Here is a 57,671-nt window from a genome sequence, read left to right on the forward strand (position 1 = left end):
CTGCACAGGCTGGCTAAGCACATGCAAAGGGGTGATTCGCCCAGGTGTAACACCCAGCAGAATCTGCTCGTCACCCACCTGAATGAGCATCAGACGGTCGCGTGGGCCGATGGCCCGCGAACCGACCAATTCAATAACCTGAGCATTGCCCGGTACGCCGCGCTGAACCCGGCGCATCAGCCAAGCCAAAGCAAAGATGAGGCCGACCACCAATAGCAGCCCGAACAGCAACTGCACGATTTGCCCGCCCATGCCGGACGACAATGCAGCATTTGCCTGAGGAGCCGCAGCCTGCACTGCAGGCTCGGCCGCCAGAGCACTCAGCGGCATGGCAAGCAAGACGGTGACCGCTTTTATCACCTTCACTAGCGCAGCTTCTTGATACGTTCGCTTGGGCTGATCACATCAGTCAGGCGGATGCCGAACTTCTCGTTGACCACCACCACCTCGCCATGCGCGATCAACGTGCCATTGACCAACACATCAAGCGGCTCACCCGCCAGACGATCCAGCTCGATCACCGAACCCTGGTTAAGCTGCAGCAGGTTGCGAATGTTGATATCGGTGCTGCCCACTTCCATGGAAATGGACACAGGGATATCCAGGATCACGTCGAGGTTAGGACCATCCAGAGTTACCTGAGCATTGCTCTTGGGCACGCTACCGAACTCTTCCATGGCCATACGGCTGGAAGCTGCCGAGTTTCCGGCGTCCGCAGCGAGCAACGCATCGATATCGCTTTGACCGTCACCACCTGTCTCTTCCAGTGCTGCAGCCCACTCATCGGCCAGCGCCTGATCATCAGCAGACGTCATATCGTTTTCATCAGCCATCGGTTGTCCTCGGTGAACATTGATTCAGTTGCACAAAAATTTTCGGCGGTAGAAAAACTCAACGCCGCTCTATCGGCTCGATGACCTGCAACGCCAGATTGCCTTGATGCGATCCCAGCTTGACCTTGAATGAAGGCACGCCATTGGCACGCATCACCATCTCGTCAGGCATCTCAACCGGGATAATGTCACCCGGCTGCATGTGCAGGATGTCGCGCAACAGCAACTGCCGACGGACAACCGTCGCGCTCATAGGCACCGCGACATCAAGCACATCCTGCTTGAGTGCATTGATCCAGCGCTCGTCCTGGTCATCCAGATCGGACTGAAAGCCCGCATCGAGCATTTCCCGAATAGGCTCGATCATCGAGTAAGGCAAGGTAACGTGCAGATCGCCGCCGCCACCGTCCAGCTCGATATGGAAAGTCGAGACGACAACCGCTTCGCTTGGGCCGACGATGTTGGCCATGGCCGGGTTCACTTCGGAGTTGATGTACTCAAAGTTCACTTCCATGATCGCCTGCCAGGCCTCTTTCATATCGATGAAAGCCTGGTCCAGCACCATGCGCACCACACGCAGCTCGGTTGGCGTAAATTCACGCCCTTCAATCTTGGCGTGACGACCGTCACCGCCAAAGAAGTTATCCACCAGTTTGAAGACCAGCTTGGCATCAAGGATGAACAGCCCGGTGCCCCGCAACGGTTTGAGCTTGACCAGGTTGAGACTGGTCGGGACGTACAGCGAATGCACGTACTCGCCAAACTTCATCACCTGCACGCCGCCCACCGCCACGTCAGCGGAGCGACGCAACAGGTTGAACATGCTGATACGGGTATAACGGGCGAATCGCTCGTTGATCATTTCCAGGGTCGGCATCCGACCCCGCACGATCCGGTCCTGACTGGTCAGGTCGTAGCTTTTAATGCTGCCGGGCTCAGCAGCATTCTCGGTTGCAACCAGACCGTCGTCCACGCCGTGCAACAGCGCGTCGATCTCATCCTGGGACAGCAGGTCTTGCACGGCCATGTCGTGTTCCTACTGCAGTACGAAGTTAGTGAAAAGCAGTTGCTCGATCACGGTTTTACCCAGTTCTTTCTGGGCGACCTCCTGAACACTGGCGGTCGCTTTCTGACGCAGCATTTCCTGACCTATCGGTGAGGCTAGCTGGTCGAAGGGAATACCTGCAAAGAGCATCACCAGATTATTGCGAATGACTGGCATGTGTACTTTCAATGCATCCAGGTCGGGCTGATTGCGGGCCAGCATGGTGATGCTGACTTGCATGTAGCGCTGACGACCATTGGAGTTGAAGTTGACCACGAACGCCGGGGTCATCGCTTCAAAGACAGCAGGATGCTTTGCATTGGGGTCCGCCGCAGCAGCAGCTGCCGGATCCACTTTAGGCTCGGAGCTGTGCATGAAGAACCATGTCGCGCCTACTGAAAGGCCAACTGCCAGCAATAAAGCCACTACCGCAACGATGATGAGCTTGAGTTTGCCTTTCGAGCCAGGTTCTTTAACTTCGTCGCTCTTCGCCATGCCAATAATCCGTCACTATTCGGGGGGTTCGCTAATGCGTGACAGAGGGAGAGCAAGTGTTATGCCAGAGTTGGAGAGGACGAGCAGGAAGGGAGTTTTAGTGACGGGATATTTCAAGGGTTTATGTATTTCCAGCACTCTGCAGCACTGGTTGCGCTGCAGGAGCTACCCCGATGCCCATGACTCAGCGCTGTCGCGGAGCAAATATTGGACTGGAGCTCACCGAGGCGACGAGGCCAGTGATAGCGGCTTGGCTGACACTCCGCCATCGCTGGCCTCATAACCTCGGTGAGCTCCTACAAGACAGCGTTCAATCTGGAGGATTGCGCTTTGTTCGACGAGAGCTTCAAGGCGCTTGCTGAACGATAGCCCCAACCATCAAGCGTAGTAATCGATCTCGCTGGTACCCACGACTCGCTGGGCTGGCTGACTGATCGCTACACCAGTATCTGCATCGCCACCGTCAACCGAACCATCGACGCCATTCACACCCGAACCACCGCTGCCAGTACCACGCGCATTATTTGCCTGCTCTTGCTGCTGAGCCTGGTTCTGCTGGTTGCGAGACTGGTCAGACACGTTCACATCCACTTGCCCCATGCCTTGCTGGGAAAAGGACTCACGCAGACGCGACATCTGGCTTTCCAGTGCCTCTCGCACACCAATATGCGCACTCATGAAGGTCACTTGAGTTTGCTGATCCGGCGCCATGTTGATGCGAATATCAAGACGACCCAACTCGGCAGGTTCCAACTGGATATCTGCCGACTTGAGGTTCTGACTCGACAGATACATGACACGCTCAACGACACCTTCGCTCCAGCCACTCTGATGCATCGCCAGTGGCTGATTCATCAGCGGCACTGCTGGTGCCGCCGTACGAGGCTGCTGTGCTGCCTGACTCAAAGCAGCAAGGCGATCAGCAAAGTTGTCCACACGCGTATCGCCCGCGCTGCCTTTGACATCCTTCAGGCCGCTATCGAGCAAACCTTCAAAAGACTTGTCGCTACTTTCGGTACTCGGGTCATCGGAAACGGTGCGCTGGTCATCCAGAGCTGCCAGGTTATTGGCGAGCTGCGATGGATCAGTGGCGGCATTATCTGTTTTTGCACCCTTACCCGTCTGGGCAGCGGCGTTGGCGTTATGCGATTGTTGAGCCTGCTGCGCCTTGGCGGCGGCATTCTCAAGGGCAAACTGCAGCGCAGGCATATCGTCGAGAGGATCAGCATTCGGGTCAAAAGACGCTTCGGCCGGGTCGGTGACCTGCACCACCTGAGCGGGCGTGGCTGGCGCGACTTCCAGTTTTGACTTATCGGAATCAGGCTGAGCGATGGCCTGGCTTGCCAATGCCTGCAAGGCAGGGTCAAGGGCCGGATCCAGAGCAGGGTCAACGGCCGGCTCGGGCGTCAACGCCTGCAAGAGAGCCGGATCGACTTGTTCATCACTCGACTGAGTGTCGTCTTCAGCGGCAACCGGCTCGACAGGCAAGGCATTGCCGCTATCGGCAACCGTCGTCGACTCTGAAGCGGCAGTGTCGTCCTTGTCCGCAGCACCCTTGTCCGCCACAGACTTGTCTTTTTCAGCAGCAGGTTTGGCCTTGACCGGGGCATCATTGCCCGCGGCGGATTTAGCCTGAGCCTGCTTGGCGTATACGTCGGAGAAGCTGGAGTTGTCGTCCTTGCCACTGTCGGCCGGCTTGACTGTGTTATTGGCTGAACTGGTCTTCGACGCCGCCACAGGGGTGGTTTGAAGAAGAGCATTGGTGGCGAGGGGCATGTCGATCTCCGCAAAAACAGCTGATTACCGAGAACATAGCAAGATATGGGCCAGATACTCTCTGGAGTAACAACGAAGCAGAATCAGGGGTGCGCGATAAAAAACTGGCGCTCGGCGTCGAATAACCGGCGCACTGTGCCGTACTCGTGATCAAGTGCAGCCAGCAATTCGTCAAGACCGGCACTGTCGTCGCGACGACTGCGCTCTTCAAGCTCCCGGCATAAGTCGGCAAGGCGGATTGCGCCCATGTTGCTGCTACTGCCTTTGAAGCTGTGAGCCATCATGCTCAGCTCCTGAAGGTCGAACGCCTGCGCTCCCATAAGCTGGCGCAAACGGGAAATACGGTATTCAGCGTCTTTGATAAACACATCAAGGAGAGTCGGATACTCGTCTTCCATGACTTCCTGCAACGTAGTCAATACGCTGTAATCCAGATGAACTACCGACACCTTGCTCACTCCCTGATCAAGAATCCGGGGGCTATGCCTTGGCTCCCCAGCAAAATTCGACGCGTGCGGTCCGTCCGTCCGTAGACCACGAGGCCTTTTCACTCAGCTCCCGCACCAGCGCAAGACCGCGACCGTACAGCTCATCGACCACCGGCGGCAACGCAAGAATTGTATCAACATTGAAACCCTTACCACTGTCCTCTACCCGCACACTCAAACGACCACCCTCTCCCTCTGGCGTGATGTTGAAATGCAGGCGGATATAGCCACTGTCCAGAGCAGCCAGACGCGCTGCCCGCTGCTGATAGTAGCTGGCGAATCCTGACGCGCTACTTTTCAGCGTTGAATCCAGGCCTAAAACCCCGTGCTCCAGCGCATTGCTATAAAGCTCAGTGAGCACACTGAACAGCGCACCGCTCTGACTGCGCAGGCCGTGCACCTCGAGCAGCAACTGCAACAAGTAAGGCAGAGGATTGAAACGCCTGAGGGTCGAAGCCCTGAACTCGAACGTGGATGACCAGTCCAGTGGCGTAGAGGTGCCGCTGTCTGAGTAGGTCACGGCTTGTGCGCCCATTTCCGCCTGCTCGACAGCGATGATTTCCACCATGCTGACGTCATCGCGGGCCTGACCACCGAAGGCATCCAGCGCATGCTGAATTTCCGAAATCAGCAACCGGGGTTCGCGATTGGCAGCAAATACTTCATGCAACCGCTGCACACCGAACAGTTGTTCTTTGCTGTCACTGGTGTCGATGACCCCGTCAGAGAGCAGGAATACCCGATCCCCCGGAGCGAAGGGATGCACCTCAGTCTCATCATCAAACGAAGCCGAGTCCAACACGCCAAGCGGCAAATGCCGGGACACCAGCGCGGTACGCTCACCCGTGGCAGCACTCAGAAGATAACCGTCGGGCAGGCCGCCATTCCAGACCTGAAACTGTTGTTGCTGGAAGTTGATACAGAGCAGGGTTGCGCAACAGAACATGTCCACTGGCAGGATGCGCTTAAGCTTGGCGTTCATTTCACGCAGGGTTTCAGCCAGACCGAAGCCCTTGGCCGTCATACCGTAGAACACCTCTGCCAGCGGCATTGCACCGACCGCAGCGGGCAAACCGTGCCCGGTGAAATCCCCCAGCAACATATGCATATGCCCGGCTGGCGTGTAGGCAGCGAGGAGCAAGTCACCGTTAAACAACGCATAAGGCGACTGCAGATAGCGAATATTGGGCGCGTCCAGGCAACCAGAATGAGCGACCTGATCGAAAACTTCCTTGGCCACTCGCTGCTCATTCAGCAGGTAATCATGATGCCGCGAAATAAGATCGCGCTGCCGCAGGACAGTCTCCTGCAGCAACCGCAGGCGATTCATGGCGTTGATTTTGGCGTTGAGGACGGTCTGGTTGTAAGGCTTTGCAATAAAGTCGTCGCCCCCGGCGTCCAGGCACCGAGCCAGCGCCGCCCCCTCCGTCAGAGACGTGAGGAAAATGATCGGTACCAAGGCCTCACCGGCCAGTTCCTTGATGCGCCGGGCAGCTTCGAAGCCATCCATCACCGGCATCATCGCGTCCATCAGGATCATCTGCGGCCGATCAGCCTCAAACAGTGCGACCGCCTCCGCACCGTTGGCGGCGCACAGCACTCGATGCCCCTGACGAGCCACGATGGTGGACAGCAGCAGGCGATCACTGGCGTTGTCGTCAGCGATCAGGATGCATAAGGATTCGCTGGAGGATGGCAAGGTCTCACTCAACCTATCTGGAACAGCTTCGAGAAATTGGAAATGGTCAGGATGGTGATGACATCGGCACTGCAGTTGACCAGACGAATGCGTGAGCGCTCGCCACCGGCGTGGTCACGCAATAGCAAAAGCATCCCCAGTGCCGAACTGTCCAGGTAGTTGGTACCGCGCAGGTCAACGACATAAAGCAGCTCGCTGCCCAGATGTTCATAGGCTTCACGGAAGTCCTGATGGGAAGCAAAATCAAAGCGCCCGGAAATAAAAATGGTCAGTTGCTGACCGTCAGGTGAAAGCTCAGAAGTGACCGGCATGTAAAATTCCTGAGTAAGGCGTGCGTCACGTAATCAAGGTTTAGCACTGGCTGGTGATATCTGCAATTTTCTCTGTGGAAGCTGCATTGCAGTTGAATAATTTGCGATATATCCGAACGAACACTGCGGTTAAAACGGAGCATGCCTGGGCAGCCGCTGCGAAAGCTCATCCAGTAGTTTTTGCTCGCGCTTGTCCTCCAGCTGTCGTGCTTCGTCAATATAGCGCTGGACCAGTTTGCGCAAGCCTTCGACCCGGGCGTACGCCTGCTGCCAGGTGCCGCGCGCCTTATCAAGGTTGTCCTGATGCCAGGCCAGGCTTCTGCGCTGCTGATCAACAGCGGTATCCAGCTGAGTAAGGAAGCGCTGATAACCCATCAGCCATTGCCCGGAGACGCCATGGGCGCCTTTGTCGATCCATTGCTGCTGATAGTCGAGGCGAAACTGCTCAAGGTCGTTGAGCTTGCCTTCCGCCACGCGCACCTGCCCTTGAAAGTGCCCCAGACTCTGGGCAGCCTTGCGCTCCGCGTTCTCGGCCATATCCACCACGGGCGCCAGGCGCGCTGCGCGACTTATGGCCATGGTCTATCAACCACCCGCAGCCGGGCTGAACACTGCCGCCAACTGCGCACTGCTGTTTTCCATGCTTTCATTTTCATTGAGCCCTTGGCGCAGGTAGCGCACAAGCACGGGCTGCAAGTGAATCGCCAGGTCAGTTTCCCGATCACCGCCCGCCACATAAGCGCCGACACTGATCAAATCGCGACTTTGTTGATAGCGTGACCACAACTGTTTGAAATGCTGCGCCTGATTCATGTGATCAGGGGTGACCACTGCGGGCATGACCCGGCTGATAGAGGCCTCGATGTCGATCGCCGGGTAGTGCCCTTCTTCAGCAAGGCGACGGGACAACACGATATGGCCGTCCAGTACGCCACGCGCAGAGTCCGCAATGGGGTCCTGCTGGTCGTCACCCTCAGACAACACGGTATAAAACGCAGTAATCGAGCCACCACCCGCCTCGGCATTACCGGCGCGCTCCACCAGCTTGGGCAGTTTGGCAAATACCGACGGCGGATAACCTTTGGTCGCAGGAGGCTCGCCAATCGCCAGGGCAATCTCCCGTTGAGCCTGAGCAAAACGCGTCAGAGAATCCATCAGCAACAGGACGTTTTTACCCTTGTCACGGAAATACTCGGCGATTCGCGTGCAATACATGGCAGCACGCAAACGCATCAAAGGCGCGTCGTCCGCAGGAGACGCAACCACCACCGAACGCTTGAGCCCTTCTTCACCCAGGCTGTGCTCGATGAACTCCTTAACCTCACGACCCCGCTCACCGATCAGGCCGACAACAATGATGTCTGCCTCGGTGAAGCGCGTCATCATGCCCAACAGAACGCTTTTACCGACGCCGGTACCGGCGAACAGCCCGAGACGCTGACCACGACCCACCGTCAACAATCCGTTGATGCTGCGAATGCCCACGTCCAGAGGCTGACTGATAGGGTTGCGCTTCAATGGGTTGATGGTAGGACCGTCCATAGGCACCCAGTCTTCAGCCTTCACGGCGCCCTTGCCATCGAGGGCCCGACCGGCACCGTCAAGCACCCGTCCCAGCATGCTCATGCCCATCGGCAAGCGGCCGGTATCTGCCAAAGGCACCACTCGGGCACCCGGGGCAAGACCGGCCACACTGCCTACAGGCATCAAGAAGATTTTACTGCCGGAAAACCCCATCACTTCGGCTTCAACTTCAACCGGGTGGTGACTGTCATCATTGACCACCACGCAACGGCTACCCATCGCCGCCCGTAAGCCCTCGGCTTCCAGCGTCAGGCCGACCATGCGCAGCAGGCGACCTTCGACGACAGGCTGAGCGGGCAATTCGACGTTTTCGGCATAAGACCCGAGGCGCTTGCCGAAACTGGTGCGATCAAGGCGCATCGGACTTCTCGACGTCAGGGCTGACAGCGCCAGTCACGACCGGCTCGGCCCCCAGCTCCAGGCTGAGGTCCGGACTCGCCGGATGCAGAGACTGCTCGTGCATCTGGTCATACATTTTGGCAATGGCCAGGGTCAGACGGGTTTCGATGCTCGCATCTATGCGGCTATGTTCCGTTTCGATACGGCAACCACCGGCCTGCAGCGTTTCATCTTCAACAATGCGCCACGTTTCTTCATGACGCTCACGCAGGGCTTTAACCACTTCAAAGTCCTGCGGGTTGATGAAGATCCGCACATTGCTTGCGCCCATGGGCAAAAGCTTCAGCGCGTCGCGCAATACATTGCCGATCTGCCGCGAGTCGGTGGTCAGCTCACGTTGAATGACCTTGCGGGCAATGTGCTCGACCAGATGAATGACCGAGCGCTCGATTTGCTTGTCCTGCTCGGCAATCGGATCAAAAAGCTGGCTCATCAAGAGGTCAAGGCTCGCAAGCTTGCTCTTCAGCGCAACCTCGGCTTCCTGGCGAACTTTGAGTTGAGTGCTGTGAAAGCCTTCTTTTTCGCCCGTGGCAAAGCCTTCGTTGTAAGCCTCCTGACGGATGCTCTCCAACTCTTCGAGGGTCAGCGGCTGAACTTCTTCCAGCGGGACTTCTTCGATGGCATCAACCGGCTCTTCAACGACCGGTTCGGGCTCGGGTTCAGGCTCTTGATAGGGATCGAAACTGGGCAGCGACCAGACGTCAAAACCGCCGACGTCCTTGGCGCGGATAAGCTCGCTGACCGGTTCTTTGTTGGAGCTGGACATGGATAGTGCCTTAGAGTCTGTAGTGTTTCAGCGCAGGCGCATGGCAGGTAAGAATTGCCAGGCCAGACGGTGGACACCGGGGAACGCGTCCCCGGTCAGTTTCTCCGACGGAACGTCAACAGACTAGATCATTTCCTCGCCGCCCTTGCCACCCAGAACGATTTCCCCTGCTTCGGCCATACGGCGAGCAATAGTGAGGATTTCTTTCTGCGCGGTTTCCACGTCGCTGACGCGGACCGGGCCTTTCGCTTCCAGATCGTCGCGCAGCAGTTCGGCGGCACGTTTGGACATGTTCTTGAAGATTTTCTCTTTGATCGCCTCGTCGGACCCCTTGAGGGCCAGTACCAGCACATCCGAAGAAACCTCGCGCAACAGCGCCTGGATGCCACGGTCGTCCACGTCCGACAGGTTGTTGAAGACAAACATGAGGTCTTCGATCTGGGTCGACAGATCTTCGTCGACCTCGCGAATCGAATCCATGAGAGCGCCTTCGATGGAGCTGTCGAGGAAGTTCATGATATCTGCAGCACGCTTGATACCACCCAGGGTAGTACGCGACGTGTTGGCGTTACCGGAGAACTGCTTCTCGAGAATCTGGTTCAACTCTTTAAGTGCCGCTGGCTGCACGGTATTGAGCGAAGACACGCGCAGAATAATATCCAGACGCACCTTATGGTCGAAATGACCGAGCACTTCACCCGCCTGGTCAGCATCGAGGTAAGCAACCACGATAGCCTGGATCTGCGGGTGCTCGAAACGGATGACGTCTGCCACAGCACGTGGCTCCATCCACTTCAGACTGTCCAGACCGCTGGTGTTGCCACCCAGCAGAATTCGGTCGATCAAACCGTTCGCTTTGTCCTCGCCCAATGCCTGAGTCAGCATTTTGCGGATATAGCCATCCGAGCCGACGCCCAGGCTAGTCTGATCGCCGACAATTTCGACGAACTCAGTCATCACCTCTTCGACCTGCTCGCGATGCACGTTACGCATCTGCGCCATCGCCACGCCGACGCGCTGAACTTCCTTGGGCCCCATGTGACGCAGAACCTGCGCAGCATCGGTTTCACCCAGGGAAAGCAGCAATACGGCGGCTTTCTCGACTTTGCTCAGTTTGGCTACGACGGCTCGATCATTCATCAGTGTTAATCCACTCTTTCACAACCTGGGCCACACGACCCGGATCTTCAGCCACCAAACTCTTGATTGCATTCAGCTGTGCGTCATAACCCTCGGTCGGGCTAGGCAACAGAATACTTTGTGGGCCGCCCAGGCTGACACGGTCATTGGACAGCTCGTCAGAACCGCCACCGCCCATGCCACCAAAACCACCCGTACCGTCGTCAAAACCGGCGAGCTCTTTGCTCTTGCCATTGGTGATGTTGTTCAACACCGGACGCAGCACACCAAACACCAGAACCAGAATGAAGATGACACCCATGGCCTGCTTGACGATGTCCCAGAACCATTGCTGCGAGTAGAACGGAATATCCGGAATCAACTCGCCCTGCTCGGCCGAGAACGGCACGTTGACCACGCTGACGCTGTCGCCACGACTGGCATCAAAACCGACTGCGTTCTGCACCAGGCGCGTGAAGCGATTCAGATCTTCTGCACTCCATGGCGAACGGGTCGTTTCGCCGTTCGCCGGGTTGATCTTGACCTGATCATCAACCACCACGGCAACCGACAGACGATTCAAACGCCCCTGCTGTTGCTTGGTGTGACTGATGGAACGGTCCAGCTCAAAGTTCTTGGTCGACTGCACGCGCTTGTCAGCCGGGTATGGAGCCAAGGCTGGCTGACCAGTGGCCGGGTCCATGATCTGCTGACCGTTGGCGTCCAGCAAAGGTTGGCCCGGAGCAATGGCTGCGGCAGCACCCGCTGCACCACCGCCGGCGGTTTGCGGCGCGGTTGCTGGCCCTGGCGGCTGGTTGCTCAACGCCCCCGGCACACCCGACGGACCCGAGCTGCTGGAGCGCTGCTCGTTGACGGACTGCTCACTGCGCAACGCAGGTTGATCAGGGTTGAAGCTTTCTGCGGTGGACTCAACAGCGCTGAAGTCCACATCGGCGGAGACTTCGGCCTTGTAACGATCGGTACCCAGTACCGGACGCAAGATATTCTGTACGCGCTGAGTCAGCATGCCTTCCATGCGGCGTGCGTAATCGAATTGCTTGCCCGCCATGGTCAGTTCGGAGTTTTCCGCCTGATCAGAAAGCAGATTGCCCTTCTGATCGACCACAGTGACCTGCGACTTGGTCAACTCAGGAACACTGGTCGCCACCAGATTGACGATTGCCATGACCTGAGCGGGCTCAAGTGAGCGACCCGGGTACAACTCAACCAGAATCGAAGCCGTCGGCTTGCGGTCATCACGAACGAACACCGAGCTTTTCGGGATCGCCAGGTGCACACGCGCACCCTTGATATTGTTCAGGGAAGAAATAGTCCGCGCCAGCTCACCTTCGAGGCCACGGCGATAGCGCGTGGCTTCCATGAACTGACTGGTACCCAGCCCCTGATCCTTATCGAGAATTTCAAAGCCGACGTTGGCGTCGGTCTGCGCAATACCAGCAGACGCCAGCTGGATACGGGCGCGCTGCACGTCATCAGCTTTCACCAGCAAAGCACCGGAATTAGGCTCTACCGTGTAGGCAATATTGGCGTTAGTCAGCGTGTCCATGACCTGCTTGGCGTCCATCCCGGCCATGCTGCCGTAGAGCGGACGATAATCAGGTTGCTGTGACCAGAGCACCACGGCAAAGCCGATGGCGACACTGGCAGCCAGGCCGACCATAAGGCCAACCTGACGCAGCATGGTCATCTCGGAAAGGTTTTCCAGAAAGGCCAGACCGAACAACGGCTTGCCTGAAGGAGCGCCTGTCTTGGCCGGAACGCTATCGGCGAGTGTTTCTGCCATGACTCAATACGTCCTTAAACCGGCATCTGCATGATGTCTTGATAAGCCTGAACCAGTTTATTCCGAACCTGGGTCAAGGCCTGAAAAGACACACTGGCTTTCTGCGACGAGATCATCACGTCGGTAAGGTCGACGCCGCTCTTGCCAATCTCGAAAGCGCTGGACAGCTGACTGGAAGCCTGCTGAACGTCATTGACCTTGTTAACGGCCTGACCAAGCATGTCGGCAAAGCTGCTGGAGCCGATTTGCGGCGTGGCTGCTGCCTTGGGCGCAGCCATGGCGTCCATCTGCATGGAACGCATGTCCAACATCAAGCGATTAAATTCAACACCTTGGCTCATGGACGTTTCTCTCATAAGGGCCGCAAATTTTTGACACCGAGTCAGCGGTCATTAATGTCAAAGCAACAAGAGTGCCAGCTGCGTAGCAGCATTTGGCCATCAAGCTACATCAATGTATGTGTTAGTTGTGCCAAACCTTGCTCTGAATCAGTATTTACGGGACTCAGTTAAGGCCAACCAAGTCACTGAATTATTAATCTGCGACAAATCCACGCAGTCTGGAGATACAGTATCGGCCACGGTCGGCAAAACATCAGGTCGCAAACAAATAACCTTCTACATCCATCCCCGCATCACGCATCTGCGCCAATTTGTAGCGCAAGGTACGGGGGCTGATACCCAGGCGCTCAGCAGCCTCTTTGCGGCGGCCACGTTCGGCCCGCAACGTATCAATGATCATCTGAAATTCTCGACGGCGCAGGTCATCGCCCAGCGCTCCGGCCGAATCAGACCCCGCCAATTCCAGCGGAGCAGGCACTGCGCCGGGCGAAACGGCCGCCGGCTGCGAACTGACAGTGGGGTTTGCAGGCACCGGCGCAGGCGCATAGACAACAGGCCCAGTGAGGCAAAAATCTTCAGCCTGAATGACGCCACCCTGCTGCAAAATCAAAGCCCGCTGCACGGCGTTATCAAGCTCGCGAACATTGCCCGGCCAGGCATAGCCCACCAGGCAGGCTTGTGCCTGCGCGGACAACCGGACAGGGGCGTGTTTCATTTTATTGGCATGCTTGGCCAATAAACGCTCGGCAAGCGGCAGAATATCGGCGGTCCTTTGACGCAGTGGCTGCCACGCAAGCGGGAACACCGAGAGGCGGTAATACAAATCCTCGCGGAAGCGACCCGCCGCAACTTCACCGGCGAGATCGCGGTTCGTGGTGGCTACAACCCGGATATCCAGAGTGATGGTCTTCTTGCCGCCAACCCGCTCCACTTCCCGCTCCTGCAGCACGCGAAGCAGCTTGGCTTGCAGCCCCAACGGCATTTCGGAAATTTCATCCAGCAGAATAGTGCCGCCATCAGCCTGCTCGAACTTGCCCGCCTGAGCCGCAATAGCGCCTGTGAATGAGCCCTTTTCGTGCCCAAACAAGGTGGCTTCCAGCATATTGTCGGGAATCGCAGCGCAGTTGATTGCAATGAATGGCTTATCCGCACGCGGCGAGTGCTGATGGATAAAACGCGCCAGCACTTCCTTGCCCGTCCCGGACTCACCGGAAATCAACACGGTCGAATCGCTTTTTGCCACACGACTGGCCAGATTGAGCAACTGCGCGCTGGCCGGCTCGACCGCCACAGGACCGTCATTTCCCGCAGGCCCCAAACGACCCAACGCATGACGCTCGACCAGCGCCAGTAAAACCCTGGGCTCAAACGGCTTGACCAGATAATCGGCTGCACCGTGACGCATGGCATCCACCGCCCGCTCAACCGCGCCATGAGCCGTCATCAGGAGAACCGGCAACTGCGGATGCCGCTCCCGCAGCAGGCTCAGCAATTGATGACCGTCCATTCCGGGCATATTGACGTCGCTGATCACCAGACTGAAAGACTCGTCAGCAGCAGCCAGCAACGCGTCTTCAGCGCAAGCAACGGCGTGATAGAGATGTCCCGCCAACTCAAGGGTATCGCCCAGCGCCTCTCGCAATGAGCGGTCATCCTCGACCAGCAATACCTTGATAGCCATCAGCAGATTCCCTTAGCAGTGCCAGCGGGGACCAATGGCAGTGTGACAATTGCACAGGTACCACGCCCCACGCGGGACTGATACCGCACACCGCCCTGATGCGCACGGGTAACCGCTGTAACCACCGCCAGACCAAGGCCAGTGCCCGTGGTCTTGGTGGTAAAGAAAGGCTCGCCGATGCGAGCCAAAGCCGCAGCATCGATGCCACTGCCGTTATCACTGACGCAAATCCGCAAAACATCACCACGTGCGTACGCATGGATTTTCAGGCGAGTACGCCCGGTACTGGCCTGCACGCCATTCTCCACCAGATTGAGCAGCGCCCCGACCAGCGTGTCGCGGTTGCACAAGAGCTGCCCCTCGACACTGTCGCACTGCCAACGTACCGACAGCCCCTGAGCATGCGTTTGCGCCGCAGACTGCAGCGCCTGGAACAACTCATTCGGAGCGATGCGGTCAGTCAACGGCAGCTCGCCACGAGCAAACACCAGCATGTCGCGAACCTGATGCTCCAATTCGTGCAGGCGCTCCTTGAGCCGCCCGGCAAAACGTTGCTGGGTTTCCACCGGCAACTGCTGCTCCGTCAAATGGCTGGCATAGATCAGTGCGGCAGACAGTGGCGTGCGGATCTGATGCGCCAACGAAGCAACCATTCGGCCCAACGACGACAGGCGCTCATGGCGCGCCAGTTGCCCTTGCAAACGACGGGTTTCGGTCAGGTCATTGAGCAAAACCAGCTGACCGGGTTCTGCATCCAGCGAACGCGTGGAAATGGACAGGCGACGCCCATCCTTGAGAGATATTTCATGGCCGTCGTCTTCACGCGGCGCAAAGCAGCGGCTGATGACCTGCCGCCAGAGTTCGCCTACCAAGGGTTGTCCAAGCAGATCCACCGCCGCAGGGTTGGCTTCACGCACCACGCCCATCGCGTCGATAACGATCACGCCGCCAGGCAGCAGGTCGAGCAGGTTCTGCAGCCGGAATGCCAGTCGCTCCTTTTCTGCAAGCTCCTGCATGCGCTGAGCACTGACCACCGCCAGCTCGCCTTTGAGCTCCGTAACCCGCGCTTCCAGCAAACTGTAGGAATCCGTCAGTTGCGACGACATCTGGTTGAACAGCTGGAACGCCTGCTCAAGCCCTTGACGACTTTCCAGCTCGAGGGACGGCGGCACTTGGAGTGCAAGGTCGGAAGACATCTGCTGAGCGGCCTGGGACATGGATAATCTCTCGCGTGGCGAACCGTCATTAAAAACGGTATGTTCCGGGAGACTTAGCAATCCTCGTGCCGAAAAAAAAGCCCCTGATAATTCAGGGGCTTGGCTTTATTCAGGCGATGTACGCGTCAATCATCCGCCTGTTCATCACCCTCACGGCGACTCATGCCGTACTTGCGCATTTTCTCGACCAGCGTGGTGCGACGGATCCTCAGGCGTTCTGCTGCACGAGCCACGATACCGCTGGCATCATCCAGGGCCTGCTGAATCAGACCTTGTTCCAGCCCACCCAGATAATCCTTCAGGTCCAGACCTTCTGGCGGCAGAACAGCGCTATTGGCGAAGTTAGGCGTGTGGCCGTTGATTGCAACACGCTCTTCGAGATCGCTGCGTATACCTTCAACCATCTGCTCGTCTTCGTCGTCGACGTAACGGAATTTCTTCGGCAGCTCAGCGACACCAATCACACCATAGGGATGCATGATCGCCATACGCTCGACCAGATTGGCCAGCTCACGAACGTTACCCGGCCAGCCGTGACGACACAGGGACATGATGGCCGCAGAATTGAAACGGATCGAACCGCGCTTCTCGTGTTCCATGCGCGAGATCAATTCATTCATCAGCAGCGGAATGTCTTCGACCCGCTCACGCAACGGAGCCATTTCGATCGGGAAGACGTTCAAACGGTAGTAAAGGTCTTCACGGAAACTGCCAATCTCGATCATGGTTTCGAGATTTTTGTGTGTGGCAGCAATAATCCGGACGTCCACGCTTTGCGTCTTGTTGCTGCCGACGCGCTCAAACGTGCGTTCCTGAAGCACCCGCAGCAACTTGACCTGCATAGGCAGCGGCATGTCGCCGATCTCATCCAGGAACAGCGTACCTCCATTGGCCAGCTCAAAACGCCCGGCACGGCTGGTGATAGCACCGGTGAAGGCGCCCTTCTCGTGACCGAACAGTTCGCTTTCGAGCAGCTCCGCCGGGATAGCACCGCAATTGACCGGCACAAACGGCGCGTCGCGACGCTTGGAGTGATAGTGCAGATTGCGCGCAACCACTTCCTTGCCCGTCCCCGACTCACCCAGGATCAACACACTGGCGTCAGTATCGGCAACTTGCTGCATCATCTGCCGGACATGCTGGATGGCGCGGCTGGTACCAACCAGGCTACGGAACAGATTAGGTTCGCGATGACGACCACGCTCACGCGCCTGGTCATACATTTCGCGGTAAACCTGAGCCCGGTGCAGCGAATCCAGTAGCTTGCTGTAGCTAGGAGGCATCTCCAGCGTGGAGAGCACACGGCGGCGCAAATCTTCAGGGAGCTCAGCGGAAGAAGAATTTTCTCCCAAAAGCAAAACAGGAAGGAACTCATCCCATGCTGCGACGGTCTTAAGCAGTCCTTGAAGACTGCCCGGCGCACTAACGGTGCCGACAAGCACGCAAAGCACTTCGCGAGTGGACGTAAGAGAGCCGACAACCTGCTGCCAATCCTGGCTTGAGCAGGAGAGATTTTCTTCGCCAAGAAAATTCAGAATTACCGCCAAATCACGGCGGCGCTGGCTGTCGTCATCGATCAGGAGAATCTTGATTTCACGCCACATGCAATAGCAACTTCCCTAGTCAACTCAATGCCCATACATGGGGCAGCTTGGTAGCTCGGCCACTGCTTATACCGAGAACCAGAAAATAGTAAACATCGCTAGTTAAGTCAAAATACCGTAAACAGTCAAATTTATGGCGTAAAGCTTATTTTGACCAACCGGTCACGAATCAAACAGATGGTAAACCTTTGCTGCATTTTTGGCTTGGGTGATTTGCGTCATTTCGTCGACAATCGCCTGACGCTCACCCGTTGCAGTGTCAATCAGCTGCCGATACACCGTCAATAACTCTTCCAGGTTGTTACGCAACTCTGGCTCATTCGGCGTATCTTCACTAATAACATCTTCGACACAGGCACGACAGGCAAGATCCAGCTTGCCAATGGTTTCCCAATCGCGCTCGGCCAAGGCGCCAACCAGCGCTTCGCGAGTTTCTTCGATACGCTTGAGTGCAGCACTCATGTCAATATCCTCAGGACAACAGCTTCTTATTGATTTTGTTGATCAGCAATTGCATCCCAGCCTTCCTTGACCGTAATCAGCAAGCCTGCGACTTCATCCAGTATTTTGGGGTCATTCTTGACGTTTGCTTCAGTCAAGCGCTTCATCATGAAGTGATAAAGATTATCTTGATTGCGCAATGCGTCAGTCGGGTCTTTGTCCAGATCAAGGCCCTCGCGCAATCCGCCAATAATGGCAATCGCCTTGCTGATGAAAATGCCTTTATTAGGCAGATCCTTGCGCGCCATTGCACCTTTAGCTTGAGCCATGCGATCCAGGCCACCCTGCATCAACATTTGCACGAGACGATGAGGACTTGCTTCAGAGGTTTGAGCCTGAGAGCCAATCTTCTGGTACTGACGCAACGCTAACATAGGATTCATAGATAACCTCGTAACAACTCCAGGATTCACATAACCAAGCTATCGACGCCCGATCAAAAAACTTTAGCCTAATGCAAAAACCCGACACGCTGGTCGGGTTTTGGCAAGACACTTTACTTATGAAGCGTTCTTCTGAGCATTCATTGCCTCGAAGATCGAGGTAATGCTGGAGGCAGTTGCCTTGAGCTGCCCAACCACCAGATCCATCGCGTTGTACTTTTTGGTCAGCGAATCGGTAAGAGATGCTACCCGACGATCCAGTGCCTCCTGCTGAGCGACCAATTGCTCCTTGGTCTTGTTGAGCTGGGTAGTCTTCTGCGCCAGGATCCCACCAGTCTGACTGAATGGCGTGATCGCCTTTGTAACACGAGCAAGCAAACCGGTATCGCCAGTGAACAAGCTTTGAACTTGCCCGCTGAGTTTTTTGTCGTCCAGTGCTGCAGTAAGCTTCACAGAATCCAGCAACAGCGTACCGTTACCTTGAGTGGTGATCCCCAACTGTGCAAGCGAGCCCAGACCACTGCTGTTGGTCGACGTAGCGATCTCACTACGGATCGCCGCCAGCATGTTGCGCGGCGCAGAGTCACCCGTCAGCTCCGCTGCGACAAAATCCCCTGCTGCGTTCGTCGACCCTTTGGTCAACGTCGAAACAAGGCTGACCAGCGTGTTATACGAGTTGACGAACGTCTGCAACGAAGTCTTCAAGCCGTCGGTGTTGGTTGCCACAGTGATGGTTGAGGCAGCATTGCCACCCGTTACCAGCTCAAGAGTAAGCCCGGATACGGCACCCTCGACCTTGTTCTTCGCACTGGTCAGCTCGAGGCCGTCGATGGTGAATTTGGCATCTTGCGCGAAAGCCGAAATTGCGCCAGCACCAGGGATTCCGCCCGACGCCGTCTCAGACATCGTCTTGGTGCCCTCGATATCCAGCAAGGTACCGAAAGCGTCGTCGCCCGCCACCTTCAAATCGTTACCTGCACCCGTCGTCGTGGAAGTAAATACCAGACGCGCGCCGTTTGCATCGTTGATGATGTTGGCGCTGATACCTCTACCCTGAAGGGAGGTGTTGATCGCGTTTCGGGTTTCTTCCAGCGTTCCCCCCTTGAGGGTGACATCATAATCAATGCCATTTTGAGTGATTGTCAATTTACCACTCGGAATGGCACTTGCCTGAGCCGGACTGATTGCGGCAGTTGCCACCTTTGAGCCTGTCGCCAGTTGCTTGACAACAAGACTGTACGTACCGTTTACCGCAGCATTAGTGGCAGTTGCCTTAGCTGTTGTTTCGGCTGAGGACGTCGCCGCAAACCCCAGAAACGCCGGAGTCGTCGTACTGTTGAGCGCCTTCATCGAGTCTTGAAAAGCTGTCAAGGCAGACTGAAGCTTGGCAACAGCCGACAGCGACGCAGTTGTCTTACTGGTTTGCGTAGTGATCTGGTTCTGCTTGGCCGCTTTATCCGAATCAACCAGAACCTTGACGATGTCACCGATATTCAGGCCGGAACCCAGACCAGTACTCGCGGAAATTGGACTTGCCATGTGCATCTCCCTTCAAGAGTGTTGCCGGTCTTTTGACCTTTTACCGCCTCAAAAAACCTACAACAAGTTTCGTGCCACCACTCAGACTTCAGCTCTGAACAACAGACTGCTTGCATCGCTCAGGCTTTCTGCCAGCTTCAACACTTCCTCATTGGGAATCTGCCGAATCACCAGACCCGAGTCGCTGGCAATAACTTTGACTACCAACCGACCAGAGGATTCATCAGTCGAGAACTCGAGATTACGCTTGACCGACTGAAAGAACTTTTGAATGTCCTCCGCAGCAGCTTTTACATTCTCTTCGTTCTGAGACATATCCTGCTGAGCATTTTTACTTTCAGCCGAAGCAGCAACGCTCGCGACGGAAAGGTTCTCTACCGGCTTATCCACGACCGCAGCTGGGTTGGCAGCTGGTGTCGCCGGTTGAGCGGCAGGATAAGACAGATTCAGCTTTACACTCATATCCATGACCATTACCTCCGAAAGTAAAAAAGCGAGAGAGTACGAATCGCACTCCCCCGCCAAAACTCATTCCGAAATTACTGAAGCAGCTTCAGTACAGCGGAAGGCAGTTGGTTAGCCTGAGCCAGGATAGCAGTGGAAGCTTGTTGCAGAGTCTGCTGCTTGGTCAGTTGTGCAGTTTCAGCAGCGAAGTCGGTATCTTGTACGCGACCCAGTGCAGCACTGGCGTTTTCGTTGATGTTCTGCAGGTTGGAGATGGTGCTGGTCAGACGGTTTTGTGCAGCACCGAGGTCAGCACGAGTGGCGTTGATGATCGACAGAGCCGAGTCAATTGCACCCAGTGCGGCCGAGAATGCAGCTTCCGAAGCAGAGCTTGTTGCGCCGCTGATGCTGATCGCCGAACCAACGCCCAGTTTGTCAGCGGTGAAGCTGCCAGTCAGGGTCAGAGAGATCTGGTTGGAAGTACCGCTGTTGGAACCAACCTGGAAAGTCATGGTGCTGGCGGAACCGTCGATCAGGTTCTTGCCGTTCAGGTTAGTACTGTTGGCGATACGGGTCAGCTCTTCACTCATCTGAGTGAATTCTTTGTTCAGAGCGTCACGGTCAGTCGAGCTGTTGCTGTCGTTACGGGACTGAACGGCCAGTTCACGCATACGTTGCAGAATGTTGGTCGATTCTTGCAGAGCGCCTTCAGCGGTCTGAGCAATCGAGATACCGTCGTTGGCGTTTTTGATCGCCATGGTCTGACCGCGAATTTGCGAAGTCATACGGGTAGCGATTTGCAGGCCAGCAGCGTCGTCTTTAGCGCTGTTGATTTTCAAGCCCGAGGACAGACGAGTCATCGAAATGGAGAGCGCGTCGGTTGCCTTGCCCAGGTTCTTCTGAGTGTTCAAGGATGCAACGTTGGTGTTTACTGTTAAAGCCATGATGAATTCCTCGTTGGATGAGTGCTGCGGGCTTCCGGCCCCTGCAAGCGCCGGGTGTGCCTAGAGAACCTTCGTAATAGTTATCGTCGCAATAGCAAGTTGCTTGAGCGTTTTTTTGAAAAAAATTACTAGCAGACGGCCATCCCCTGTAAAACAAGGGCTTAGCAGATAACCAACGGAGAAATGACGCCAGAAAACTGCTGCCAAATGGCCAGCAGACGCTCGCCTTAGAGATAAAAGCAGCAGCGCCGCTCGGAGAGCCCTACGAATGTACGTTATCCGTAGGAGCGGCTTTAGCCGCGAGGGCACCAGTGGTAATGCATGTGCGCTAACAAGCAAAACGTTAGTTACAGGGCGCGCGGGTGGCGGCGCGCGCTCCTGCAAAAAACCTGTCAGCCTTTATAGATAATTGCCGAACCCCACGACAGCCCTACACCAAACCCGCTCAGCGCAACACGCGTCCAGGCCGAATCCAGCACATGCTTTTCGAGCAGCAGAGGGATACTGGATGACACGGTATTCCCGGTCTCGACCATATCTTTGAGAAACTTCTCGGGCTTGTCTTCAAAGCGCCGTGCTACCGCATCGACGATTGCCGCACTGCCCTGGTGGATGCAGAAGGCGTCAATATCATCTGGCTGCAAACCAGAATCGGCCAACAACTCGTGCAAATGCGCAGGGACTTTGAGCAGCGCGAAATTGAAAACCTGGCGACCGTTCATGAAAAACACGCCATCGCTGACTTTCAAATGTGGCGCGCCAGAACCGTCGGTGCCGAATTTGGCCTTGCCCAATTGCCAAATGGCATCTTCGCCCATCCAGGTGGCCGTCGCGGCGTCGCCGAACAGCATGGTGGTGTTTCGATCCTCGGGATTGACGATCTTGGAGTACGGATCGGCAGTCACCAACAAACCATTTTTCAGGCCTGCGGCTTCCATGAAGCCTTTAATTGCGTAAATACCGTACACATACCCGGAACAGCCCAGAGAGATGTCGAACGCTGCCACACTTGTCGACAGGCCGAGCTTGTCCTGGACGATGGCAGCGGTGTGCGGCAAGCCTTCTTCATCACCGTTTTGAGTCACGACGATCAAGACGTCAATGCTTTCACGGCTCAGTTGCGGGTTATTGACCAGCAGTTTATTGACGGCTTCGACACAAAGATCCGAAGTTTCCTGCCCGGCATCTTTGCGTGGCAGGAAGGTGGAGCCGATTTTCCCCAGGATGAACTCTTCATCCTTGTCGAACTTGGCACCTTGAGCGTAGTTATCCACACCAGCTGTGGGTACGTAACTCGCTATGCTTTTTATGCCAATCATCATGGCTTCCCGATTAGTAAACAGGTAAATATTCGTCCCACAAAAATCAGGGAGCTACCGAAAGAGGTGATATGCGAGACATTTTCAGGGCGATGGGCACGTTAAGCAAGTCGGGCGCATGGCGTTCCCTGCAACACAATACAGTGAAGATGCACTTTATGACCCGCAGGTCACCAGTTCGGCACGTTTTGAATGCATCTGCCTTAACGAAAAAAGCAGGCCATATGGCCTGCTTGGGCTCCTTTCAATGCGGAGCCGGAAGTGAGAGGGGTCGCAGACAAAGACTTACGTCCCCCCGGCGCAGCGCTATTTCTTGATTGCACCCAGGGTGAAACCTGGGCCATCGAGGGCAAGATTGGAGTTGTAAGCCTCATCATGAGCGAACGGTCCCGGCCACTTATCCTTCAATGCTTCAAGCGTCGCCCCCGCTGCGCGCACCTCGCCGGAATGCACGACCTGAACATGAGGCGTCCAGACCGTGAGGAAACCCGACTGAGCGACCTTAAGGCACAGGTCGACATCACCCAGTTCGTCGGCAAACTGACCTTCGTCCAGGCCGCCGACCGCATCGTAAAGCTCCCTGCCAATCATCAGGCACGCCGACGACACAGCCGAATAGTTCTGCTCTACAACCAGTCGTTGCATGTAACCATGAGAGGTTTTCGGCTCGCCGACAAAAGCCGAACCGACGCCACCATTGAGTCCCAGAATCAGACCCGCCTGAGTAACGGTGCCCTCCGGATCAATTAACCTGACACCGACTACACCCACTTCCGGGCGTTGCGCCTGATTGAGCAACGATTCGATCCAGCCTACGTTAACAATCTGGCTTTCGGCATCCATAAGAACCAGGTACTCACCTTTGGCTTCCTGGCTGACACTGTTGCGCAAGGCAGCGGCGCTCAGACGCTGATCGCTTTTGAACACGCGAACTCGATTGGAGCTTTGCTCCTGTTGATCGAGCCATGCCAACAGTCCGGTATCACTGCTGTTGTTATCGCATATCAGCACTTCGTAGCGCTGATAGCGTGTACGTTGCAGGATACTCAGCAGGCAGCGCTGCAATTCAGGGAGGTTATCGCGACTTTCAAGCAGGATTGATACGGTCGGGCGAACGGCATGGCGATAATCGATCTTGAAGGTTCCCGACAACGCCGAGCTGACTTCAGCCCGGTAGCCGCGATTGGCCAGATGGCGGGTCAGTGCTTTTTGTTCATCCTCATTGACCTCCAGTTCGGGAGCGTCACAGATCAGCAGCGGCTCGCTCAGGTGAGCCAGGCCGCTCATTCCGCCTTGCTCGATCAAACGCAGCAGCAGGTCAAGCTCAATTGCGCCGGAGAGTTCACGGGAATATCCACCGGCCTCAAGCATGGCCTGCTGGTTAATCAGCCAGTGACGAGCCATGAGCACAGGCGAGCTTTGTAATAGGTCGAGGTTGAAGCTCGGGCGGAATGCGTGAGTCAGCGTACCGTCCTCAACCCGGTGAATCTCGTCCATGGCGACAGCACGACAGTTTGCAACGTCTGCCAACTCAAGCGAAGCCTGGAGCAAGCCATTTTTGGTGAAGACCTCACCTGCCTGTACCAGAGTGAACCAGTCACAACTGGACTGTTTGACACTCTGATTGATCTTGTCGACGTAGTTACTCTCGCTAACCTTGACGAAATGCAGCGTGTTTTGCGGCGTGGTCACTGCCGGAGACTTGGCGGTGGTAAAGATAATGACCTTGAAGGAGCGGCTGAAGCCGTTGATCAAACTGTCGAAGGTCGCTTGCAGTTTAAATACATCAGCTTCCAGATCGAGTAACAGAATCCCGATCTGCGACCCCTTCGGATTACGAGCCAGGCCAGCAGTCAGCTTTTTAACGGCGGCGGGAGCCGGATCACGGGCGTCCAGCCACTTGAGCAGACGGCCTGAAGGCATATCGTCGAGCAGCTTGCCGTTGTCGGAACCACCCGCGGCCTGCAAGCGTTCATGCCACTCAACCAGTCGCTCGACTTCCTCTGCCTGCGTCTCGGTGGAGCGCAGTTCTCTAATGAGGCGCTGCACAATACCGGCATTAAACGAATAGAGCTCATACGCCTGCCAAAGACGACTTTCGAGCGCCTCGGCATCCGGGTTGCTTTGCGCTCGGGCGAGCTCCGCCTGCTTGAGCAGCGCGCGCTCCAGCGTTGAAAGATGGGCATACCCGGCCGGCATCAAATGGATGAGAAATTCGATCTGCTCGAGCAAGCTGAAAAATGACGGAGTGTAAAACGGCAGCTCCACAAACTGACGGGGCTCGAAAAGCGGCTCAGGCTCATTGACGCCTATGTTCCACCTGGAGCACACCAGCTTGTCGCTCGCCAGATAACTCTGGGTCTCAAGTGATTCGGCAAGGGCTGTAAAACCGTCCAGCACCTGCTGCGGGGTGAATACCGCACCTGATATTTCGCTCAGGGTCGATGCAAAACCTTCACGCTCAGCCCTGGCCTTGGGATCGACATACTTCAGCGCACTGCGAATATCCCGATCGCGCGAAACCTCCTGTTCGAGATCACGCGCTGCATGCAATGCATAAGGAACAGGCAGAATGCGCACCTTCCCGGCAGCCAGCAAGTAGTGCATCTGGCCGATTTCCTGCCAGTGCGTATGTGTGTCGGCTGGCAGGGAAGCAGACCATGCCTGCAGAGTGGAGCTGCGTATAACCGCGTTGAGCAGCGGGAATCCCTGCGCCATGAACGTCGCAACACGCTCATGTGGGCTTTCTGCAGAATAGTCCTCGCACACCTTGCGATCACGACGGAAATAATTCACATGATTGGCATCAGCGCTGTACGTCAGGCTATACCCTTGGCACGCGACGTACTGTTCGTGACAGTCGAGAAATTGCACGGCATCGCTCAAGGCATCAGCGATCAGGAAGCTGTCGACATCGGCGACTGCCACCAAAGGCGTGGTCACATGCACCAGGATCTCGGCCGTCCTGGCACTTGCCCCCACGTGGGCAAGCAGCGGCTTGTGCAGATATTGCGCGCCCGACCCTGACTCGGCGACCTGTGCGTCAAACTCCGGGGAAGTATCGACGACCAGAATCGCACATGAAAAGTCAGCATAGTACTTCAAGGCGCGACGCAATGAATCTGGCTGCTCGTGAGCGACCAGGACCACGGTCAAACGCTCGTACATCGAACTGACAGCCTGCTTCCCGACATTGCTCTGCATAATGCTTCCTATTGTGAATCAATGGCACGAGCCACTCTGTGAGCGGTCTGCGGCGTGTTTACTTAAGGGTCAGTCCGGCAGCCAGCCGTTGACCCAATACTGCAGATTTTCTCCGCGTAACATAAAGTCGCGCAGCACGGCCTCTCGCAACTCATCGCCCATACGATAGCTTGCGTCCGGATCTGACAAGTGCATCCGGATGGCCTGCAACCACTCTTGCGTACTGTTGCTGTAAACCCGCGTGCAAGGCAAGTGGCCTCGGTAGGCTTCGGTATCCGTACAGATCACTGGGTAACCGCAAGCACCATACTCAAGCAAGCGCAGATTGCTTTTGCAGTCATTGAAGATATGAAATTCCAGAGGAGCCAACGCCAGATCCAGGTTCAGGCTCGCCAGCTTCGCCGGGTAAGTATCCAGGCTGATACCCGGGTGGAACTCATGGATATACGGTTTGAGTGCATCGGGACACATGCCGAAGAGCACCCACTCGACCTCGTCGGCCAGCTCGCGCACCACCTCGGCGATGACTTCCAGATCTCCCCGGTGACTGGTTCCCCCTCCCCAACCCACACGAGGCTTGGTAGACGTGCGACGCTTGCTGTGCAAGTTGCTCCAAAGGTGAGTGGCCAACATATTGGGCACGACCCGGATATCGCTGTGCATGCCTTCCAATGCCTGGGCCAGCGGATAGGTCGACACAACGACCCTGTCACACATGCCAATGCCCCGGCGCAAGTTGGCCTCTAGGTTACGAGGCATCGAGCGCACATGATCGTTCTTGGCCGGGACCTTGACGACGTAATCATCCAGCTCAAAGATCCGCATTGCCTGAGAGTGGGCTTTGACCTTGACGACGTTAGGAAGCCTGACTTCCGAGTAGCAGCCTTGAAAGACCACGACGTCTGGCGATTGACGTTGCAACTCGACGATAGAGGGTGCGTCAAAGCCAGTGCGCCCGACAATGCGACCTGCCGCCTGCAGCTCAAGAAACGGCTGGGTTACACGATAATGCCCAACGGCGGTCTGGTTAATTGCCAGCGCCAGCACTGACGGTTCGCGTCGACCGCAGAACGGGTCCCAGCCAGCAACTCGTCCGGGCTCAAGATCAAATCCTGCGCCGCCATCCAGACTCAGGTTCTGGTTATAGGCAGGATCTCGGGCAATAGCGGGCAGCCAGCGTTTGTAAAAACGCTGCTGTTCATCTTCAACCCGCTCCGGGAATGCAATGGCAAGCGCACCGGCAGCAGGCTCGACCCACACGACACTGGCGTCAGGTGTCCAGACCACCAGGTAACCGCTTTGTCCGGCCTTGAGGCACAGGTCAATGTCCTGAAGCCCCTGACTGAAGGCCGCTTCATCCATCCCCTCGATGGCATCAAACACATCCCGGCGAACAATCAGGCAATTACCGCTGACCGCACTCCAGTTTTGCGCCATTTGCAGCCTATACATGTAGCCAGGCTCAGTTACCGATGCATTGGTAAAAGGTTTACCCGCCAACCCCTGCATACCCAGCACCGTTCCTGCATGAAGCACGGTGCCTTCCAGACTCAGTATCCGGGCACCAACAACACCGACCTCGGGGCGCTGTGCATGAGTGAGCAGGTTGTCCAGCCAGTCCGAATCATGCATGACAATATGCGGGCTGAGGGAAACCAGATACTCACCCCGTGCCTGCTCTGCGGCATAGTTGAAGGTCGCGGCTTCGTTGGTGCTGCCCTCGTAGGCAAGCACCCGCAGTTTGTCACTTCCCAACGATCCCATTGCAGCCAGCCAATCACGCGTCTCGGCGCTTTCACTGCCTTTATCAACGAGCAAGACCTCGTAGTTCACATATGCAGTCTTGCTGAACAGGCTGTCGACGCAGCGCTCAAGAGCAGCCAACTGGTCCTTGACGGAAATGATGATCGAAACCAGCGGACGCACGGGGTGCAGATACTCGACCCGGTTCAGCAGCGGCAATTGCCCATGATGAACCACATGCTCCACGCCAATACGCTGCAAGTGCGCCGACAGTATCGGCTCACTTTGCTCAACCACTTCAGGTAAGGACAACCAGTGAGAGTAAGACAGGTGCGACTCGACCTGCAGTTCGGCAATGTGTTCGATCGCCTGCGTGCCTTGACTTTCGACCAGTCGCCAAATGGCATCGTGGGGTGCAAGTTCACCGTACTCCGGGTTCAAGCCCCCCATGTCCAGGATGCACTGCCGCTGAAATGCCAAGGCGCGGCCAACATAAGGATAGCCACGCAGCAAGTCGAGGTTGAAATCAGGCTTGAAGACCGAGTCCACCGACTTCTCGTCTGCATCCAGTGCGCCTTCGTCGCTATATACACAGCTAACATGCGGCATGTGCACGATACGTTCGGCAAGGATCATCAACGCCGGGGATCGAAGTACATCACCGGACCGCAACAGGTAAAACCAGTCAGCATTATCCAATGGCGCCAGCACTTCATTAAGCTGCCGCGACCAGTTGCTCTGTAGCGGATAACGCACCACGTCATGCTTATCAATGTTCTCGGCATTGCTCAACAGTATCACTGCTTCAGCAGCATAATCCTGGCCGGCAATACTCTGCAGCGTCATGTCCAGCAGGTTAGGATCAGGCTGAACATCGACCACTACCGTCACAATTCGCGGACGCCAGGTCCAGGCGGCGGCACGACGCGCATTGAGCCTTTTCTGCAGTGGATTGAATTGCCTACAGGCCAGCCACTGGGCATACAGCTGGCTGAAGCTTTCACTTTCGCTGCCAACACGCCCGTTCAACACCCCCTGACGATCCGCCATAACCGCATACAGGTTGAATTCGTCCCACTCCTCCTCAGGTCCGCGATCACTCAGTGCAATATGACGGACCCACCCGGATTGCGGGGCGCTCTCGCCTGTTCGAGCGGCCAGCATCAGCTTGAGCCACTCCCACTCCTGGGTCGCCTTCTGGTAAATGCCAGGCTTATTACTGAAACGATCAGGATGGACTCGCTCAGTACTTTCAATGCTGATCAGTTCAACCAGATTGCCGCGGCGAAGCAGGCAGATGAACAGAGTGAAGTCCAGCAGTGCGACAAACCCTTCGCCCTCTTGCGCTAGCGATGGCAAGTATTCCAGAACGTCCGCACGGCGCATCAGGCTGCCACTGAAACCACCAAGCAAGTTGCGTGGTGCTCTCTCGAACATGGCGAGCAAGTCCACGCCCCGGTACACAGCGCTGTAAGGCGAAAGGCCCACGTTCCCCATCCGCAGGGGCAGTACATACTCCTGCACGTCCACCAGATGACGCTTTGCAACAACCAGATTAACGTCCGGATATTCGCTTAGCGCGGCAGCCTGAATGGCGATACAGGTCGGCGAGATCCAGTCATCGTCACACAGAAACTTGATGAACTCGCCCTGGGCTTCTTTCAGGCAACGCAGGAAGTTTTGCTGAAGACCCAGACGATACGGGTTGGCTACATAGCGGCAAATACCGCCTTCAGGAGGCACCAGCGTGTCGTAGATCGCTTTGATCTCGCCGGTGACGCAGTCGTCACACACGATGATCTCAAGATTTACGTAGGTCTGATCGAGGGCGCTCTGTAACGCGGCCCGGAAAAAACGCGGATTGAAGGCGGGGATGACAATGCTGACAAGGGGAGCTGAATTCACAATGCGGACTCACGAGCGGTGAGGAACCAGCCAGTCGACCGGCTCCCCGTACCGCTGAAAAAAAACGGCCAATGCTCGTACGCTAGCGTTTTTACAGCTGGCTGAACAGATTCAACTTGGAAAGCTGGGTGAAGACTGTCTGCGAGGCCTGCAACATAGTCTGCTGCAACGTCAGGCGAGTAGTGGCTTCCACCAGGTCAGTGTTGACGATCTTGCCAGACTCGACTTCGTTGTTACCCAGAAGCAACTCGTTGGTTGTCCCTTGAGCGTCTGCCGCTACCAGATTCGCACCACCAATGGACCGCGCAGTCGAAGCAGTCTCGATATTATTGGTGATGTTGCCCAGCGCAGCCGTGAGGGCCGCATTGATTCCCTGCGCGACGGTGATGTCACCGTTGCTCGGTGTCGTCATCGCCTTGATCGCTGCGGACAAGGTGTTGAGTACGTTCTGCGTCTGGTGATTGCCCGCCTGAACGGTATAGACGTCGCCATCCACCGGATTGTTGCCGGCCATCGTGAACTCCACCCCCGCCGCTTTCACCACGGTGCCGGTAATTGCTCCGGTGCCGATTGGTGTGTCGCCAGTGTTGTACGGCGCGTTATAAAGCTCATAACCATCAGTGGAGGAAAAACGCAACGTAACCGCAGGGTTATTTGGGTTAGTGAACGTATCGCCGTCCGCAGGCGTGCTGCCCGGCACAGTGAAATTGATGCCGTTGGCGCTAACCGCAGTACTGGTAACGACCCCTGTAGAAACCGGCGTATTACCCACAACGTACGGTGAGGCATAAAGCTCATAGCCATTGGTGCCGGAGTAACGAAGCGTTGCACCACTGCTCGGGAACGTCGTGTTATAGGCTGCCTTGTCAGTTGCGCTCGAACCGACCTGGGAATTGCTGATGGTGGTCGTCGAGGGGTTACCCGGGCTGCGCGAGGTGGTGATGCTGTCCAGGGTAGACGCCACCGAATAGGTGCGAGCAGGCACTGTGAGCGCTGCTGTCGCCGCCGCCGGTGAAGCCTTATCAGCCTCTGAAAGATTGATGTTGAAGCCCAGTTCGATACCACGGAACGTGAACGACTGAGTATCACCTTTGCTGTAATCAAAGACACCGGCCGTCGAGGCCTCGGAAGTGACATCATTGCCCGTGTTGTCAGTGATCTTGAGCTGAGTCCCACTGGTAAAAGTGATCGAATAAGGCTCGCCACCCTGGAAAGCTGCGTTGTAAGCATTGGTGGACTTCAATAGCCCGCCGGACAACGCCACTTTACCGTCGCTGGGGCCGCTGGTGAGCGTCGATGAGGTACGCACAGCGCCGAAAGACTTCTCGAAGGCTTCGAAACCGGTAACGTTGCTCGGTAATTTGAGGCCGTCGCCCACAGCCAGATCCATCGTGGTCTGATCGCCGACGTAGCTGTAGGTGCCGTCGGAGTTGAGCGTATACGGCGGCATGGAAGACTTGCTGCCGGAAAAGATGTACTGGCCGTTGGAGTCCTGGGTGTTCATCAAACCCAGAATCTGACTCTGCAGTTGCTTGAGCTCACCGGCGGTGGAGACCCGATCCGCATCGGTGTACGAGCCGTTACCCGCTTTGACGATCAACTCGCGGGCGGCCTGCATCGAGGAAATAATGCTGTCCAGCGCCGTCTCGCTGTTGGCAATATTGTTGTTGATCACACTGATGTTCGACTTGTACTGCGTCAGCATCGAGTTCTGCTGAGCCAGTTGCAGTACGCGTGCAGCGCCGACAGGGTCGTCACTCGCCGTGTTCAGCTTGATCCCGCTGGAGACTTCCTCACCAGTCTTGACCACGTTGGCGTAGCTACGCTGATAGTTCTGGGTCGAAACCTCGTAAAACTGAGTAGTGGAAATACGCATGATTTACGACTCCTTAAAGACTGTTGAGCAGCGTGCTGAAAATGGATTGCGCCGCCTTGATAATCTGCGAAGACGCGGTGTAGTACTGCTGATACTTGATCAGGTTGGCCGCTTCTTCATCCAGCGATACGCCCGACACTGAATCACGTGCAGATTTGGCCTGGGTCAACACGGCAGCGGTAGCCGTCACGTCGCTCTTGCCCTGACTGGCACGGGTGCCGACAGTGGAAACCAGATCGCCATAAGCGCCTGACAGGCTTGTGCCTACCCCACCGTTGTTAACACCCACAGTTTTGGCAGTTTGCAAGGCAACACTGGCAATAGCGTTACGGTTATCCGCAGAGCCAGCGCCGGTCATGCCGATGGTGAAAGTATCGTTGGGTTGAGGTGTACCGGAGATGCTCATCTCGACCGTCAACGCGGTTTGCGAGGTCGGCGTGGTGCTGTTGTCCGTGTAGCCCACATTGAGCTTAATAGTGTTGGTCTGGCCCTGGACGATGGTGCCGGTGATGGCATTACCGCTCTGATCCAGCACCGGACTGCCCGAAGCATTCAGCAACGAGTAAGTCTGTACGCCACCGGTGGCGGCGCCCATGACCAGACGCATTGGCGTCGAGTCTTTGACCGCGCCCTGCCAATCAGCCAGTTTTGTCGGGTTGTAGATGTCCGGCGCACTGGTAATCGTCGGCTGCGTGAAGCCGCCGGTGCCGGTGTTGCCAGCGCCCGCCGTGGCCGTCAGCGGCGCAGCTGCAGCGATGTCCTTAGGATCGGTCAAGGCTACGGCGATGCCGGAAGCCCCGTTACCGGTCGGCGATATCTTGAACGTATCGCCCGCGGCGACAGTGGCGGTCAGCGGATCATGAAGGCTCATCTTGAAGCCTTCAAACTCCTTCGGCGGATCATCACTCAGCGCGCCGGTGCCTACCGTCTCGCCATTAGGCAAGCGGCGCAGGGTGTAACTGTCGCCATCTGAACCAATAGTGACTTCGTAATTGTCGGCGGTCAGCGCACTGGAGCTCGTGATGGTCACGTCCAGGTTGCCGGAGCCAGCGCTGTTGGTCATGGCGCCAATGCTACGCTGACTGATCAGCGCATCACTGTTGATGCTGTTGAACAGCGGCGTGCCCATGTTGCCTTTGCTGTCGATACCCTGTCTGAGCTGACTGTTGATCTTGTCGGCCAGCACGATTGCCACTCGCCCAAGCTCATTGGTAGCGGGGGTCAACACTTCCGAACGATAACGCAACAGCCCACCGATGGAGCCGCCGGTCAAAGCCGACGTCACGTCTGTGGAATTGTGCCCGTAGGTGATCTGCAGGTTGTACTGCAGCGCATCGTCTTTACTTGGCACTGCATTCATCTGGTACGAGGTGCCGCCGCTGACCAGCGACTGACCGGTACCGGTATAAACGTCGAAATTGCCGTTGGTTTCGATAACCTTCACGCCCACCAGCTCATTGAGCTGACGAACCGCTTCGCCACGCGAGTCGAGCAAGCTGTTCGGCGATGTATTGCCGGCAGAGGCCTGAGAGATCTGCTTGTTCAGGCTGGCAATCGTCGTTGTCAGTTCGTTGACTTGCTTTGTGTAGGTATCCAGCTGTGCGTTGACGTTCTCGTTTTGCGAGGACAACTGCGCTGCCACCGAATTGAATCGGGCAGACAATGCATTGGCCTGGGTCAGGAATGCCGAGCGCTCGGCAGACTGCGTAGGGTTAGTCCCAATGGCCGCCAGGTCAGTGAAGAACTTCGACAGTTGCGCCGCCACGCCGGTCGTGCTGTCAGACAGCAAGGTGTCGGTCTTGCTGGCCTGTCCGGAATAGGCAACCGCGTCGGCACTGAGAGAGGTACTCGACTGCAATTGGGCGTCAAGGTAGCTGTTGTAGATGCGGCGCACATCGGACAGGGTTGTGCCTGTGCCAATGAAGCCAACACCGATACCGATATTGCGCTGTGCCGATGCAGTGGTCATCACCTGCTGACGCGAATAACCCGCGGTATCCACGTTAGCCGTGTTGTTACCGATGGTATTGATCGCGGCACTGCTCGCGTTAATCCCGGACAACCCAATTGAAAGCAGCGACATGATTAAAACCTTATAAAGTCGTGGAAGAGCCCGTAGCGGCGGCGTAGTTCTGGTAACTCTTCATCTGTTTCGCAATCTGCGAAATCTTGCTGGCATAGTCTGGATCCGTAGCGTATCCAGCCTTCTGCAACTCTTTTACAAACTGTTCCGGGTTATCGGCAGAATTAACCACTTCTTTATAGCGATTGTTGTTCTGCAACAGGCTTACCAGGTCATGGAAGCTGTCTGCGAAGGAGTCGTAGGAACGGAAGTCCGCCGTCTCCTTGACCATCTTGCCGTCACGGAACTCACTGGTAATTGCCCGGGCTTGCGCACCGTTCCAGCTACCCGTGGCCTTGATGCCAAACAGGTTGTGGCTACTGCTACCGTCCTGCTGACGCATGATCGATTTACCCCAGCCGGTTTCCAGCGCAGCCTGCGCCACCAATATCGCCGGATCCACGCCAATGCGCGCAGCAGCGTCCTTGGCCAGTGGCAACATCGTCGCCATGAACTCATCAGAGTTACCGAACGCGCGCTTGGCCGGAGCCAATGGCGGCTGAGCCATGCTGCGCACGTACTGCGGTGTCGCAGGAGCCAGATTCGGGTCCATTGTCCAGTCGCCATTGCCACTGCTTTTGCTCGCCACATTAGTGCGGGCAACAGGCGACAACTCGGTAGCGCCAGCCGGCACGATGCCCGCCAGCAATCGATCAGTAAGCTTGCTCGGCAACGCCAGACGCCGGGAATTGAGCGCAGCCATATCGTTGCGCCCTTCGGCGACAACGGCGGACTTGTCACTCGCCGCCGAACGGGTTGCCCACAACGGCCGCTGCTGAACGCTGGCAGCCAGACCGTTTGCAGCAGTCGAAGCATCGCCTTTTGCCGCATCAGCGGTTGCTGCCGTGTGCATGTTGCGAGTCTTGGACAGCTGACGCATCAGCACATCCTGCAGCCCGATACCGTTACCACGACCGGATAACGTCACCGAGAGCTGCTGGTCGTACATGTCCTGATACTGCCGGGTTGCGGCAGTATTCATTGGGTTGTCCTTGGCCAGCACTTCGTTGGCGGAGCGCATTGCCTTGAGCATCTGACTGACAAACAGCGACTCGAATTCTTGCGCAACCTTTTTCAGGTTGGCGTCGCTGTTCACATCACCGGTTTTCAACGAGTTCAGGCGATTGAGGTCGGTGTAGGCACCTGAATCGACCGCTGAAGAAATCGGGCCCTTGGGCATATCCATCGACAACGTCCTCAGATCACGATCAGGTCGGCTTGCAACGCGCCGGCCTGCTTCAAGGCTTCAAGGATTGCCATCAAGTCGCCGGGCGCAGCGCCCACCTGGTTAACCGCACGGACGATCTCGTCCAGGGTAGTACCAGGGCCGAACTTGAACATCGGGTGCAGCTCTTGCTGCGCATTCAGCTTGGAGCGCGGCACCACAGCCGTCTGACCACCGGACAGCGGTCCTGGCTGGCTGACAATCGGGTCTTCGGTAATGGTCACTGTCAGGCTGCCGTGCGTAACAGCCGCAGGCGAAACCTTGACGTTCTGACCAATCACGATGGTACCGGTACGCGAATTGATGATGACTTTGGCAGAGGTCTGACCCGGATCGATTTCGAGGTTTTCCAGCACCGACAGATAGTCGACACGCTGCCCCGGATCCAGCGGCGCAGTCACACGCACCGAACCGCCATCCAGCGCCTGGGCAACACCCGGGCCGAGCAGATCATTGATCTTGTCCACCACGCGCTTGGCGGTGGTGAAGTCCGAACGGTTCAGGTTCAGCGTCAGCGTATTACCCTGGTTGAAACCGCTTGGTACAGCGCGCTCTACCGAGGCGCCGCCAGGAATACGACCGGACGACGGAACGTTGACGGTGATCTTCGAACCGTCTCGGCCTTCAGCATCAAAACCGCCCACCACCAGGTTGCCCTGAGCAATCGCATAGACGTTGCCGTCGACACCTTTCATGGGGGTCATCAACAACGCACCGCCGCGCAAACTTTTCGAGTTACCAATCGACGACACAGTGATGTCGACGGTCTGCCCCGGCTTGGCGAACGCAGGCAAGTCTGCGTACACCGCTACCGCTGCAACGTTCTTCAACTGCACGGTGCCAGAACCGGCTGGCACCTTGATGCCGAACTGAGCCAGCATGTTGTTGAAGGTCTGCAAGGTGAACGGGGTCTGCGTGGTCTGGTCACCCGTACCATTGAGACCGACTACCAGACCATAACCGATCAACTGGTTGGCCCGTACGCCGGAAATACTGGCGATGTCCTTCAGACGCTCGGCTTGAGCGCCGAACGCGGCGGACAACAACAGTGCGGCCGCGAGCAGTTGCTTGAGATTGATCATGTTTATCCCGCTATCAGAAAGGGAACAACGGGCTGAGGAAGAACCGGTCAAACCAGCCTGGCTGGCTCGAATCGGCAAATGCACCAGTACCTGAATACGTAATGCGCGCATCGGCCACGCGAGTGGACGAAACGGTGTTATCGGTGGCGATGTCATCAGCGCGAACCAGACCCGCAATACGCACCAGTTCATCACCGGTGTTCAGGGTCATCCACTTCTCGCCACGCACGGCGAGAATGCCGTTAGGCATCACGTCGGCAACAGTGACCGTGACCGAACCGGTCAAGCTGTTGCTCTGCGCAGCCTTGCCATCGCCTTCAGTAGAACGCGCACCGTTGTAGCCTGCACTCAGGCTCAAATCGTTACGACCAATCGGGTTGTTGGTGACCAGGCTGGAACCAAACAGCGAGGTCAGACCGATATTGGCGGTGCTGTCTTTGGTGATGGCCGAACTGGCTGCCTTGCTCGCCGCCATACGCTCCGACAGGGTAATGGTGATGATGTCGCCCACGCGGAAAGCCTTGCGATCGCCGTACATGTTCTGCTCAAAACCTGCCTGATAAATCGAACCGTTGTTCGCCGCAGCGGGCAGCGGTGTACGCGGCATCACCGGCGCGTAATAAGGGTCATTAGGTTTGGCATTGGGCGCAACGCAGCCTGCCAGCAGAGCAACTCCACAGAATGGCACCACCAACATTGAAAACCGCAGAACAGATAGCCGTTTCATGACACTTAAAACCTCGCGGTGTAGCAGGCGTCAGGCAGACGCCTCGTCGAATTGAGCGGGTACAGCAACAGGTCAAACAGGTACATCAAGGTGTTACAGATTCTGCGTCAGGTTCTGCAGCATCTGGTCAGCGGTGGAGATGACCTTGGAGTTCATCTCGTAAGCGCGCTGAGTGGTGATCATGTTCACCAGCTCTTCAACGGTGCTGACGTTGGAAGCTTCCAGGGTGTTCTGCAACGTAGTACCCAGACCGTTCAAACCAGGCGTACCGACTTGTGGTGCACCGCTGGAGGCAGTTTCCAGGAAGAGGTTGCCGCCCTGAGCCTGCAAACCGGCCGGGTTGATGAAGTCAGCAGTCTGGATGTTGCCGATGATCTGCGGCGTTGCAGCAGCACCCGCCAGGGTGATCGACACAGTGCCGTCCTGACCGACCGTGAAGGTCTGGGCGTTTTGCGGAACCACGATTGCAGGCTCCAGCGCGTAACCGTTGGCGGTCACGATCTGGCCGTTGCCGTCCAGGTGGAAAGTACCGTCACGGGTGTAAGCGATAGTGCCGTCCGGCTGCATGATCTGCAGGAAACCACGACCGTTGACCGCGATGTCGAGCGGGTTCTCGGTGGTTTCCAGGCTACCGGCAGTGAAGTTTTTCTGCGTGCCGACAATGCGCACACCGGTACCCAGTTGCAGACCCGACGGCAATTCGCTGTCCTGGGTCGACTGAGCACCCGGCTGGCGCTTGATCTGATAAAGCAGGTCCTGGAATTCAGCACGATCACTTTTAAAGCCAGTGGTCGACACGTTTGCCAGGTTGTTGGAAATGGTCGTCAGGTTCATGTCCTGAGCGGCAAGACCGGTTTTGGCTACATACAGTGCTGGAAGCATTCTTGAATCTCCTCGAGCGTCGGATCATCGACGCAAGCTATCAATCGTTAGCCTTGCAAGATGCGAGTCGCGGACTCGTCATTGGTCTCGGCGGTTTTCATCATCTTGACGTGCAATTCAAACTGGCGGGACAGCGCAAGCACGGCGGTCATTTCTTCCACGGCATTAACGTTGCTGGCCTGCAGGAAACCCGACTCGACCTGAACGTTGGCATCTGCCGGAGCAGCGGCACCGCTCTTGAGGTGGATCAAGCCATCAGGACCTTTTTCCATGGTGGACACGTCAGGTCTGACCAGCTTGATGCGGTCTACCTGGGCCATCACCTGAGCGCTTTCACCCAACGAACGAACGCTGATGGTGCCGTCGGCGCCGATTTCAATTTGCTGCTGAGGCGGCACGGCAATAGGACCGCCGTTGCCCATGACCGGCAAACCGTTGCCAGCACGAAGCACACCCACGGCATCAATATTCATGCCTGCGCTACGGGTATAAGCCTCACCACCGTCAGGGGTCTGAACGGCAATCCAGCCATCCCCCTTGACCGCGATATCCAGTTCGCGACCGGTTTCGATCAATGCGCCGCCACTGAAGTCAGTACCGGGACGTTCGCTCATGGCATAGGCACGCGAAGGCTGAACCTCGCCAAATACCGGCATCGAACGCGCCTGCTCCAAGTCACGCATGAAGCCATTGGTCGATACGTTTGCCAGGTTGTTGGCATGAGCCTTTTGCGCAACGGCGTTTTCAGATGCACCGCTCATCGCAACGTAAAGCAACTTGTCCACAGTCATCCTCCTCTGACAGACGCTTGCCGCCTGTAGCTGTTCTAACAGGGAGATAGCAATATCCGGACCAACTTGTCAGACGCGATACAAAGCACTGATTGTTCAGCAAAAACGGACACGCCAGCGGCGCTGACTGAAGTCCATGGCCGGAATGTGGCGGAGGATTGCCACATTTCGAGAGTGAAGCGGTTTGAGCCGCCAAAAAAACTACGCAAAGATTAAATCTGCGCCAGAAAATGACTCTGAATCAAACTCGCTCAGTGATAGGCTCTGCCTCAACGCACCCCATAGAGCGCCCGAACACTGACATGAACACTCATGCAGGTTACGCCCTGATCATCGCCATAACCCTGACGATGATCACACCCGCCAGCCAGGCCAAAAACGCCAGCTATTACAAATGGCAAGGCGCAGACCGTGTCGTCTGCGCGCAGACCAGCCCCGGCAAGGGCTGGAAACGACTTAACGGCTCCTTTATAAAGTCAGATTGCTCGATCTGATCAAGTCGACTGAATCAACGTCTGCATCAACGTCACTTCGGTGGAAATCGCTTTCGAGTTGGCCTGATAGGCTGTTTGCGCCTGAATCAACGCGATCAACTCGTCAGCCAGGGTGACATTTGACCCTTCCAGCGCCCCACCGATAATCCCTCCCAGACCACCCGCGCCCGGCGCGTCGTAATCTGCCGGGCCCGAAGCAATGGTTTCGGTCCAGCGCGTATCACTTTGAGGCTGCAAACCTTGCAGATTGGCGAAATTGGCCAGCATCACCTGACCAATATTGCGGGTCAGGCCGTTACTGAATCCGCCTCGCAGAATCCCGTCGCGACCAATGATCAACGCGTTCAACTGCCCAGCCGAGTGACCATCAACCTGCTGTGACGAACGACTGCTCGGCGCATTGTGCTGACGCAGCGTGGTCAAATCGATTGCAATGCCGCCATCGGCAGCTGCCGCACCATTGGAGATCCAGCGCTCGCGACTCGTCCCGGGATCGCGAGCCATCGCCGGTACCCACCCCTCAAGCTGCAAGCTATTGGCGCCGCCATTCATCAAGCCCGGCGAGCCCGTCAATGACCTCAGCGAACCATCAGCGTTAAATACCGCATTGGCCGTCAATGGCTCTTTTGATTCCGGGTTCAAAGGGTTGTGGTCATTGACCAGCACATGCATCTGCCAACTGTTCGCCCCGTCTTTGACAAAGTACTGCTTCAGCTCGTGCTGCTTTCCCTGACTGTCGAAGATCGCACTGGCGAACACCCGGCTATAGGTTTTCACGTCAGTTGCCTTGAACACCGGCACCGGCCTTTGCATCACTGCGTCGCCAACATTGAGCGCACTCGCCGGACCATCACTCAGGGGCAACGACACCGCCCCGCCATTGGCAAAACCATTGACTACCCAGGCCGCGCCGACCTGCTCTGCGGGTCGCCAGCCCTGTAACGAAAACTCGGTATCGGATATTTTCCTGATGTGCTGGTTATTGCCCGAGAAGCGCACCGTGCCGTCCGCAGCCTTTTCCAGCGTCACCTGTTGCGGGCTGACACTGGCCGGATCCAAAGGGTTACGCCCATCAATCAAGACGTACATCGACCACTGATTATCTTCAGTTTTGACGAAGTATTGCTTGAGCTCATGCTCAGCAGGCGGCAACGGATCGGCGCCTTCATCCATGATCGTCCGGCTGGTCATGCGCGTATAAGTAGCGGGATTTCCCGGGTCAAATACCGGCACCTGCGCCATCGAGGCCAGTGAAGCGTCCAGGTTGATATTTCCAGCAATCCGCGTAGTCGCTTTGGGTGCGATATTCGACGTGTCAATTTTCAGGTCAGCACGCACCCCTGTCATGATTTCGCCGCTGTCATTGGCGGCATACCCCTGCAGACGCCCTCCTTCATCATCGACGACATAATCCTGCGCATCCTTGAGGAAGGCGCCGGCCCGGGTGTAAGCAAGAGAGCCACGATCACTGACCACAAAAAAGCCGTTGCCCTGGATCCGCATATCAAGCGGGCTCCCTGAAGTGGTCATGCTCTCGCCCTGATTGAAGTTCTGTCTGACGGAAGCCAGGCGCACGCCATCACCCACCGAGTTCTGCCCACTCCCAAGATACGAGGATGAATACAAGGCGGAAAACTGCGCCCGTGACGATTTGAATCCGGCTGTGCCAACGTTGGCGATATTATTACCCGTCACTTCGAGTCTTTTATTTGCTGCTTTTATTCCACCAATAGAAACATTGAACGACATGAAAACTCCCTTTTTACCGTGATCGGTTTTTTATTGAGGAAGTTTTATTCTCACATCATCGTGCGTGGGAAATTTCCAAGGTCATTGCGTGACGTATCCGGAATTTATTACTTACTGTAGGACCGAGTTTTATTATTCAAACGCCCATAAAAAAGCCCCTTCGAAAAGGGGCTTTCTGGAGCAGCTTATACAGCGACTTTCATCAAGCCATCTGAATAGTGGTCTGCATGATAGTGCTCTGGGTGGAGATCGTCTTGGCGTTAGCCTGATAGTTGCTCTGCGCCTTGATCAGGTTCACCAGCTCCATGGTCAGGTCGACGTTGGAGTCTTCCAGCGCCTGCCCGGTGATGTCACCCAGGGTGCCCGACTGAGGAGCGCCCGTAACCGGCACGCCCGAGGCGAACGTTTCACGCCAGTTGGTGCCGCCCGCAGGAGACAACCCCTGGACGTTGGCGAAGTTGGTCAGCGACACCTGACCGATTACCTTCGACTGACCGTTGGTGTAGGTGGCGAACATATTACCGGTAGCGTCGACGTTCATGGAGCTGATCTGGCCAGTCGCGTAGCCGTTCTGGCTCTTGGCGATAGCACCGGAAACCGAAGCAGTTTGTGTGGTTGCCAACATATCCAACTGGACGCCGCCTACCGCAGGATCAGCACCGTTATCCACCCAGTTAGGCACTGTGGCCGTACCTGAGTTGAGCGCTGGGTTCCAGTTATTGATCTGCATCGTGCCGTCAGCATTCACAGCAACGTTGGCCAGTGCTGGAGGAACTGGAACCGGCGACTTGACTGTCGTACTGACCAGCTTACCGGATGAGTCGAAGGTCAGAGTGTTGACGCTCGGCGTCACCACGTCAGGAGACGTCGTCGCCGGACTATCAATAGAACGACCGTCAATCAGGGTATACATGTCCCAAGTGTTAGTACCGGTTTTCACGAAATACTGATCCAGAGAGTGCTGATTACCCTGAGAGTCGTAGATCGGAGTACTGAACGTGCTGTTGTACGTTTTGACATTCGACTGGTCGAACGGAGAAACCGTAGGAGCAACAGCGGTGGAGTTCAGGTTCGACGTGATCGTTACGTTGTTAGTCGGGTTTGGCGCCAGGTTCGACGAATCGACACGCAGGTTCTGCACAATGCCGGTTACCACGTTGCCATCAGCATCAACGTTATAGCCCTGCAGGTTCATGCCCGAGCTGTTGACGATATAGCCTTCTTTGTCGGTGTGGAATGCACCGGCACGGGTATACAGACTTTCGCCATTGTTGCTGATCATGAAGAAGCCGTTACCGTTGATCGCCAGGTCAAGGCTGTTGGCGGTACCGGTGGTCAGGGTGCCTTGGGTAAACTGCTGGGACACCGCTGCTGTTCTTACGCCGCTGCCGACGTTGGTGTTGCCGGAAGTACCGCGGATGGATTGCGCGTACTGATCGGCAAACTCCACACGGGAAGCTTTGAAACCCGTGGTCGCAACGTTGGCAATGTTGTTGCCCGCCACGTCGAGACTTTTGTTCGCCGCATAGAGCCCACTAAGACCGGTATTGAATGACATGTAACACTCCTTCGCCGTCGAGTCGGCTCTAAATTCCGATAGTTTTTACTTGGGACAGACCGATACTTTGGCCGCCGGCCAGATTGAGTACCATTTCTGCACCGTTAACCCCGGTCGTTACGCTATTGACCGTTGCAGGTAGATAAGTCGCCAACGAAGTCGACTTGCCTTCCAGAGAACCGTTAGCCACGAAGCTGTAGTTGCCTGCAGCCACTTTTTCACCGGCATCATTGGTGCCGTCCCAGGTGAAACTTGCGTTACCGGCAGACTGGGTGCCCATATCAATGGTCTTGACCAGGTTCAACTGTGGGTCATAAATCTTCACAGTTGTCACCGAACTTGCCGACGGCACAACAACCGAACCGGTCATGCCTTTAGTGGTATCGACGGTGGTAGAACCGGCATTGACGATGACCGAGCGCCCGACCAGCGAAGAGGCCTGCAGCGCTTGCGACGATTGATAGAGGCCAGCAATGCTGTCTACTGTCGACGTCAGGTTCTGCATGCTTTCCAGGCTGCTGAATTGCGCCAGCTGAGCAACGAACTCACCGTTGTCCTGCGGCTCCAGCGGGTTCTGGTTCTTCATCTGAGTAACCAGCAACTGCAAGAAAGCATCTTTGCCCAGCGCGTCATTCTTCGAAGAAGAAGACGCGGCAGGGTTTTGCAACGCATTTATAAAATTCGTTGATACATCGTTTTCAACGGCCATTTATTCGCCCCTTATCACTGACCGAGGGTCAGGACCTTCTGCATCATTGATTTGGCGGTATTCATGATTTCCGCGTTGGTCTGGAACGAGCGGCTGGCAGAAATCATATCGGCCATTTCTTCAACGACGTTCACGTTCGGGTAGTACACGTAGCCATTGCCATCAGCAGACGGGTGATTGGGCTCGTAGCGTGCTTCAAGGTTGGAAGCATCTTCGATGATGCCGTTGACCTGTACGCCCTGCCCGGCTTCGCCCTGCTCCTGAAACAGCGAACCGCCGCCTTGCTGGCTTTGCTGGAAAACCGTCGCGAACACCGGGTGACGGGCGCGATAGGTCTGATCCATGCTCGAAGACACGGTCTCGGCGTTGGCAATGTTACTGGCGGTGGTATTCAAACGAGTGGTCTGAGCACTCATGCCGCTACCGGCAATATTGAAGACGTTGGCTAGAGACATGAATTACTCTCCGCGAAGGGCTGCAACCAGCCCTTTGAATTTACTGTTGAGCAGGGTGAAGCTGGCCTGGAAACCCACGGAGTTCTCCGCGTAGTTGGCGCCTTCAACCTGAGCATCGACGGTGTTCTGATCCAGTGAAGGCGCAGACGGCGTGCGGTACATCAAGGTACCGTCTGTATTGCCCAGGCCTTCAGCTTCGATATGACGGCTATTGGTCATGTTCAGGCCAAACTTGCCATTTTTTGCCTTGTCGCTTTCTGCGGCCAGCACGGACGAGAAGTCCAGATCGCGAGCCTTGTAGTTAGGCGTATCGGCGTTGGTGATGTTGTTGGCAAGCACTTCGGCACGCTGCGCGCGGAAGCTCAGTGCCTTTTCGTGAATGCCTAGCGCTTTATCGAAGCTGATGCTCATTTCGGGAAACCTTTACCGGTTGACCAGATTTTCTTGATAGAGACATAGCAATCAGCGTGCCAATCTGAGAAACGCCCTGTTTCAAGGGGTTGGCGAGGTGGCAGGCAGAGACAATGCCAGAAAAGCGGCAAGGCATTTCCGCTGCGAGTGCCATAAGCGGCAAGGTGAACGCCGTAAAGTTGCCATTGCCGCGCAACGCGCCGATTTTCTGCCGACAGATCGCCCACCGACATTGAGATTGAGATTGAGATTGAGATTGACAAAAGCAGGGCTCTGGATTGCAGCAAGTCAAACTACTCAAACGGGCACGACTGATACCCCGACAGCACGGGGTTACAAAAAGCCAGACAGGCCGCCTGGTGTTGAATATCGAACACTCGGTTCGAGCCCTTGAACATTGGCACCACCTTCCCCCCCGCAGCAAACTTCACACCTGCATACGCCTGACGTACTATCCCCGGCAAGACTCAGACAGAAAGGAAACGAAATGTATGGAAGTCCCCGTTCAGAAACTGCAAACCGCCGGCGCGCTTTCACACTTAAAAAGGGACCGTATTTCCAGCCAATGCGTCTGCTGCGCTAGCGAAAACCTGAAACGCTCCCCTGCTATCCTCATGCCGTTTCTATCCCATCGTATTTTTGGCTGGGCACCAGTAACGATCGATGACAGCTGGGGGCTTTCAACGATAAAGAACGGTCATGCCTATTCGATCTGCAACTCTCTACTCTGCTCGGAGTGTGGATTTTTATTTCTGGACATTCGCTTTTCCGACAGCGAGCTAAACAGTCTCTACCATGACTATCGCGGAGAGGAATACAACAATCTTCGGGAGCAATACGAGCCAGGCTACACCCTTAGAAATACCAACCTGAATGCGGGAATTGGATATATCGACGAGATCGAAAGCTTTTTGAAGCCTCACGTCGAAACGCCTGTTCGCCTTCTGGACTGGGGCGGCGACACCGGCAAGAATACGCCTTTCAAGACCCAGGCCAAGGTATTCGACGTCTACGACATCAGCAACAAATCCGTCATCGACGGGGCCAGAAGAGTCAACAAGGAAGAAGCCTTCCGCAATCAATACAACCTCATCATTTGCAGCAACGTTCTGGAACACGTCCCCTACCCGTCGGACTTGTTATTGGATATAAAAAAAATCATGCAGGCGGACAGCGTCCTCTATCTTGAGGTCCCCATGGAAGCCGTTATTCGTGAGCACGAAATCGACCCACATTTAAAAAAGAAGCATTGGCACGAACATATAAACTTTTACTCCGAGACATCGCTTAGGCGCCTGATTGAACACACGGGACTCGATGTCATTGACCTGTATAAATTGCATATAACAGCAGAAGGCAAAGAGGCCTGCCTGTTCCAGGTCGCCTGCAGGCTTAAAACGAGCTGATGCGCGCAACCAAACGACTTCGCGCGACGAAAAACTATTGCAGCGAGCCTGCATGCAACCAGCCATAGCTCCCGTGCGGAAAAAAAAAGAGACCCCAGGGTCTCTTTTTCAATGCACAGATACTTATTTAGCCTGGTAAATAATCCCCGGGCTGCACTGCACCATCTGATAATGGTCCGGTAAACCGTTCAACGCCTCGGAAGCACCGAGGAACAGATAGCCACCCGGCTTGAGCGTGCCGTGAATACGCAGCAGGATGTCTTTCTTCACCTCGGCCGAAAAGTAGATCAGCACGTTGCGGCAAAAGACGATGTCGAATTTGCCCAGACTTGCGTAGCTGTCCAGCAGGTTAAAGGCGCGGAACTCGACCCGACTCTTGATCGGGGCCTTTACGCCCCACTTCCCAGGCCCCTTGACGTCGAAATAACGCTGCAACCGGTCAGGAGACAAACCACGACCGATTGCCAGGCTGTCGTATTCGCCAGACTTGCAGTTGGTCAGCATCAAGCCCGACAGATCAGTGGCAACAATTTGCGCCCCGGATTTAAGCTGACCAGGATTGCTGCGCTCGAACTCATCGATAGTCATCGACAGCGAGTACGGTTCCTGCCCCGAAGAGCAGGCGGCCGACCAGATGCGCAGACGCTGACCGGGAGCCGCCTTGATTGCCTCGGGCAGCACCTTGTTCTTCATCACCTCGAACGGATAGGTGTCGCGAAACCACAAGGTTTCGTTGGTCGTCATCGCATCCACCACCTGCTCACGCAAACCGCTGCGTGGCTGGGACTGAATCCGCTGAATCAACTCACCAAGCGTCTTGATGCCGTTTTGTTCCATCAACTTGTTGAGGCGACTGGAAACCAGGTATTGCTTGTTTTCACCCAAAAGGATGCCACAGGCTTTTTCCAAAAATACCCGGAACTGCTCGAAATCCAAATTACCCGTAGCCAAAATGCCGCCTCTCAAATCATGTAAAACCACCAGGGGCGACGCCCCTAGCTGATGTCCGCTGTCTTGATTCTGTCAACAACCCGCGCTGCCAGGTCATCAGGCCGGAATTTGGCGAGGAAGTCATCCGCACCGACCTTCTTCACCATAGCCTGATTGAACACACCCGACAGGGAAGTGTGCAAAACGATGTGCAATTTTTGCATCCGGGGATCATTACGAATCTCGGAGGTAAGCGTGTAGCCGTCCATTTCCGGCATTTCAATGTCGGAAATCATCATCAAAAATTCTTCTTCAGGCTTTTTGCCTTCAGCAACCATCTGCTTCAGATACTCCAAAGCCTGACGACCATCGTTGAGCGCAACCACTTCCACCCCAACGGTCTGCAGACAGCGACTCACCTGTTTGCGTGCCACAGAGGAGTCATCCACGGTCAGCACCCGCAAGGAAATGGCCTTATGGTGCGTTTCTTCATCAATCACGCCGACGGAAACGGATTCCGACATTGGCGCAACTTCGGCGAGGATTTTCTCGACGTCGATGATTTCGACCAACTGGTTATCGACCCGCGTCACAGCCGTCAGATAGTGATCGCGGCCGGTGCCCTTGGGTGGCGGATGGATCTCTTCCCAGTTCATGTTCACGATGCGCTCAACCGAGTCCACCAGAAAACCCTGAACCTTGGTGTTGTACTCGGTGATGATCACGAACGCGTTATCAATCGACATCTGCCCTGGCAAACCGGTTGCCATGGCCAGGTCGAGAATAGGAATCGTCCCGCCACGAATATTCGCCACGCCCCGCACGATTCGACTGGATTTAGGCATCACGGTGAGTTTGGGGCATTGCAGCACCTCCTTCACCTTGAAGACGTTGATCCCGTAAAGCTGTTTGCCGTTGAGACGGAACAACAACAGCTCAAGGCGATTCTGCCCAACCAGCTGCGTACGCTGGTTAACTGAATCCATTACACCGGCCATGCTGCGACTCCCCTATCAAAGTAACCATCGCCACAGCACCTGATCAGGTAAGCGGCACGGGCCTTGCTTTTTATACGTCATGAATGCAAAAACGACAATTTCCCGACACACGATTTTCAAGAACCGCAGCCTGCTTTGTTCGTTGGCTTTGCTGTGCCTGGCAACCCTGGCGAATTACAGCCGGGCCGACAGTTTTACAATGCCTGAACAGCTTATCGGCGTCACTCAGGGGTTTCTTGAATTCACAGTTGAAGACTATTTGGCGACCAGCCAGATCGAAGGTCGCTTTGAAATTGAAGTTCGGCAACTGGACCCGCGCCTGCGCATGCCGCTCTGTGACAAGGAATTGACAGCGAGCCTCGAAAGCCCTCGCCCTGTAGGCCGCGTCACAACCCGCGTACGCTGCGAAGGCTCGTCGCCATGGACCGTATTCGTGCCCGCTCAAGTGCGCCTGTTCCGCAATGTCGTCACCGCAGTCAGGCCACTCAAGCGCGACGCCATCGTGACTGAACAGGACATTGCGATGCGCGAACGGGACATCGGCCTGCTGGGTCAGGGCTTTCTGTCTGCCGAAGATCAGGCTGTGGGGCAAAAAATCCTCCGACCAATGGTCATCGATCAGATCATTGCTCCCAACTTTCTTGAGCAGCCGCAGATGGTGCGCAAAGGCGACCAGGTTGTCATTACTGCGCGAAGTGGCTCTATCGCTGTACGGATGCCCGGCGAAGCGCTCTCCGACGGGACTTTCAACGAGCAGATACGGGTGCGCAACCTCAACTCAAAACGAATCATAAAAGCCAACATTACGGGCCCTGGCCAGGTGGAGGCACCTATGTGATCTGATAGAACGCTGGCGTCAAACGCTTGTTTTTCCTAGACTGCGAAACAACGTCTGAGGTTTGAGGTCCATTTCTGCGGGTATCGCAAATGGATTTCACTTAGCAGGCTAAAGTTTTTCTGCATTTGGTCGAAACCATGGCAAGCGTCCAAACACCAGAGGAGTTTTTATCATGGTCATCGACTTCAACCGACTTAATAGCGGCACCGCAGTAAGCGGCGCAACCCGTACAGGTAGCGCCAAGGAAGCAGGCAAGGCAGATGCAACGGTTGCGACCGCAGCATCAGAAAAAACCAGCAGCACCGGCGAATCCGTAAAGCTGAGCAGTGAGGCTCAACAGTTGCAAAAGATCACTGATAAGTTGGGCGACCTGCCAACCGTCAACAGCGCCCGCGTGGCAGAGTTGAAACAGGCAATCGCCGATGGCAGCTATCAAGTAGACAGCAACCGTGTAGCCAGCAAGCTGCTTAATTTCGAAGCTCAGCGCTAGCCCAATGCTCGCGCTGGATCTTCTGGACGCTTAAAAACCAGAGCATGCGATGCAAGACACTACTTTGCTCCAACTGATGATCGACGACATGGTTCCTGCCCAGCAATTGCTGGAAATTCTGCAGGCCGAGTCCCTCGCCCTCCACGGCCGCGACATGGTCGAAATGGAGCATGTGCTTGCCAAAAAGCATGCACTGGTGATTTTGCTTGAGCAGCATGGCCGCAAACGCAGCCAGATTCTCAGCGGATTGGGATTGAGTCAGGATCGTAAGGGCCTCAGCACACTCGCCGAAAACTCGTCAGTGGGCGAGCAATTGATGAAGGCTGGAGACGAGTTGAGCGCGCTGATTAATCAGTGCCAGCAACTGAACACTCAAAACGGCAGCTCTATCCAGATGCAGCAGGCCTCTACTGCGCATCAGTTGCGGATACTGACCGGCGATATGCCCACGCTGTATGACAGCCGGGGATCGACATCCGGACGTGCAAAGCCACGTCCGTTAAGCCAAGCGTAGTTTTCTGTATCAAGGCGCTTTGCATGCTGGCAAAATGCCTGCCATTGCGTTGCTGTCGTATTTTGCCTGGAGATGGAAAAAAGTGAATGGCTCAAGTGCGGAAGATGCTCCGCAGCCCCCAAAGGTACTCAATACGCCTTTGGAAATTGCCGCCAACTTGCGGCTGCTACTTGAAAGTCATGATCCTCTGATCATTACTTTTCATGAGCGTACCCAACGTTTTCAGAGCTATCTGATCGAGGTCGACCGCGAAAGCGATGTCATTGCCCTCGACGAAATGATCCCTCGTGACGGCGAAAAATTCCTCGCCAACGGCGAAGCTTACCGGGTTGAAGGTTTTCATGATGGCGTACGCATCGCGTGGGAAAGCAGCGCGCCGATGACCATCCATGAAGCCAACGGTGAGCGTTTTTACCGTGGCCCCATGCCTACGGAAGTCATTTACCATCAACGTCGCAATGCGTTCCGCGCGGCATTGAAGCTGGCCCAGTTGGTCAGCATCGAGATGGGCGGTGATCGACTCAAATTTCCTCTGAGCGGCAAACTGCTGGATATTTCGGCGACCGGCTGCAAGCTTCGTTTTGAAGGCGATGTTTCAGAGCGCATGCAACTGGGTCAGGTGTACGAGCGTTTCGTGGCTCAGTTACCCTTTGGCACCATGACCGCTCCAGTTGAGTTACGGTATCTGCACTTCGAAGAAAGGGTTAACACGACGTTTGCCGGGATTCGCTTTCATAACATGAGCGGATTGGTGCAGCGCCAGGTTGAACGTTTCGTGTATCAACTGCAGCGTGAAGCGCGTCGCTTCGACAAGGACGATGACTTCTGACAGTGATTTCTGGCTGTTAAAAAGGCGATTGCGCGGTGAGCGTAATCGCTTTTTTTGTTTATGCGTATCTATTGATCAAGGCTTGCCTCTGTAGGAGTGCACGAGCAACGCGAGGCCGCGATGGCGGCGGGTCAGGTATACCGCCATCGCGGCCTCGCGTTGCTCGTGCGCTCCTAAAGAAAACACATTTCAATTCAGTTAAAAGAGCCTAGCTTGCTCGCGATCGCGATGATGCAGGGCAATCCTAAGGCCGATTGATTTCTTCGTCTTTCACATCCACCACAGCCTCGTCTTGCGCCCTGGGCTCAACCGGCGGTTCAACTTCAGGCTCAACCTCAGGTTCCACCGTGGTCTGCATCTGATCCTGGACAACCTGCTCATCAACCCGCGGGTCAAGCGCAACCACCAGCGGCGAACTGGACATGCTGTCTGGCATCGCCACGTGATGCAGCGGCGCGTCGTCCACCTGGTGAAGGTGCGTTACGGCTTTAGGACGAATCAGTAACACCAGCGCCAGCGACGTCAGGCACACAAACGCATACAGCATATTGGCCCCAAACGCCTTCATCAGGGCGCCAGCGGCCAGCGGGCCGATACTGGCGCCAATACCGAAGGTCATCAGCAACATGGCTGTGAGCGAGACTCGGCGCTCCCCTTCAACGTGGTCATTGGCAAACGCGACGGCCAATGGGTAAAGGCTGAACTGGACCAGCGACACCACAAAGCCCACCACAAACAACACTTCCAGCGGCATGCTCGGCAACAACGCCAGTGGCAACGCCGCCAATGCCAGCACCCCGGCAAACGCGCGCATCAATTGCGCACGATCATAGCGGTCTGATAGCAAACCCAGCGGCCACTGCACCAACAGACCAGCCATGATGCAAAAACCCATGAACATACCGACATGCTCGGTGGACAAACCCTGCTGCGCCGCATAAAGCGGCGCCAGACCGTAGAAAGCGCCAACAATCAGTCCAGAGCCCAGCACAGTGGTCAATGACTGCGGCACCCTGCTGATAAAGAACCGCGGCTCCAGTGGCGCCGGATGCAATGGCGCCGGGTGAATGCTGCGGGTCATAGCCACAGGCACAAGACACAGGGCAAAGCACATGGCGACCAGCATCAACAACTCTGGCCCTAACCCAGGGTGGACCACCAGGATCATCTGCCCCAGGACCAATCCCAGGTAAGAGGCAATCATGTAGCCGCTGAACACCATGCCGCGCTGCTTGGCAGCAGCCTGCTCGTTCAGCCAGCTCTCGACCACCATGTACTGACACATCATGCCAAGACCGACAATCATCCGCAGAAACAGCCACGCTGGCAGCCAGTCGATCAGGCCCAGCCCCAGCACTGCCGCCCCGACGATCCCGGCACAGGTGGCGTAGGCACGAATGTGCCCGACACGACCGATCAGGCGGTGCCCGACTTTGCCGCCCAGCACCAGACCCACATAGTTAGCGGCCATCAACGCACCGATCCACAGACCGTCAACCTGATCGGCGGACAATCGCAAGGCAAGATACGTACTCAGAAGACCGGAGCCGGTCAACATCATCAGGGAGGCGAAATACAGACCCTGAAAGGACTTCCAGATTTGGCGCATCGACTTTCCAAAAATTAGGAGCCGTCAGAATGGACGGCGCCTGAAACACGATTCTTAAGCCTGGGCAGCCAGAATGCGCCGTTCCCAGGGGGTGATTTCATCAAAGAAACTGGTCAGCTCCAGGGTCTTCGATGCGATGTAGCCTTCGATGAACTCAACGCCAAACAGTTCCTTGGCCAACTGACTGCGTTTCAGACGTTCCAGAGCGGCATTCAAGGTACATGGCAATGACAATTCATCCGGCACAAGGATTTCACCCTGAATCGGTGGCGTCGGCTCCAGTTGCTGCTCGATCCCATGCAACCCCGCTGCCAGGCTCGCAGCTATTGCCAGATAAGGATTGGCGTCAGCGCCCGGCAGACGGTTTTCGACGCGTCTGGCCGCCGGTTCACTGGCGGGTATACGCAGCCCCGCAGAGCGATTGTCATATGACCAGCAGGCATTATTCGGCGACGCAAACGGATGACACAGTCGCTGATAGGAATTCACATTAGGGGCAAACAGTGCCGTAAAGTCCGCCATGCAGGCCTGCTGACCGGCAATAAAATGCCGGAACAGCGCTGTCGTTTCGCCCTGCTCGTCACTGAACACGTTCGCGCCGGTGCCCGAGTCAACCACGCTCTGATGAATATGCATCGAACTGCCCGCCGTATGCGCCAGCGGCTTGGCCATACACACCACGATCAAGCCATGCTTGAGCGCAACTTCCTTGAGCAAGTGCTTGAACAGAAATGTCTGGTCAGCCAACAGCAGCGGATCGCCGTGCAACAGGTTGATCTCAAACTGGCTGACGCCCATTTCATGCATGAAGGTGTCACGGGGCAAGCCCAGCGCCGCCATGCATGTATAGACTTCGCTGAAGAACGGCCGCAAACCGTTGTTGGAGCTGATACTGAAAGCCGAGTGCCCGTCTTCGCGACGGCCATCGATCCCGCTGGGCGGCTGAAATGGCTTGCCAGGGTCAGGATTCGGCGCGAAGACAAAAAACTCCAGTTCGGTGGCAACGACCGGTACCAGTCCACGCTCGGCATAGCGGGCAATCACCGCCTTGAGCTGGGCGCGGGTCGACAGGTTGCAAGCCCAGCCGCCAAGCTCCTCGGTGTCGCAGATCGCCAATGCACGAGGCTCGACACTCCACGGCAAACGATGAATCTGCTGCGCATCGGGGACCATTGCCACGTCACCGTCATCGCTTCCGTAAAAACGCGACGGCGGGTAGCCACCCATGATGCATTGCAGCAGCACCCCACGCGCCATCTGCAAACGGCGCCCTTCGAGGAAGCCTGCTGCAGTCATTACCTTGCCGCGTGGTACCCCATTCAAATCAGGAGTGACGCACTCGATTTCATCAATGCCCGTCAATCGCTGTGCGAGCGTGTTGTGGCCATCGCTGGTCATGCCTCGAATCCTTCCTTTCCATCCAGAGCGTACAAAATACGCACCAGATGTTCGATATTTCAAGCAGCTCGGTAAAAATCAATCCGGCAGCCAGATATCTCGCCAAGCCTGCAAGTGTCTGTCATCGAGCATCCAGTCGCGACGCACGACACTCTGCAGCGCATTGCCCATTGCGGCAGCGCCCTCCAGATCCGAAAGATGGGCACGAACCGCTTCGAGCCAATCATCCGCAGCATTCTTGACCCGTGTGACTGGCAAGTCGCAGCGATAAGGTTCCAGATCGCTGCAAATCACCGGCACCCCGCAGATCCCGAACTCCAGCAGGGCCGTGTTGCTCTTGCAGTGATTGAACAGGTTATCCACGAGTGGTACCAACGCAAGGTCAAGATTCAGAGAGGCGAGCCTGGCCGGATAGTCTGCGAGTGCTACGTTGGAGTGGACCTCATGAAACAACGGACGCAGCGATTCAGGGCATTCGCCCAGGAAGATCCATTCAACCTCATCAGCCAGTTCGCGGATAACGTCAGCTACCACGTCGACGTCAGCAGTGCTTATAGAATCTCCAGCGAGGCCGATTCGAGGCTTGACTGAAAAACGATGCTCACTACGCAGAGTGCCCCACCAGCGCGGATCCAGTCGATTTTCGATGATTCGGATGTCCGCGTGGAAACCGTCGAACACGTTAGCCAGTGTATCGCTTGATACAACCAGACGATCCATAAAAGCGAGCCCGTTACGTAGTGCCCCGGCTAAATCCCCAGGCAGATGGGCGCGCTGCTCAGTCGGCAGATCCGGCAAATACTCATCCAGCTCATAAACCTTGAAGGCCCTGGAGAACGCTTTCATGCGGCGCATAGCTTCTCTCTGCGAATCGCCCAACTGCCGTTGCAACACAATCACATCCGGATCGAAACGCTGTAGCTCCACTGCCGACAGCAGCTGCGGTGCTACAGCACCGTCGATCAGCCCCTTGTCACGCATGGCGTTGAATGGCTGAGCCAACCGGTATTCATGACTACGCGTTTCCACTCCCGGCTGCGCCAGGACGCGTTTCAAATCGCTCAGACCTGCCAGTGGCCGCCAGGTGAGCGAACTTTCGACCACTTTGAAGAGACGTTTTGGGTTCAGGGAGTAATTCGGATTGTAAGCAGGTTCGGCGGCCAACTGTTGTAACCAGCGGGCGTAGAAGCGGTCTTCCTCTTGCGCAGTCGGCGGAACACTATCAGGCTCGCTGATCAGCATCTGAACCCGAGGCGTGAGTACGTTCAAATAGCCCGCCTGTTGCATTTTCAGACACAGATCGACATGAGCCCAAGGGGCCATCTGCTCATCAAAGCCACCTGCCGCGAGGAACAATTCACGCTTGACCAACAGGCACTGCTCACTCAGCGCAGAGAAGTCGCTTTCCACCTGCAGTCGTTGCATGTAGCCCGGGCTGCTGGCTTCTGCACCTTTGAAGAGTACATCGGCAGGCCCATTCAATCCGAGCAACAGGCCTCCCTGGCGTAACTTGCCTTCGCCATTCACCAGCTTCGCGCCGACACTGCCTACTTCTGGTCGCAGGCCATGATTAAGCATCTGCTGCAGCCAATCCTGTCCGACGATACCCACGCCCGAATCGAGAAACAGTACGAAGTCGCCCTGCGCATCCTGGGCTGCCATGCTCAGGAGGCTTTCAGACGTAAGGCCAGCGCCATAGCGCAAGACCCGGATATGCGCGACGCCGAGTTGTTCGATGCCTTCGAGCCAGCCAGACACAGCCGGATCGTCATTTCCGCCGTCCAGCACCAGCAACTCATAATTACCGTAGGTGGTGTTTTCCAGCAGACTTTCCAGGCATCGCTGCGCAGCAGCGAGACGGCCATCGACCAGCACCAGAATACTCACCCCGGCGGTCTGCGGCTGCCCGTAATCAATTTGATAGCATCCCGCCGATAGGGAATTGACCTGTGCCAGCGCAAAGCCTCGAGCCCGCAAGTGGCGCTCGATAACCTGCACTTGCTGCGGATCATCAGCCAGGACTGTCGGCGCGCTGATCACCAGCGGTTCACTGATATGCCCCAAGCCCTCAAAACCAGTCGACTCAATCAGGCGCAAAATGTATTCGAGCTCGAACGCACCGAAGCAATCACTGACAAAACCGCCCTGCTCTCTCCAGGTTTCGTGCCGGAATATCCAGTGCTGCATGAGCATCGAGGGACTGCTTAACAACAGGTCGAGGTTCAGATCCGGCCGCAACAGAAACTCACGCTGACCGTCAGGCTTGAGCACGATTTCATCTGCGTAAACTGCACGATGCCCGGACAGGCAGGCCAACTCCAGCCCGGTAGCAAACAGTCCACTCGATGTGAACTCTTCGCCCGCCTGCACAACCATGAACCAGTCACATACGAGCTCATGAAGCGCACTGTTAATACTTGCAACATATGTCTCTGGCTCAAACCTGAATTCGCCAACACCTTCAGCGCTGCTCAACACCAACGGCCGCACTTCAACGTGAGCGGGCGCTTGCCGGACAAGACTATCCAGTGTCTTTGAACGTTTGACCGAGTCGCCCGCAGGGTCCAGAACCACCACGCCGATAATGGGGACTGGAACACTTGCGAACTGTTGATCGACCAAGGCCTGCCGAGGAGCCGATAGCGCACGGTCAGCCAACCAGGGCAGTACTTCGAATCGCCGGTTTCTAGTGGTGAAATCCTGCGCTGCTTTCTGGGTAACCTCAATGAAGTTATCCAGCGCAAGCCAGAAAGCTTCCTGGTGTTTCAACAAGCTTGCACGGAACAACGGCAGGGTTTCCCGGGCACGCTCAACAAGCTCTGGACTATTGCCCCACGCTACGCCATAGCTCTTGTTCTCGTGCACAGCCAGCTGCAATGGCGCTCTTTCGTTGGGAAGAACAATAGCTATACATCCGCAGAGCACAGCATCCGCCCCAATACCTGTCGCCTCGGTACAATAAAAGTATTCACACTGCTGGAACAGATCAGCCAGTTCTTCCCACGACCCGGGGCTGAACAAGGTCACCTCAACAGCGTCAGGTGGAAGCAACTCAGGATCGATGTAACCGTTGCGCTGTTTGCCGCGAAAGTAAGCTACTTTGCCCTTAATACGTTTGGCCGGATTATCTGGCAGACGAAAAATACTCAAATCAACAGCAGGCATGTACAACACGCGATCTTCAGACATGCCCGGCGGCAGCAAAGCCTTGGTGTACGCAAACTGAATATCCGTCGGCTCGTAATCGCTAACGGGATTGAGGAAACCAGGCTGATTTAACAGGTAACGAACCACCACATTACTGTTAAGCGGATTACCGTCTATGACCTCCGGGAGGACCACGATGGGCTCAATCCCGGCGGCTTTATGCTCCCCGATCGTGTTATGCGTTAACACCGGGGTCATCAAGTGCGCGGGAACACCTGTAGTCATCACATAGGCTTCATAGCCCGAGCGGATAAGCGCATCGCACAACATATGTAGCACTCGGATACCTGCCGAGTTACGGCGATACGCCGGTGCCATGATGTAGTACGGGTTAGGGCGTTTGGCGAACAGTGAGCGGACCATCTAAGGCTCCGGCGTAGGGATTGTATTCAAACCGAGAGCAATACCCGGCCTCCATACTGGATGGATGGCGACCCTGTAGAGGCCGCTATTTCGTGCTGTCGTCTATATTCAGCAACTGACTATAACGGCCTCAGCGAATTATCATAATTTTCAAACAGTACCGCCCCGGCGCAGTTGTAATCCGCAAAGCTTATGTCTTTTTTGGGTTGCCGCCATTCGCCGTAAACGAAATCAAGGTAGCCATACGCATCCTTCGGTGCTTTGACTTTTGCGCCAAACAGTTCAATGGTGTCGAACCCTTCATAGAACTCCTTCGGGCAAAACCATTCGGGCATAGCTCCCACCATCACGGCTAAACCATCACGCTCTACACGACGACCAAAGTCTGTTTCGAAGGGAATGATTTCGTCGGCGCCGTCGACGTTTTCACAGGTAATTCTTATCCCGTAATCAACACCGTGGGTGGCCATCAACTGAATGTTCCATACCACGCCTTCAACAGCAGGAAGGTTATGTTGATTGTTACGCAGCACGCTTATCCAAGGCTGGAACTGAGCCTCGTTCACCGAGAAATCGATGTCGTCATCCCAGGCAATAAAATCGTGTTCACGCAGCGCACCGAGCAATGTTCCAAAATCGAGGTACAGATCAATTCCCCCCTCCTCAGCCATCCGGCAAAGCATCAGCAACAATTGCTTTGCAAGTGCCTTGGTTTTGGGATGGGAGAAAGGATGTACATCGCGCATCCCTTTCATCTCGCGCTTGCCGGGAACAATCGCAGGCACATCCGCCAGACCCAGTGTTTCGAGCTGAGCCAGGACGCTATCGGACCACACACAGGTAATGACGATCACGTCGCAACCACTGGCAGCGATTTGCTCGGCAGAGATGACCGGAAAACCGTGAAATGCTCCGCCTTGTTTGGCGGTATCGTTATCGGCAACTGCCAGAATGTTCAGGTCACGATTTTGCTCGATGAAGTTACCGCCGCTCTTGCCAGCACCGAACAGTACGATTTTCTTGCCTTGTAGTTCCTGCATGATTTAATTCCCCGGATGCGCTCGCAATCCTGTCATAAAAACAACTCAGTTTTTCTGGGCGACACAGCGTCCGACTTTTGCATCTTCATCGCGAAACTTGGCCAAGCCACGACCTTCAATTTGATAAAGGACGTTGAAACCTGCGCGCTCAACATTCTTCAGTACCGCGGCATGATCCAGGAAGCGCCGGTAGTGATCAAAACCAAAGGTTTTTTCCTGTTCCGCGTCGTCCACTGTGCGGTACTCGAACAAGACCTGGCTTTGCGCGGGCAACAGCGCGCCCAGCAGATCGAGAAACGCATTGGCTTCGTTTTCATCAATCGCATGCAGGAAGAAACGGGCATAGACCGCAATCTTGCGTTTACCCTTCAGGAAAGCCTTGATGTGGTCGTGAGCTGCAGCCGCCTGACATTGCATGTAGTTAGCGTGCTCGTGAATGCTTTTTGAGCGACACAGTTCGATCGCTTCGCCAGACGCATCCAGCCCAAGAAGATCAAAACCGTATGCAGCAAAAAACTCACTATCGCGGCCATTGCCACAGCCGAACTCGATCACGCCATCGACATCCATCAATTCATTAATGGCGAATGCCGCGAATTGCGAAGGATAGGCCGGAGCACCTTTCTTCTTGCTACCGTAAAACGTATCCCAATAGCTCGACTTTTCTGCTTGGCTCATCGTTTATCCTCAACACCACTAATTTTGTAACTCACTTCTGACTTACCTGTATCGGCCCACTCTGCAGTTTCTTTGACCGCTTTTTCCAAATCAGTCCAGACCTCCAGACCCAGTGCTCGTGCCTTATCAATAGAGGGCACATAGAC

Annotated in this window: 51 protein-coding genes (2 of these 51 cut by a window edge); 6 read left to right on the top strand and 45 right to left on the bottom strand. The window is 55.9% G+C overall.

Going from position 1 to position 57,671, the window contains the following annotated elements; all coding sequences use genetic code 11:
* The 32 genes from fliO to ACYASS_RS18095 all read right to left on the bottom strand — a co-directional run.
* Positions 1-330, bottom strand: the 5' portion of a protein-coding gene (gene fliO, locus ACYASS_RS17940; RefSeq protein ID WP_463587267.1) for a flagellar biosynthetic protein FliO. It extends 87 nt beyond the left edge of the window; only the first 330 of its 417 coding nucleotides appear in the window; the start codon lies at positions 328-330; its stop codon lies beyond the left edge, outside the window.
* Positions 331-365: 35 nt separating this feature from the next.
* Positions 366-833 (bottom strand): flagellar motor switch protein FliN, encoded by a 468-nt coding sequence (gene fliN, locus ACYASS_RS17945; protein ID WP_463587096.1) that lies wholly within the window; start codon positions 831-833, stop codon positions 366-368.
* A gap of 58 nt (positions 834-891) precedes the next feature.
* Complete coding sequence (fliM, locus tag ACYASS_RS17950) at positions 892-1,860, bottom strand: flagellar motor switch protein FliM (RefSeq protein WP_243246807.1); 969 nt, start codon at positions 1,858-1,860, stop codon at positions 892-894.
* A 9-nt stretch (positions 1,861-1,869) separates the two neighbouring features.
* Entirely contained in the window at positions 1,870-2,373 is a 504-nt protein-coding gene (gene fliL / locus ACYASS_RS17955) for a flagellar basal body-associated protein FliL (RefSeq protein ID WP_243246806.1), read from the bottom strand.
* Positions 2,374-2,751: 378 nt separating this feature from the next.
* Complete coding sequence (locus ACYASS_RS17960; protein WP_463587097.1) at positions 2,752-4,149, bottom strand: flagellar hook-length control protein FliK; 1,398 nt, start codon at positions 4,147-4,149, stop codon at positions 2,752-2,754.
* 83 nt (positions 4,150-4,232) lie between these two features.
* On the bottom strand, positions 4,233-4,547 hold the full coding sequence (locus ACYASS_RS17965; RefSeq protein ID WP_463587268.1) for an Hpt domain-containing protein: 315 nt from the start codon (positions 4,545-4,547) through the stop codon (positions 4,233-4,235).
* 82 nt (positions 4,548-4,629) lie between these two features.
* Complete coding sequence (locus ACYASS_RS17970) at positions 4,630-6,336, bottom strand: ATP-binding SpoIIE family protein phosphatase (RefSeq protein ID WP_463587098.1); 1,707 nt, start codon at positions 6,334-6,336, stop codon at positions 4,630-4,632.
* 8 nt (positions 6,337-6,344) lie between these two features.
* Complete coding sequence (locus tag ACYASS_RS17975) at positions 6,345-6,647, bottom strand: STAS domain-containing protein (protein WP_463587099.1); 303 nt, start codon at positions 6,645-6,647, stop codon at positions 6,345-6,347.
* Between the two features lie 129 nt (positions 6,648-6,776).
* The gene (gene fliJ / locus ACYASS_RS17980) at positions 6,777-7,226 is read right to left on the bottom strand and encodes a flagellar export protein FliJ (protein WP_122665666.1); all 450 of its coding nucleotides are present in this window, start codon (positions 7,224-7,226) and stop codon (positions 6,777-6,779) included.
* 6 nt (positions 7,227-7,232) lie between these two features.
* Complete coding sequence (gene fliI / locus ACYASS_RS17985; RefSeq protein ID WP_463587100.1) at positions 7,233-8,591, bottom strand: flagellar protein export ATPase FliI; 1,359 nt, start codon at positions 8,589-8,591, stop codon at positions 7,233-7,235.
* Complete coding sequence (gene fliH, locus ACYASS_RS17990) at positions 8,581-9,396, bottom strand: flagellar assembly protein FliH (RefSeq protein WP_463587101.1); 816 nt, start codon at positions 9,394-9,396, stop codon at positions 8,581-8,583. Before fliH ends, fliI begins: the two co-directional genes overlap by 11 nt.
* A 123-nt stretch (positions 9,397-9,519) precedes the next feature.
* Positions 9,520-10,536 (bottom strand): flagellar motor switch protein FliG, encoded by a 1,017-nt coding sequence (gene fliG / locus ACYASS_RS17995; protein WP_087273204.1) that lies wholly within the window; start codon positions 10,534-10,536, stop codon positions 9,520-9,522.
* Positions 10,529-12,319 carry a flagellar basal-body MS-ring/collar protein FliF gene (fliF, locus tag ACYASS_RS18000; RefSeq protein WP_463587102.1) on the bottom strand — a complete coding sequence of 597 codons (1,791 nt, stop codon included), beginning with the start codon at positions 12,317-12,319 and terminating at the stop codon, positions 10,529-10,531. Before fliF ends, fliG begins: the two co-directional genes overlap by 8 nt.
* Before the next feature lie 14 nt (positions 12,320-12,333).
* Complete coding sequence (fliE, locus tag ACYASS_RS18005) at positions 12,334-12,660, bottom strand: flagellar hook-basal body complex protein FliE (protein WP_027901002.1); 327 nt, start codon at positions 12,658-12,660, stop codon at positions 12,334-12,336.
* 253 nt (positions 12,661-12,913) lie between these two features.
* Positions 12,914-14,341, bottom strand: a complete 1,428-nt coding sequence (locus ACYASS_RS18010) for a sigma-54-dependent transcriptional regulator (protein WP_463587103.1) — start codon at positions 14,339-14,341, stop codon at positions 12,914-12,916.
* Positions 14,341-15,558, bottom strand: coding sequence for a sensor histidine kinase (locus ACYASS_RS18015; protein ID WP_463587104.1), 1,218 nt, complete (start codon positions 15,556-15,558; stop codon positions 14,341-14,343). Before ACYASS_RS18015 ends, ACYASS_RS18010 begins: the two co-directional genes overlap by 1 nt.
* A 125-nt stretch (positions 15,559-15,683) precedes the next feature.
* On the bottom strand, positions 15,684-17,162 hold the full coding sequence (fleQ, locus tag ACYASS_RS18020; protein WP_122665672.1) for a transcriptional regulator FleQ: 1,479 nt from the start codon (positions 17,160-17,162) through the stop codon (positions 15,684-15,686).
* A 162-nt stretch (positions 17,163-17,324) separates the two neighbouring features.
* Positions 17,325-17,624: a flagellar protein FliT gene (locus ACYASS_RS18025; RefSeq protein ID WP_087273193.1), complete on the bottom strand. Its 300-nt coding sequence runs from the start codon at positions 17,622-17,624 to the stop codon at positions 17,325-17,327.
* A 26-nt stretch (positions 17,625-17,650) separates the two neighbouring features.
* Positions 17,651-18,046 carry a flagellar export chaperone FliS gene (fliS, locus tag ACYASS_RS18030; RefSeq protein ID WP_243246793.1) on the bottom strand — a complete coding sequence of 132 codons (396 nt, stop codon included), beginning with the start codon at positions 18,044-18,046 and terminating at the stop codon, positions 17,651-17,653.
* Positions 18,047-18,163: 117 nt separating this feature from the next.
* Positions 18,164-19,585, bottom strand: a complete 1,422-nt coding sequence (gene fliD / locus ACYASS_RS18035; RefSeq protein WP_463587105.1) for a flagellar filament capping protein FliD — start codon at positions 19,583-19,585, stop codon at positions 18,164-18,166.
* Between the two features lie 81 nt (positions 19,586-19,666).
* Positions 19,667-20,053: a flagellar protein FlaG gene (locus ACYASS_RS18040; protein WP_463587106.1), complete on the bottom strand. Its 387-nt coding sequence runs from the start codon at positions 20,051-20,053 to the stop codon at positions 19,667-19,669.
* Positions 20,054-20,124: 71 nt separating this feature from the next.
* On the bottom strand, positions 20,125-20,973 hold the full coding sequence (locus tag ACYASS_RS18045; protein WP_463587107.1) for a flagellin domain-containing protein: 849 nt from the start codon (positions 20,971-20,973) through the stop codon (positions 20,125-20,127).
* Between the two features lie 392 nt (positions 20,974-21,365).
* On the bottom strand, positions 21,366-22,292 hold the full coding sequence (locus tag ACYASS_RS18050; RefSeq protein WP_463587108.1) for a ketoacyl-ACP synthase III: 927 nt from the start codon (positions 22,290-22,292) through the stop codon (positions 21,366-21,368).
* Between the two features lie 306 nt (positions 22,293-22,598).
* Positions 22,599-25,496: a glycosyltransferase family 2 protein gene (locus tag ACYASS_RS18055; protein WP_463587109.1), complete on the bottom strand. Its 2,898-nt coding sequence runs from the start codon at positions 25,494-25,496 to the stop codon at positions 22,599-22,601.
* 69 nt (positions 25,497-25,565) lie between these two features.
* The gene (locus tag ACYASS_RS18060) at positions 25,566-29,144 is read right to left on the bottom strand and encodes a glycosyltransferase (RefSeq protein WP_463587110.1); all 3,579 of its coding nucleotides are present in this window, start codon (positions 29,142-29,144) and stop codon (positions 25,566-25,568) included.
* 91 nt (positions 29,145-29,235) lie between these two features.
* Positions 29,236-31,020: a flagellar hook-associated protein 3 gene (locus ACYASS_RS18065; protein WP_463587111.1), complete on the bottom strand. Its 1,785-nt coding sequence runs from the start codon at positions 31,018-31,020 to the stop codon at positions 29,236-29,238.
* Positions 31,021-31,033: 13 nt separating this feature from the next.
* On the bottom strand, positions 31,034-33,103 hold the full coding sequence (gene flgK / locus ACYASS_RS18070; protein WP_463587112.1) for a flagellar hook-associated protein FlgK: 2,070 nt from the start codon (positions 33,101-33,103) through the stop codon (positions 31,034-31,036).
* Between the two features lie 10 nt (positions 33,104-33,113).
* Positions 33,114-34,328 (bottom strand): flagellar assembly peptidoglycan hydrolase FlgJ, encoded by a 1,215-nt coding sequence (gene flgJ / locus ACYASS_RS18075; protein ID WP_243246772.1) that lies wholly within the window; start codon positions 34,326-34,328, stop codon positions 33,114-33,116.
* 11 nt (positions 34,329-34,339) lie between these two features.
* Entirely contained in the window at positions 34,340-35,449 is a 1,110-nt protein-coding gene (locus tag ACYASS_RS18080; RefSeq protein WP_463587113.1) for a flagellar basal body P-ring protein FlgI, read from the bottom strand.
* A gap of 13 nt (positions 35,450-35,462) precedes the next feature.
* Positions 35,463-36,146: a flagellar basal body L-ring protein FlgH gene (gene flgH, locus ACYASS_RS18085; RefSeq protein ID WP_238599626.1), complete on the bottom strand. Its 684-nt coding sequence runs from the start codon at positions 36,144-36,146 to the stop codon at positions 35,463-35,465.
* A gap of 123 nt (positions 36,147-36,269) precedes the next feature.
* Positions 36,270-37,058 carry a flagellar basal-body rod protein FlgG gene (gene flgG / locus ACYASS_RS18090; protein WP_243246771.1) on the bottom strand — a complete coding sequence of 263 codons (789 nt, stop codon included), beginning with the start codon at positions 37,056-37,058 and terminating at the stop codon, positions 36,270-36,272.
* Between the two features lie 47 nt (positions 37,059-37,105).
* A complete protein-coding gene (locus ACYASS_RS18095) occupies positions 37,106-37,843 on the bottom strand; it encodes a flagellar basal body rod protein FlgF (protein ID WP_122665686.1) in 738 nt (245 codons plus the stop codon).
* 308 nt (positions 37,844-38,151) lie between these two features.
* Between ACYASS_RS18095 and ACYASS_RS18100 the strand changes: the two genes are divergently transcribed.
* Positions 38,152-38,343, top strand: a complete 192-nt coding sequence (locus tag ACYASS_RS18100) for a hypothetical protein (protein ID WP_463587277.1) — start codon at positions 38,152-38,154, stop codon at positions 38,341-38,343.
* Here ACYASS_RS18100 and ACYASS_RS18105 read toward each other — a convergent pair whose 3' ends face one another.
* The 5 genes from ACYASS_RS18105 to flgB all read right to left on the bottom strand — a co-directional run bounded on the left by ACYASS_RS18105 (position 38,344) and on the right by flgB (position 43,225).
* Complete coding sequence (locus tag ACYASS_RS18105; protein WP_463587114.1) at positions 38,344-40,092, bottom strand: flagellar hook-basal body complex protein; 1,749 nt, start codon at positions 40,090-40,092, stop codon at positions 38,344-38,346. It lies immediately after the preceding gene.
* A 202-nt stretch (positions 40,093-40,294) separates the two neighbouring features.
* Positions 40,295-41,650, bottom strand: a complete 1,356-nt coding sequence (gene flgE, locus ACYASS_RS18110; RefSeq protein ID WP_463587115.1) for a flagellar hook protein FlgE — start codon at positions 41,648-41,650, stop codon at positions 40,295-40,297.
* A gap of 28 nt (positions 41,651-41,678) precedes the next feature.
* Positions 41,679-42,359 carry a flagellar hook assembly protein FlgD gene (locus ACYASS_RS18115; RefSeq protein WP_243246768.1) on the bottom strand — a complete coding sequence of 227 codons (681 nt, stop codon included), beginning with the start codon at positions 42,357-42,359 and terminating at the stop codon, positions 41,679-41,681.
* 14 nt (positions 42,360-42,373) lie between these two features.
* Positions 42,374-42,814, bottom strand: a complete 441-nt coding sequence (flgC, locus tag ACYASS_RS18120; protein ID WP_087273143.1) for a flagellar basal body rod protein FlgC — start codon at positions 42,812-42,814, stop codon at positions 42,374-42,376.
* A gap of 3 nt (positions 42,815-42,817) precedes the next feature.
* Positions 42,818-43,225: a flagellar basal body rod protein FlgB gene (gene flgB, locus ACYASS_RS18125; protein ID WP_087273141.1), complete on the bottom strand. Its 408-nt coding sequence runs from the start codon at positions 43,223-43,225 to the stop codon at positions 42,818-42,820.
* A gap of 491 nt (positions 43,226-43,716) precedes the next feature.
* Here flgB and ACYASS_RS18130 point away from each other — a divergent pair, with 491 nt between their 5' ends.
* On the top strand, positions 43,717-44,631 hold the full coding sequence (locus ACYASS_RS18130) for a class I SAM-dependent methyltransferase (RefSeq protein ID WP_463587116.1): 915 nt from the start codon (positions 43,717-43,719) through the stop codon (positions 44,629-44,631).
* Between the two features lie 123 nt (positions 44,632-44,754).
* Here ACYASS_RS18130 and cheR read toward each other — a convergent pair whose 3' ends face one another.
* Complete coding sequence (gene cheR, locus ACYASS_RS18135; protein ID WP_463587117.1) at positions 44,755-45,582, bottom strand: protein-glutamate O-methyltransferase CheR; 828 nt, start codon at positions 45,580-45,582, stop codon at positions 44,755-44,757.
* A gap of 44 nt (positions 45,583-45,626) precedes the next feature.
* On the bottom strand, positions 45,627-46,559 hold the full coding sequence (locus ACYASS_RS18140; protein WP_463587118.1) for a chemotaxis protein CheV: 933 nt from the start codon (positions 46,557-46,559) through the stop codon (positions 45,627-45,629).
* A gap of 79 nt (positions 46,560-46,638) precedes the next feature.
* Between ACYASS_RS18140 and flgA the strand changes: the two genes are divergently transcribed.
* The 4 genes from flgA (at position 46,639) to ACYASS_RS18160 (ending at position 49,230) form a co-directional block, all read left to right on the top strand.
* Positions 46,639-47,397 carry a flagellar basal body P-ring formation chaperone FlgA gene (flgA, locus tag ACYASS_RS18145; RefSeq protein WP_463587119.1) on the top strand — a complete coding sequence of 253 codons (759 nt, stop codon included), beginning with the start codon at positions 46,639-46,641 and terminating at the stop codon, positions 47,395-47,397.
* 172 nt (positions 47,398-47,569) lie between these two features.
* Positions 47,570-47,887: a flagellar biosynthesis anti-sigma factor FlgM gene (gene flgM / locus ACYASS_RS18150; protein WP_243246761.1), complete on the top strand. Its 318-nt coding sequence runs from the start codon at positions 47,570-47,572 to the stop codon at positions 47,885-47,887.
* A 49-nt stretch (positions 47,888-47,936) separates the two neighbouring features.
* A complete protein-coding gene (locus tag ACYASS_RS18155; protein ID WP_243246759.1) occupies positions 47,937-48,401 on the top strand; it encodes a flagella synthesis protein FlgN in 465 nt (154 codons plus the stop codon).
* 82 nt (positions 48,402-48,483) lie between these two features.
* Positions 48,484-49,230 (top strand): flagellar brake protein, encoded by a 747-nt coding sequence (locus ACYASS_RS18160; protein ID WP_463587120.1) that lies wholly within the window; start codon positions 48,484-48,486, stop codon positions 49,228-49,230.
* Positions 49,231-49,474: 244 nt separating this feature from the next.
* Here the strand turns inward: ACYASS_RS18160 and ACYASS_RS18165 are convergent, their stop codons facing one another.
* From ACYASS_RS18165 to ACYASS_RS18190, 6 genes are all read right to left on the bottom strand, one after another.
* Positions 49,475-50,839 carry an MFS transporter gene (locus tag ACYASS_RS18165; RefSeq protein ID WP_463587121.1) on the bottom strand — a complete coding sequence of 455 codons (1,365 nt, stop codon included), beginning with the start codon at positions 50,837-50,839 and terminating at the stop codon, positions 49,475-49,477.
* A gap of 54 nt (positions 50,840-50,893) precedes the next feature.
* The gene (locus ACYASS_RS18170; RefSeq protein ID WP_463587269.1) at positions 50,894-52,135 is read right to left on the bottom strand and encodes a glutamine synthetase family protein; all 1,242 of its coding nucleotides are present in this window, start codon (positions 52,133-52,135) and stop codon (positions 50,894-50,896) included.
* A 180-nt stretch (positions 52,136-52,315) separates the two neighbouring features.
* Complete coding sequence (locus ACYASS_RS18175) at positions 52,316-55,807, bottom strand: glycosyltransferase family 2 protein (protein WP_463587122.1); 3,492 nt, start codon at positions 55,805-55,807, stop codon at positions 52,316-52,318.
* A gap of 119 nt (positions 55,808-55,926) precedes the next feature.
* A complete protein-coding gene (locus tag ACYASS_RS18180) occupies positions 55,927-56,847 on the bottom strand; it encodes a nucleoside-diphosphate sugar epimerase/dehydratase (RefSeq protein WP_463587123.1) in 921 nt (306 codons plus the stop codon).
* Between the two features lie 45 nt (positions 56,848-56,892).
* On the bottom strand, positions 56,893-57,525 hold the full coding sequence (locus ACYASS_RS18185) for a class I SAM-dependent methyltransferase (protein WP_463587124.1): 633 nt from the start codon (positions 57,523-57,525) through the stop codon (positions 56,893-56,895).
* Positions 57,522-57,671, bottom strand: partial view of an NAD-dependent epimerase/dehydratase family protein gene (locus ACYASS_RS18190; RefSeq protein ID WP_463587125.1) — the 3' end only. The gene runs 936 nt beyond the window's last position; only the last 150 of its 1,086 coding nucleotides appear in the window; the start codon falls outside the window, past its right edge; it ends in the stop codon at positions 57,522-57,524. The genes ACYASS_RS18185 and ACYASS_RS18190 overlap by 4 nt, the downstream gene beginning before the upstream one ends.

The sequence above is a fragment of the Pseudomonas sp. HP_14 genome (assembly GCF_055283875.1).

What these genes read in the sequence shown, in the direction of transcription:
- ACYASS_RS17965 (WP_463587268.1), bottom strand. Translation starts at nt 4,547, where the DNA reads ATGGAAGACGAGTATCCGACTCTCCTTGATGTGTTTATCAAAGACGCT.
- ACYASS_RS18080 (WP_463587113.1), bottom strand. Translation starts at nt 35,449, where the DNA reads ATGATCAATCTCAAGCAACTGCTCGCGGCCGCACTGTTGTTGTCCGCC.
- ACYASS_RS18055 (WP_463587109.1), bottom strand. Translation starts at nt 25,496, where the DNA reads ATGCAGAGCAATGTCGGGAAGCAGGCTGTCAGTTCGATGTACGAGCGT.
- ACYASS_RS17960 (WP_463587097.1), bottom strand. Translation starts at nt 4,149, where the DNA reads ATGCCCCTCGCCACCAATGCTCTTCTTCAAACCACCCCTGTGGCGGCG.
- ACYASS_RS18180 (WP_463587123.1), bottom strand. Translation starts at nt 56,847, where the DNA reads ATGCAGGAACTACAAGGCAAGAAAATCGTACTGTTCGGTGCTGGCAAG.
- ACYASS_RS18140 (WP_463587118.1), bottom strand. Translation starts at nt 46,559, where the DNA reads ATGGCCGGTGTAATGGATTCAGTTAACCAGCGTACGCAGCTGGTTGGG.
- ACYASS_RS18025 (WP_087273193.1), bottom strand. Translation starts at nt 17,624, where the DNA reads ATGAGTGCTGCACTCAAGCGTATCGAAGAAACTCGCGAAGCGCTGGTT.
- ACYASS_RS18010 (WP_463587103.1), bottom strand. Translation starts at nt 14,341, where the DNA reads ATGGCTATCAAGGTATTGCTGGTCGAGGATGACCGCTCATTGCGAGAG.
- ACYASS_RS18105 (WP_463587114.1), bottom strand. Translation starts at nt 40,092, where the DNA reads ATGTCGTTCAATGTTTCTATTGGTGGAATAAAAGCAGCAAATAAAAGA.
- fliG (WP_087273204.1), bottom strand. Translation starts at nt 10,536, where the DNA reads ATGAATGATCGAGCCGTCGTAGCCAAACTGAGCAAAGTCGAGAAAGCC.
- fliF (WP_463587102.1), bottom strand. Translation starts at nt 12,319, where the DNA reads ATGGCAGAAACACTCGCCGATAGCGTTCCGGCCAAGACAGGCGCTCCT.
- fliL (WP_243246806.1), bottom strand. Translation starts at nt 2,373, where the DNA reads ATGGCGAAGAGCGACGAAGTTAAAGAACCTGGCTCGAAAGGCAAACTC.
- flgG (WP_243246771.1), bottom strand. Translation starts at nt 37,058, where the DNA reads ATGCTTCCAGCACTGTATGTAGCCAAAACCGGTCTTGCCGCTCAGGAC.
- fliD (WP_463587105.1), bottom strand. Translation starts at nt 19,585, where the DNA reads ATGGCAAGTCCAATTTCCGCGAGTACTGGTCTGGGTTCCGGCCTGAAT.
- flgB (WP_087273141.1), bottom strand. Translation starts at nt 43,225, where the DNA reads ATGAGCATCAGCTTCGATAAAGCGCTAGGCATTCACGAAAAGGCACTG.
- ACYASS_RS17975 (WP_463587099.1), bottom strand. Translation starts at nt 6,647, where the DNA reads ATGCCGGTCACTTCTGAGCTTTCACCTGACGGTCAGCAACTGACCATT.
- flgH (WP_238599626.1), bottom strand. Translation starts at nt 36,146, where the DNA reads ATGTTGGTGGTGCCATTCTGTGGAGTTGCTCTGCTGGCAGGCTGCGTT.
- flgK (WP_463587112.1), bottom strand. Translation starts at nt 33,103, where the DNA reads ATGTCGCTGCTTTCAATTGGGTTGTCCGGGATTAACGCGAGCAGTGCC.
- flgC (WP_087273143.1), bottom strand. Translation starts at nt 42,814, where the DNA reads ATGTCTCTAGCCAACGTCTTCAATATTGCCGGTAGCGGCATGAGTGCT.
- ACYASS_RS18175 (WP_463587122.1), bottom strand. Translation starts at nt 55,807, where the DNA reads ATGGTCCGCTCACTGTTCGCCAAACGCCCTAACCCGTACTACATCATG.
- ACYASS_RS18050 (WP_463587108.1), bottom strand. Translation starts at nt 22,292, where the DNA reads ATGATTGGCATAAAAAGCATAGCGAGTTACGTACCCACAGCTGGTGTG.
- ACYASS_RS18100 (WP_463587277.1), top strand. Translation starts at nt 38,152, where the DNA reads ATGAACACTCATGCAGGTTACGCCCTGATCATCGCCATAACCCTGACG.
- fleQ (WP_122665672.1), bottom strand. Translation starts at nt 17,162, where the DNA reads ATGTGGCGTGAAATCAAGATTCTCCTGATCGATGACGACAGCCAGCGC.
- flgJ (WP_243246772.1), bottom strand. Translation starts at nt 34,328, where the DNA reads ATGGATATGCCCAAGGGCCCGATTTCTTCAGCGGTCGATTCAGGTGCC.
- fliI (WP_463587100.1), bottom strand. Translation starts at nt 8,591, where the DNA reads ATGCGCCTTGATCGCACCAGTTTCGGCAAGCGCCTCGGGTCTTATGCC.
- flgA (WP_463587119.1), top strand. Translation starts at nt 46,639, where the DNA reads ATGAATGCAAAAACGACAATTTCCCGACACACGATTTTCAAGAACCGC.
- fliE (WP_027901002.1), bottom strand. Translation starts at nt 12,660, where the DNA reads ATGAGCCAAGGTGTTGAATTTAATCGCTTGATGTTGGACATGCGTTCC.
- flgE (WP_463587115.1), bottom strand. Translation starts at nt 41,650, where the DNA reads ATGTCATTCAATACCGGTCTTAGTGGGCTCTATGCGGCGAACAAAAGT.
- ACYASS_RS18165 (WP_463587121.1), bottom strand. Translation starts at nt 50,839, where the DNA reads ATGCGCCAAATCTGGAAGTCCTTTCAGGGTCTGTATTTCGCCTCCCTG.
- ACYASS_RS18040 (WP_463587106.1), bottom strand. Translation starts at nt 20,053, where the DNA reads ATGGATATGAGTGTAAAGCTGAATCTGTCTTATCCTGCCGCTCAACCG.
- fliM (WP_243246807.1), bottom strand. Translation starts at nt 1,860, where the DNA reads ATGGCCGTGCAAGACCTGCTGTCCCAGGATGAGATCGACGCGCTGTTG.
- ACYASS_RS18045 (WP_463587107.1), bottom strand. Translation starts at nt 20,973, where the DNA reads ATGGCTTTAACAGTAAACACCAACGTTGCATCCTTGAACACTCAGAAG.
- ACYASS_RS18185 (WP_463587124.1), bottom strand. Translation starts at nt 57,525, where the DNA reads ATGAGCCAAGCAGAAAAGTCGAGCTATTGGGATACGTTTTACGGTAGC.
- ACYASS_RS18115 (WP_243246768.1), bottom strand. Translation starts at nt 42,359, where the DNA reads ATGGCCGTTGAAAACGATGTATCAACGAATTTTATAAATGCGTTGCAA.
- fliJ (WP_122665666.1), bottom strand. Translation starts at nt 7,226, where the DNA reads ATGGCCATAAGTCGCGCAGCGCGCCTGGCGCCCGTGGTGGATATGGCC.
- flgM (WP_243246761.1), top strand. Translation starts at nt 47,570, where the DNA reads ATGGTCATCGACTTCAACCGACTTAATAGCGGCACCGCAGTAAGCGGC.
- fliS (WP_243246793.1), bottom strand. Translation starts at nt 18,046, where the DNA reads ATGAATCCTATGTTAGCGTTGCGTCAGTACCAGAAGATTGGCTCTCAG.
- ACYASS_RS18155 (WP_243246759.1), top strand. Translation starts at nt 47,937, where the DNA reads ATGCAAGACACTACTTTGCTCCAACTGATGATCGACGACATGGTTCCT.
- ACYASS_RS18130 (WP_463587116.1), top strand. Translation starts at nt 43,717, where the DNA reads ATGGAAGTCCCCGTTCAGAAACTGCAAACCGCCGGCGCGCTTTCACAC.
- fliN (WP_463587096.1), bottom strand. Translation starts at nt 833, where the DNA reads ATGGCTGATGAAAACGATATGACGTCTGCTGATGATCAGGCGCTGGCC.
- ACYASS_RS18015 (WP_463587104.1), bottom strand. Translation starts at nt 15,558, where the DNA reads ATGTCCCAGGCCGCTCAGCAGATGTCTTCCGACCTTGCACTCCAAGTG.
- fliH (WP_463587101.1), bottom strand. Translation starts at nt 9,396, where the DNA reads ATGTCCAGCTCCAACAAAGAACCGGTCAGCGAGCTTATCCGCGCCAAG.
- ACYASS_RS18065 (WP_463587111.1), bottom strand. Translation starts at nt 31,020, where the DNA reads ATGCGTATTTCCACTACTCAGTTTTACGAGGTTTCGACCCAGAACTAT.
- ACYASS_RS18170 (WP_463587269.1), bottom strand. Translation starts at nt 52,135, where the DNA reads ATGACTGCAGCAGGCTTCCTCGAAGGGCGCCGTTTGCAGATGGCGCGT.